The following is a 57671-nucleotide window of genomic DNA, read 5'->3' on the forward strand; positions in this document are numbered from 1 at the left end:
GAAGGCAGAGAGACCCGGACGGCCTGTCTGCCTTCGCCGGCCGTATTGACTTGTGCAGCCCCGGATCAGACTTGCCCGAACGTGATGTTCTTACGCAGGTCGGCGGGCACATCGGCGAGCCGACCGCCATTGCCCAGGTCCAGAGCGCCTTGCCACACCACCCGCGCACGCAGGCGGGGCGTCTGGCGCAGCGGGGTGACGGCCTGGCCCTCCAGAGGCGCCGACAGGGTCCATCCCTCGTCGGTCAGGTCGCGCCATTCGACGTCCAGGTGGATCGCCGCATGGTGCACCAGGCTGCGCAACGCGCGCGGCGGCAGCGTGGCCCCCTGGGCGATCTCCGCGCGATGGGCCTCTGGCGCTATCGGCTGAACGCTGTCCCCGGCCCGCACGGCGCCCACCTGCTGCGCGAGAGCCCGCGCGTGATAGCCGACCTCGGCAATCAGCGCCCGACGCCGGACGCCCTCGCGCAGGGACGGCGCGTCCAGGTCGGCATCCGACAGCTCGGCCAGCTTGCGGGCGAAATAGGCCGCGCCGCGCCGGGCCAGCAGCAGATCCCCTGCCGGGGCCGAGGCCGCATCATAGCGCGCCCCTGCCCCCTGACGCGCGCGCAAGGCCTCGCGCGCGGCCTGTTCCTCGGCCGTCAGGCTCATTGCCCTTCGACCGCCGTCCGCATGAAATTCAGACGCTCCATGATCGGCGCATCGGAAAAGCGGAACAGGTCGAACTGGGTTTCCGCCTGCAAGGACCACGGCACCCAGGACGGGATCACGAACATGTCGCCCTTTTCCAGCCTGTGCGTCTCGCCCCCCATGACAACCGCCCCTTGCCCCTCGAAGACCTGGAACACGGTCGACCCGACTTCGCGCCGCTCGGGCGTCTCGGCCCCGGCGCGCAGGCGGTGGAACTCGCAGCGGATCGTCGGCATCACGTCGCCGCCGGTGGTCGGGTTGACGTAGCGGATCGCCGCGTGGCCCTGTTCGACGGTGGCCGGCATGCCCTCATCCTCCAGCAGCAATTGCTGGGTCAGCGCCTGGTCGGTGAACTCCCAGCGATAGGCGCCGATGGGCGAGGCGACGGTGTCCTGCAGGTGCGACAGGGGCCGCAGGCCCGGGTGGCACCACAGGCGTTCGCCCTGGGAATAGTTCGGCGTGGCATTGTCGGTGACCCGTTCCGCGCCGAACTCGAAGAAGCCAACGTCCATCTGCTGGCTGAAGGGAATGTCCAGCCCGTCGATCCAGGCCATCGGCTCGGTCGCGACATTGTGGTGCCCGTGGAACCGCCAGCCCGGCGTCAACAGCAGATCGCCGCGCGACATCCGCACCGGGTCGCCGTCGACCACCGTCCAGACCCCCTCGCCCTCGACGACGAAGCGAAAGGCGTTCTGGGCGTGGCGATGCTCGGGTGCGTTTTCGCCGGGGCAGAGGTACTGGATCGCGGCCCAGAGCGTGGGCGAGACATAGGCCCGCCCGCCAAGCCCGGGGTTGGCGAGGCCGATGGCGCGACGTTCGCCGCCCCGGCCCACCGGCACCAGTTCGCCAGACCGCTCGGCCAGTGGCAAAAGATCGGCCCAGCGCCAGACATGGGGCACGGCCTTGGGCCTGGGGTGCAGCGGCATCAGGTCGCCGGTCTGCGTCCACAGCGGGTTCAGGTGATTGTCCTTGAACCCCTGGTATAGCGCGCGCAGCTCCGGCGTGTCCTCGGGTTGCATGGCGTTGTCCATAACTCTCCTCCTTGGAAACGCGTTGTCAGGCCGCGTCGGGCTGGTTGGGCGGGGACGCGTCGCGGAAGGCGGGCAGCGCGTCGAGCTCCGCGAAGATCCGCGCGATGGTCGGCCAGTCCGCGACCGGGATGTCAAAGCGCCGGTTGTTCCAGACCTGCGCGTAAAGGCACAGATCGGCCAGCCCCGGCGTATCTCCGTGACAGTAGCGACCGGTCCGCGCGTCCTGCAACGCCTCTTCTAGAGCGTCGAAAGTGGTGGCAACCCAATGCGTGAACCAGGCCTTCTGCGCCGCTTCATCGGCGCCGAACTGGTCGCGCAGGCGGAACAGGACCCGCAGGTTGTTCAGCGGATGGATCTCGCAGGCGATCATGCAGGCCAGGCCGCGCACCCGGGCCCGGCCCAGCGGATCGGCGGGCAAAAGCGCGGGCTCCGGGTGGGTCTCTTCCAGCCATTCGATGATGGCCAGCGACTGGATCAGGGTCGTTCCGTCCTCCAGCTCCAGCGACGGCACCAGGCCTTGCGGGTTCTTGGCCAGGTACTCCGGCGTCCGCGTCTCTCCCTTGCGCAGGGCGTAGGCCAGGTAGTCGTATTCCAGCCCCTTGAGGTTCAACGCGGCGCGCAGCCGCGTCGAGGTCGACGAACGAAAGAAGTTGTGCAGCGTCAGGCTCATGCGCGGGGGCCGATATGGGTGGTGCAGGTGCCCAGGCCCTCGACCTCGACGACGCAGGTATCGCCGGGCTGCAAGGGGCCGACGCCGGCAGGCGTGCCGGTCATGATCAGGTCGCCCGGCTTCAGCGCGAAGGACTGCGACAGGATCGAGATCATCTCGGGGATGGACCAGATCAGTTCGCTGAGGTCGGCCTCCTGCTTGACCTCGCCGTTGACGGTCAGCTTGATCGCCCCCTTGGAGGGATGACCCACGGCAGAGACCGGGTGGATCGGCGCGATGGGGGCCGAGTTGTCGAACCCCTTGCCAAGATCCCAGGGGCGGCCCTGCTCGCGCGCCTTCAGCTGCAGGTCACGGCGGGTCAGGTCATTGCCGACGCCATAGCCCCAGACGTGATCCAGAGCCTTGTCCTCGGGAATGTTCACACCGCCGGTGCCGATCACGGCGACGAGTTCGGCCTCATAGTGAAAGTTCTCGGTCTGCGGCGGATAGGGGATCGTCGCGCCGTCCTCGACCACCGCATCGGCGGGTTTGAGAAAGAAGAACGGCGGATCGCGGTCCGGGTCCTTGCCCATCTCGCGCGCGTGGGCGGCATAGTTGCGCCCGATGCAGAAGATGCGCCGCACCGGAATGCGGTCCCCGCTGCCTGCAACGGCGACGCTGGGGGTGACGGCGGGTTCAAAGACAAAGCCCATGAAGTGATCCTTCCTCAAGTCATTCGGCGGCTGCGGATGTCGCCGCGCCCGTGTCCAGCCCGTTCGAGCCGTAAAGCCAGTTCAGCTGGTTGTACCAGTCGTCCGCGCTCATCGAGCGCATGACGGAATTGCGGACCGCGGCCTGTGCGTCGCCGGGGTGGTAGATGTATTCGCCGATCAGGCGCGAGTTCATCTGGACGCGCGCGGTGCGGACCTTGCGCATCTCCTGGTAGCGCTGCAGCGCGTCCTCGGTGTCCTCACCGAAATTCTCGATGCAATGGGAGAGCGCCACCGCGTCCTCCATCGCCATGCAGGCGCCCTGGGCGAAATATTGCAGCATCGGGTGCGCCGCATCGCCCAGAAGCGCCACGCGTCCGTCCACCCAGTTGGAAATCGGGTCACGATCGCAGAGGACCCAGAGTTTCCAGTTGTCGCCATGCTCGATCACCTGCCGCGCCTTGGGGTGAATGTGTTCGAACCCCTGCGCGACCTCTTCCTTGCTGACGGGCTTGCCGGCGATCGCCTCCCGCACATCGCGGTGATAGGTCACGACAAGGTTGAAAACCTTCCAGCCTTTCAGCGGGTAGTGCACGATATGGCACTTGGGCCCGGCCCAGAGCGTCGCCGCGTTCCAGCGCAGGTCCTCGGGCATCTGCTCGGTCGGGATGACGCTGCGGTAGGTGGTGTGGCCGGAAATGCGCGGTTCGCCATCGCCGATCATCTGCGACCGGATCGGAGAGCGCAGCCCCTCGGCGCCGATCAGGAAACGCCCCTTTATGGGGTCGCGCCCGTCCAGCAGCAGGGTGACGCTGCTGCCGTCCTGTTCATAGCCCAGCACCTTGTGATCCGTGCGCAGGTCGATCAGCGGGCTGTCCTCGCAGTATTTCAGCAGGACGCCATGCAGGTCGGCCCGGTGCACCACGGCGTAGGGGTTGCCGTAGAACTTGCGGAACGGCTCATCCAACGGGATGCGGGTGATGTCCTCGGCGGTCTGGGCGTCCATCAGGCGCAGCGCGTCGATGTAGACGGCCTTGCTGCGCGCCTCGTCCCCGACACCGAGGTAATCGAAACAGTGAAAGGCGTTGGGGCCGATCTGGATGCCGGCGCCGATCTCGCCCAGTTGCGGCGCCTGCTCGACGACGATGCTGCGCTGTCCCTTGCGGGCCAGCCCACAGGCAGCCGCCAGGCCGCCGATGCCGCCGCCGGCGATGATGATGGGAAGATCACTCATGGCTCTGGTCCTCTCTCCTCCGCAGGTCGGCCCCAGGCCGGATCCTGCCCCTATCATTCCCCTGACTCGGGTAACTGATATGTAGACATATGATTTGCATACGGAGCATTGCGCGTCAAGAAAAAGATCCGTACACTTACAAAATCAGCGAAAGGCACCCAAGGGGACCGGAATGATGGATGCAGGCACACCGGATCGAGAGGAAGCGGAAGACATGCCGCTGGAGTCCCTGGCCGGGCACCTGATCCGCCGCTTGCACCAGGCCTCGACCAATGTCTTTCACACCCGCACCCGCGCCGCCGGGCTGGAGCTGACGCCGGTGCAGTTCGCGGCAATGAAAGCGGTGCATGACGAACCCGGCATCGACCAGGCCACCATCGGCGCGCGCATCGCCTATGACCGCGCCACCATCGGCGGCGTCATCGACCGGCTGGAACAGAAAGGCTGGGTCAGGCGGCAGGTGTCCCGGCGCGACCGCCGCGCCCGGGAAGTGACATTGACGCCGGAGGGGGCAGAGATGTTCCGGCGCGCGCTGCCCGTGATCACCGCCTTGCAGGCCGAGATCCTGCCGGGCCTCACCGAGGCGGAACACCGTGTCTTCCTGGAACTGGCCCGCAAGGCGACGCCGGGGGACTGACCCGCCGCGCCCCCGGAAACCGGCGGTTTTTCGCATCCGCTTAACCGCAATGTCATCCAGATTAACGCCTCATTAAGAGGAAGATGTCATTTTGATGAAAAAAATCGAGCGGTAAGGAAGCAAAAACATGTACCCCGAAGATCTCATCGAACGCGCAATCCAGTCGGCCACCGATTGTGAGGCGCAGGGCTTTTACGAGACAGCGAAATCCCTGCGCGCCCTGGCGCAGGAACTGCGCGGCTCGGCCATGCCACTGGCAGCGGCGCACGGCTTTGCCGAGGCGCAGGCCCCCGCCCCCATCCGTCCGTTTTAACCCGGTCTTCACCTGGACCGGCCAGCCTTGAAGGGCATCACCCCGGGGGGCCACAGATGGACGATCTCTATGATGAAGTCATGGCCCTGCTGCATGACACCGGTGCCTTTGCCGATTGGCAACAGGATGCCGCGATCCTGCGCAGGGCCGAACAGGTGCGCCGGGTGGCCCGGTCGGAACTGACAGGGCGCCTTCTCTTTCCAGCCAGGCGAAACCTTTCCCGAGAGGGACCGGATGCGGGGGCCTGACGCAAAGGGCAGACGTTTCACCCCTTTCCTAGTCCTCGGCCCCCGCCGCGAACAGTTGCAGCGCCCGGCGACTGCCACGGCCGATGTCACCATCGATGGGACCGGTGTAGAACTCTCCGGCCTTGAGCTGGCGCTGCATCTCCTTGCGGAATTCCAGATCAAAGGCCAGCGCTCGACCGTCGACCAGCAATAGGTGCGCATCCTCGTCGCCTTCGCGCAGGCGCCCCAGCAAGACCTGCACCTGTTCTGCCAGCGGCAGATCGGCAGGCACGAAATCGGGCAACCCCTCCAGCAGCACCTGACGCACAGGCAAGAAGTTTCCGTCGGGCAGTCGCACCGCGACGCGGTCCAGCATGACGGGGCTGGACAGGAACAGTGTCGCGCCCACCTGCGCCGCCGTCCCATCCGGGTAAACCGCCAACCGCCCCTTGACCTGGCCATTGATCATGTCCCACAGCACCACGCCCCCCGGCGCCAGCGCGGCCGCAATCCGCAGGCCGTCCGGGGCGAAATCCAGCGCCCGAACCTCGGCGCCGCCGGTCTGCAGCCGCCACAGGAAACGCCCCACCGACATATCCCAAATCAGGACCTCGGGGCTGCCTTCTTCTGCGACGGCGACAAAGCGTCCGTCAGGGCTGACGGCCATCGCGTGCGGCGGGTTGTCCAACTGGCCAAAGCGGCGGATCAAGGTGCCATCCTCGGCGTTCCACAAGGCAAGCATCCAGCGCGCCGTAACGCCCCGGCCCTGTACCACCGCCACCACCTCTTGCGATGCGCCCCGAAAACCCAGCGGACCAACCCGGGAAAACGGCATCTGAAGGATCTGACCGTGTTCACCGGTCTCCGGGTCGATCAGGGCAATCTCCGGTTTCGGCCTGTTTCGGGCCACGGCCAGGATCCGGCCATCGCGCGAAAAAGCGGCGTCGTCCCCTTCGACATCGCGCAGCACCTCGCCGGTCGCCGCGTCCAACAGTGTCACCTGGCCTCGGGAATCGCTCCGTGCAAGGTAGGCCCCCGTCGGATCGAACCTCAAAACGCGCACATCTCCGGGCAGGAGGGCAGACCGGGTCTCCTCCCCGAAATCCAGCAGCCGCAGGGGCTGGTCTTCCGCGCCCTGCACAGCCAGTCCTGCGCCATGCGGTTGCCACGCCAGCGCGGCAGGCCCCTGCGCCTCGTCCACACGATAGGTCACCTGCCCGTCCTCCCAGGCCCAGACCTGCAAGGGGACGCCGGCCGATCCGCCCAGTGCCAGGCGGGTACTGTCGGGGCTGAAGACCAGCGTCGTAATCGCGTCGGCCTGCCGAGGCGCTTCGCGCAGGACCTGCCCGGTTGCCAGGTCTGCCAACACGGCAGCGGCCTGCGGTCCGGCCACATGGCCAAACAGCCTTGCACCGCCCGGCTCCAGAACCGCGCGGCTGAACCGCCGACCGGAAAGGACCATCCGGACAGAGCCGTCCGGCCCGTAGATCCGAACCGTGCCATTCTCGCGATCCTGCATGGCCAACCTGTCCGGCCCGACCGGCCCCAACAGGGTCTCTCTTCCTTCGCCACCGATCCGCCCCATCACCTGCCCGGTGGAGACGTTCCAGCGATACCCGCGCCCTTCGGCGTGACCGGACGCCAGATCACCGTCGGGAAGGAAAGCCAGCCCGTCGACAGGTGTCTCGGTCGGCATACGCTGCAAGACCGATCCATCCGCCACCCGGTGCAGGCTGACACCCTTGGCGCCCGCCAGCGCCAGGATGTCCCCCTCTGCGTTGAAGGCCACCGCCGCAACAGGTCCGTCCTCTGCCGTCGTGGCCCACAGGCGCGCCCCGTCCGACGCCTGCCAGAGCGAGACCGCATCGCCCTGCACCGTTGCCACCCGTGAGCCATCCGTGGACAGCGCCATGTGTGTAACCCCATCGGCACCCTCGGTGGCGATGCGCCTCGTGACCTCCATCAGCGGCAGGTCCATGACCTCGACCTCGCCCTCCCGCGCCAAAGCGAGCTTCCCGCCATCCCGGCTGAGTGCGAGAGCGCGGACGCCCTGCGGCAGGAACCTCCGGGCTTGCAAGGCGCCGTCGTCCAGCCGCCAAAGCGACAGCGCCGATTGCCCTCTGCCAATGTCGGTGAGTGTCGCTGCAATTCCCTGACCGGCCGCCAACAGTCCACCGGAGCCATCCAGATCGCCCAGCGGGCCGGTCAACAGTTCGACCCCCGTGCCTGGCGGCAGGTAAGGCAGCGCAACACCGTAGACTGCCGGACCATCCGCGCCGACGCCCACCGGAAAGACATCGACCGGGTCTTCGGCTTCTTCGTCAGGTTCCACGATCTCGGCATCGGGCGGTGCGGCAGGTTCCGGAACAGGCGTGGCAACCGATGCGGGCTTTGCGGCTTCGGGCGCAACCGGCCTGGGGCCGGCAGTGGTGCTGCGTCCGCAGCGCAGGGCCGCCTCTCCCGCACAATCCTCGCCCGCAGCGACCGCCCGCAGGAAAGCGGAGGCGTCCAGCATGGCCGCAATCGTGACACCACGCCCACCGGTCGCCCGAGGCTCTTCCTGCAGGTGCAGACCGATCATCCGGCCTGCGCCGTCCAGCACCGGTGCCCCGGCATTTCCGGGCAAGGCCGCGCACCCGTGGGTCAGCCGACCGCCATCGGTGACGGCCCCGCGCAGGGAACAGCCCTCACGAACCACCTGTTTCGACGTTCCGAATGGGTGACCGACAATCGCCAGCGGCATCCCCGCTGACGGAACCGGCGGATCGAGCGTCAGAACCGCGTCCTCTGCCCCCAAGAGACCATCCGCCCGCAGCACGACAAACCCAAGGTCCGCATGCGCCTCCAAGGGCTCGGGATCGAGTGCGACCCGCTGCCCCTGCTCCTCGACCCGTGGCGCGTCAAAGCCTGCGACGAATTCGACGCGCGTGATCCGCTTTGGCCCGCGCGCGGCCAGGTCTGGCTCGGCCAGCACGCCCGGCACACAGCGAAAGGCCGTCAGCACGAGGTTTTCCGCAATCAGGACACCCGTGCAGGCAACGACCGCCGGACCGCCCTCGGTCTCTACCATGACCCGGAGCTGACCCACGGCCTGCCCGGCGCGTCGGATTGCGGTGGGCGCGGTGTAGCGGATGATCGGCTTGGCGCCCGTGGCCTCGATCCGGTCGCGGTCCCGCTCGGGCACCTGCATCACAAGGCGATCGAAATCCGCTCCGTCGAACAGCGGCAGCCCCTGCGCCACTGCGGCGCCACCAAGGGCAACCGCCGCCGCAAAAACCAGACCCGCATCCCAAAGCCGCCGGAGTTGCGACATGCGCCTGCTCCTCTCAATGCCCTGAACCAACCTCTGGAACAGGACGGTAGAGGAAAGCGTGACCCCGGTCGACCCAGCGCGTCAGGCTCTGCGCAAGGCTCCCCCCGCCTGCCAGCCATCGAACACCTCCAGCGCCGTTTCCGCAAAGGCGGGGTCATTGATGTGCGCGTCCAGCTCGACCAGCTGCACATTGGCGGGACACTGCGCGCGGATTTCGGCGATAAAGGCCTCTAGCCCCTCGGGATCGCTCAACGGTCCGCCGGGACGATCCCATTCGTTTCCGCCCTGCAACGGCAGGATCAGCACCACCGGGCCGTCGGCCCCTGCCAGCTTACCGCAGATCGTTTGCGCCATCTCGCGCCGCTGGTCAGCGGTCATCATGACCGATGACAGCAGGCGGTTGTGGGCATGCTGTTCCTGCCCCGCCAGCTTGACCGGAGCGTCCTGCCAACCGACGAAATCCACGAGGTCGTAGCAGCCGATGGACACGATCTGAGGCGTGCCACTGCGGCCCGCGTTGGTCATCCGGTCGGCGCCCGCGCTTATGGTCGAGCCCATCAGGTGATTGCCCACCTCCTGCGGTGCGAAATCCATCACGGCGGCAAAGGCGCCCTCGGCGGCAAGGCTCTCGAACGCGCGCCCGCCCATGCCGGTCGCGTGGAACACCGCCACCTCGAAGCCGCGCTCCTCCAGTGCCGGTTTCAGCGCCACCATGTAGCGCAGCACCGTCTTACCGAAACTGGTCATGCCGATCAGCGGGCGCGTCCGGTCGGGCCGCTCCACCGCCCGCGCGGCGCCCAGCACGGCGCCCGCCGCCTGGCTAAGCGAGGCCTTGCAGACCGAGTTCAACCCGTAGAGCCCACCGGCCCAGAGGATCATCTGCACGTCCGCCGGCAAGCGTTCGGGCGGGATCAGCGGCGAGAAGGAGACCGTCGAGACGATGTATTTCGGCACCCCCAGCGGCAGCGCCGAACAGAGATCCAGCGCCAGGTCCGTGCCCATCGTCCCGCCCAGCACGATCACCCCGTCGATGCGGCCCTCGGCCTGCAGGCGCGCCGCCAGCAGGGCCGATCCCTTGGCCATGATCTGCATGGCAAGGTTCTCGTCCCCGCCATCGATGGCTTCCTGGATGGAATGCCCGCCTGCCTCGGCGACCGCATGTTTGGAAATGTCGCAAGGGGCCGAGGGATCGCCCAGCACGCTGACATCCATCGTCATGACGCCGCCGCCCTGCCCCCGGATCACTTCGGCGAGGTAATTCAGCTCGTCGTCCTTGGTGTCGTAGGTGCCGACGATCAGGATGGTCCGGTCGCTCATAGCTTGATCCACGCGGTCTTGAGGTCGAGGTACTTGTCGAAGGCGTGCAGGGACTTGTCGTGCCCGTTGCCGGACTGCTTCACGCCACCCAGCGGCACGGTCAGGTCGGATCCGCCGTAGGTGTTGACGTGCACCACCCCGGCCTTGACCCGCCGGATCATCCGGTGCGCCCGGCTCAGGTTCGCGGTCCAGACCGCCGCCGCCAGTCCAAAATCGGTGCCATTGGCGATCGCCACCGCCTCATCCTCGGTGTCGAAGGGGATCACTGCCAGCACCGGGCCAAAGACCTCTTCGCGCGCCAGCCGGTCCGAGGGATCGACGCCGGTCACGATGGTCGGCTCCATGAAATAGCCGCCGGTTTCCTCAAGGATGCGCGCCCCGCCGGTGCGGATGTCGCGCCCGGCCGCGCGGGCCTCGGCGACAAAGCCGAGGTTCTGTTCCAGCTGCCGCAGGCTGTTGACCGCACCCGCCGCGGTCGAAGGGTCCAGCGGATCACCGACCGTCATGCCTTTGACGAACTCGGTCAGGCGGGCCACGAACGCGTCGTGGATCGACCTTTCGACCAACAGGCGCGAGCCCGCGACACAGACCTGCCCCGCGTTGCGGAAGATCCCGTTTGCCGAAACCTTGACCGCCTCGTCCATGTCCGGCGCATCGGCAAAGACGATGTTGGGCGACTTGCCGCCAAGCTCCAGGTAGACGCGTTTCAGGTTGGACCGGGCCGCGGCCTCCAGCAGGCGGCGCCCGGTCGCGCCCGAGCCGGTAAAGACCAGAACGTCCACATCCATCGACTCGGCGATGGTCGCTCCGACAACGGCCCCTTCGCCCGTCACCACGTTCAGGACACCTGCGGGCAGACCCGCCTCCATCGCCAATTCGGCAATCCGGAGAAGGGTCAGCGAGGCGGTTTCCGCCGGTTTCAGCACCACCGAACAGCCCGCCGCCAGGGCCGGGCCCAGCTTCCACGCGCCGATCATCAGCGGAAAGTTCCAGGGAACAATCGCGCCCACGACACCCGCCGGTTCCCGGTGGACAAGTCCAAGCGCGCCCGGCGCGGTCGGCGCGATCTCTCCGTAAAGCTTGTCGATGGCCTCGGCGTAATAGCGGATGGTCTGGGCGGCCGAGAGCGGTTCCGCCTTCAAAGCCATGCCGATCTCGGTGCCGTTGTCGCGCACGCCCAGCACTGCCAGGTCCAGCGCGTGTTCCTCGATCAACGCGGCCCACTTCAGCAACACCGCCTTGCGCGCCGCCGGCGCCATGTCCGCCCAGCGCCCGTCGTCAAAGGCGCGCCGGGCCGCCGCCACGGCGGTCTCGGCGTCCGCGACCGTACCCCGTGCCATGAGCGTCAGCCGTGTGCCGTCCAACGGAGAGATCACCTCCATCTCGCCCCCGTCGGAAGCAGGCACAAAGCTGCCGTCGATCAGGTGGCGGGCGGGCGGCACATCGGCGTGGCGCAGCTCTTCGATCCGCGAAAGATCCAGCATTCTCAGTTTCCTTGCGTGTCGTGCATGTCGTGATCGTGTTCGAATTCCTTCAGTCCCGCTCGCCGTTCGCGCACCACGCCCCAGATGTGCAGGACGATCAGCGCGACGATGGCGCAGGCAATGAAGGCGGCGATGGGCCTGTCGACGAAATCCAGCGGCGTCTTGACCCGCGCCATCGCGCTGCGCAGCTTGACCTCCATGATGCCGCCCAGAACCATGCCGAGGATGATCGGCACCACGGGCAGGTTCTGCCGCTTCAGGATCAGACCGAACAGGCCGAAGCCCGCAGCAATCGCGCAATCGGTCATGGAGTTGCGCAGGGAATAGACCCCGACAAAGCTGAGGATCAGGATCGTCAGGCCCAGGAACCGTGTCGGAATGCGGATGATCCGCAGCAGCAGGTTGGACGAGAAACACATGAAGACAACGACGATCACGTTCAGCAGGATCATCGCGATATACAGCGCGTAGACGAAATCCAGCTGGTTCTGGAACAGCCCCGGCCCCGGTGTCACGTTGTGGACGTAAAAGACCGAGAGCATCATCGCGGTCAGCGCCTCGCCCGGGATGCCCAGCGCTAAGAGCGGGATCATCGCGGCAGCAGGGACGGCGTTGTTCGCCGCCTCCGAGGCCACCAGCCCCTCGGGTGAGCCCTTGCCGAAATCCTCTGGTTTCTTCGATGTCTTCTGCGCGTAGGTATAGCTGAGGAACTGTGCCGTGAACTCGCCCACGCCGGGGATCATGCCCATCAGCACACCGAACCCCGACCCGACCGCCGCAAGCCGCTTGAACCGGAAAACCTCGCCAATGGCGCGGAGCATCGAGCCCTTGATGGGCTGCGCATCCGGCGCGCTGTCCTCTCCGCTGAGCAGCTGAAACGCCTGTGACAGGGCAAACAGTCCCAGCACCACCACGATCAGGTCGAAACCGCCCACCAGCCAGTCCTGCCCGAAGGTGTAGCGCTGGGTGTATTTCACCGGCTCCAACCCCACGGTGCCGAGAAAGATCCCGAAGGCAGCCAGCATCCCGGCGGCAAAGGTCTGGCCCCGGTGGGCCAGGATCACCAGAACGATGCCCAGAAGCGCGGCAAGGAAGATCTCGCGCGATCCGAACATCGGGGCGATCTTGGCCAGGAAAGGCGCAAAGAGGATCAGCGCGATGATCGACAGAATGCCGGAGACGAAAGAGGCACCATAGGCGAGGCCAAGCGCCCGCAGCGCCTCGCCCCGTTCGGTCATCGGGTGTCCGTCATAGGTTGTCAGCGCGTTGACCGCCGTGCCGGGCGTGTTGATCAGGATCGCGGGCAGCGCACCACCGAACATCGACGAGCCGTAGATACCCAGCAGCATGACCAGCCCAACCAACGGGTCCAGCGAGAAGGTGGCCGGCAGCAGGATTGCGATGGCCACCGGCGGGCCAACGCCGGGAATGGCCCCGATGATGACCCCGCCGATAGAGCCGATGAGCAGCGCCAGCGCCACGTCGAAACGCGCCAGCATGTCGAGTCCGGACAGCAAAGCGTCCATTCTTGGCCCCTTTCAGAGATAGGTCATGAGGAAGGTGCGCAGGGCACCCGAAGGCAGCAGTTCATAGACCAGTCCCGCCGGGATCTTGACCTGCAGGAGGCCCTTGAAGACCACGACGACCACAACGGCAAATCCCGCGGCCGTGAGCAGCCAACGCGCCGACCGATAGCCCAGCCGCCAGGCCAACACACAGGCAAAGAGGATCGAGCCGGCGAGGTAGCCGACAATCGGCACCACGGCGACATAGGCCATGAACCACAGCGCGTATTCGACCGATTTCATCCAGGCCAGAACCTCGGCTCCGCGGCCCGGGATACGCTCGGACGCCAGGGCGCCCAGCAGGTGCAGAACGCCAAACAGCGCCATTGCACCCACCGACACCGCCGGCCAGAAGGCAGGCTGGGCAAACAGCTTGGTCCGCTTCACCCACTGCGTCTCGTAGGGCAGCATCACCAGCAGAAAGATCGCGAACAGGCAGAACAGGCTGGCAAAGACCAGGTCCCCGGGCCGCCGGTAGCGTTTGAACAGGTCCTGGAATGTCTGGAACCGGCGCATCCTGCCCCTCCATGTGAAAAGGGCGTCCCCACCGTGGGGACGCCCGTCAGGATCAGTCGCCGATCAGCTCGGCCACGGTGCCCAGCGTCACGGCATCCTTTTCGATCTGCGCCGTCGCCGCTTCGGCGTCCTGCCAGTAGATCAGCGCGCCGGTCTCGGAGGCCAGCTTTTGCGCGGCGTCGGACATCACGACCTCTGCCGCGACTGCTGCGATCTTCTCGCGCACATCGGCGGGCGTGTCCTTGTGGACGAAAAGCCCGTTCCACAAAGAGATGTCCAGCGAAGGCGCAATCTCTCCGACCGTACGCGAGTCCGGCGTCAGCGCGGTGCGTTCGGCCCCGATCGAGGCCAGCACGTTCAGGTCGTCGAGGCAGGGCTTGATCAGTTGCAGCGTGGTGTTGATCACGTCCACGTCGCCCGAGGCCAGGGTGTTGCAGTCCAGCGCGTCAAAGGCAGCTTCGGCGGCGTAGTCGAACCCCATTTCCTGCGACAGGGCAAAAGTCACCTGCGTCGGGATCAGGAAGGACCCGAAGTGGCCCAGCGCCACGTCATTGTCCTGCGCGTAGTCGGCCAGTTCCTCCATCGTGGAATAAGGCGCGTCGCCCGAGGCCGCGATGACGAAGGGATAGGTCAGGAAAATGCCCACTGGCTCGAAAGGGTTGGGGTTCAGCGCCGGGATGCCGGTTTCCGGTCCCACCAGCGGCACGCCGATGACGAAGGAGCCGACGGTGTAGCCGTCCGGATCGGCGCCGGCCACCTCTGCCGCGCCGGGGAAGGGACCGCCGCCGCCGCCGGGCTTGTTCACCACCGCCGCGGGCACGCCGTAGGTCTCCTGGAACTGCTCAGCGATCATCCGGGTCAGCACATCCTCGAGATCGCCCGGCGGCCAGGGCACAACGAATTCAACGGGCTTTTCGGGATACTCGGCCTGCGCGGCCAGCGGGAGGGCCAGTGCCAGCGCGGCGACACCTGCCTTGAGAAACGTTTTCATACCATCCTCCTGTGGGCTGGTTCATTATTCGAACCACTGGTGCATTTATTGTTGCCATTGCAATGAAACTCTGTCAACATTTCTTTCATCGACACCGTGACCCCGTTTCGAAAGGCCGCCGGAAAGCGATGGGAACGATCACCAAAGCCCTTGAACTTCTGAACCTTTTCTCGCGCACGAAGCCCGAGATCGGACTGATGGAATTCGCGCGCCTGTCGGGACGCGACAAGGCGACAGTGCATCGGCACCTGACCGAACTGGAGGAAAACGGATTCGTCGAACAGCATCCACAGTCTCGCGCCTACCGGCTGGGCCCCGCGATCCTGCGCCTGACCGCCGTACGCGAAGCGACGCACCCGGTGCGCCGCATCCTGCGCCCCATTGTCGACACGCTGGCGCAGCAGGTCGGCGAGCTCTGCCATTGTTCGCTCTTGCAGGGCGAGATGCTGTCCCCGGTCTACCACGCCGACCCGATGATCCACGGCACGCAGGTGCATTTTGACGAGGCCGAGATGCTGCCGCTGCACGCGACCTCATCCGGGCTGGCCCTGCTGGCCTTCTCGCCGCCCGCACTGGCAGAACATGTGCTGGGCCGTCCGCTGCCGGCCTATACCGATCTGACCCTGACGGACCCGTCCTTCCTGCGCTCTGTCCTGGCGGACGTGCGGCAGGACGGGCTGTGCAACCTCGACCAGGCTTTCGACAGCGAGGTCTGTTCGGTCGGAGGGCCACTGTTCGGCCCCGAGGGCATCCCCATCGGCGCCATGTCCGTCGCGGTGCCCGCCGTCCGCGCCAAGCGGGCCAAGATCGACGAGATCCGCACCGCCCTGCGCGGCGCGATCCGACAGGCAACCGTTTCCACCGGGGGCACCCTGCCGCGCGAGACCGCGGCGCTCTGGGCCAATGCCCCCGCCCCGACACTCACAGACCAACGAGGACTGACATGAAGGATTCGAACTTCCTGACCGAGAACAACGCCCGCCACCTCTGGCACCCGATGGCGCATCCTGCCGACAGCCTGGCCAATCCGCCGGACATCATCACCGGCGGCGACGGGGTCGAGATCACGGATGTCGACGGACACCGCATGGTGGATGCCGTCGGCGGCCTCTGGAACGTCAACCTGGGCTATTCCTGCGAACCCGTCAAAAAGGCCATCGCCGAGCAGCTGGAGCGCCTGCCCTATTACTCGATCTTCCGTGGCACCACGAACGACGCGGTGATCGAACTGAGCCTGATGTTGCGCGATTTCTTCGCCCCGGACGGGCTGACGCGCGCCTTTTTCACCTCGGGCGGGTCGGACAGCGTGGAAATCGCCCTGCGGCTGGCGCGGCAATACCACAAGGTGCGCGGCGAGGGCGGGCGGGTGAAATACCTCTCGTTGAAAAAGGGCTATCACGGCACGCATACCCTGGGCGCCAGCGTCAATGGCAACGCCAACTTCCGCACCCAGTACGAACCGCTGATGCCCGGCTGTTATCACATCACGGCGCCCTACCCCTATCGCAATCCGTTCGGCGAGACCGATCCGGAAAAGCTGGCGCAGCTCTGCCTGTCGGCGCTGGAGGACGAAATCGCCTTCCAGGGCGCCGAAACCATCGCCGCCATGATCATGGAGCCGATCCTTGGCGCCGGCGGGGTGATTCCGCCACATGAAAGCTTCATGCCCGGCCTGCGCGAGATCTGTTCGAAACACGGCATCCTGCTGATCGCGGACGAGGTCATCACCGCCTTCGGCCGAACCGGAAGCTGGTCAGGCTCGCGCCATTGGGGCGTGCAGCCGGACATGATGTGCACCGCCAAGGCGATCACCAACGGCTATTTCCCCTTCGGCGCCGTCATGATCTCCGGCGCCGTGGCCGAGGTCTTTGAAAACGACACCAGCGGCAAGGCGGCCATCGGATCGGGTTACACCTATTCCGGGCATCCGGTCGGCGCGGCGGCGGCCATCGCCTGCCTGAAGGAAACCGAGCGGCTGCAAGTCAAGGACAACGCCGCCGCCCGCGGTGCGCAGCTCTGGGAGGGCCTCAAGGCGCTGAAGGAGAAACACGCGCTGGTGGGTGACGTACGCGGCGGACACGGGCTGATGTGCGCGGTGGAACTGGTCTCAGACCGGGCCACCAAGGCCCCCATCGACAAGAAGACCATCGGCGCAGTGCACCGCGTCGCCTATGAAAACGGCGCCATGCTGCGCGTCTCGGGGCCGAACATCATCCTGTCGCCCCCGCTGGTCCTGACCGAGGCGCATGTGAACACGATCCTCTCGGCCCTGGATGCGGGCCTGTCAGCGCAGGGGTGACTTGCGACGGGGGCGCCCCTGCGCCCCCTATTGCGCCACGCGGTCCGGATGGGCGGCGGCAAAAGCCGGGTGGTCAGCCAGCGCCGCCTCCACCCGCCGTATCTTTGACAAGCCATCCAGGGCCACGCCCCAGCGGTGGGCATTGTACAGTTGCGGGATCAGGCAGACGTCGGCCAGCGTGACTTCCTTGCCAAAACAGGTATCGCCCCCGTCCAGCATCTCTTCCACCGCTGCCAGACCCGGCCCGATGAAAGCCTGCATCCAGCTTTCCATCGTGATCCCGCCATCGGAATGGGCCACCGCATGTTTCGCAACGCGCAAGTTGCAGACCGCATGGATCTCCATCGCGATCGCCTGTGCCAGCCCCCGCACACGGGCACGCTCTGCCGCGTCTTCGGGCAAAAGTCCCAATCCCCGCGTCTCGTCGAGGTATTCCACGATGGCAAGCGATTGCGTCAACCGAAGCCCGTCGATTTCCAGCACAGGCACCAGGCCCTGCGGGTTGCGCTCAAGGTGCTCATCCCCGCGCTGCGCCCCGTCGACAAGGTTGACCGGAACGCTCTCCCACTCCAGCCCGGCAAGGCCCAGCGCGATGCGCACCCGGTAGCTGGCCGTCGAACGCCAGTAATCGAACAGTCGGATCATGGAAAATCTCCCTCAAGGGATCAGGAACCGCGACAAGGCTCCGCCAGATTGGTATCATTCGCAACGATTAACTTGACATCATTGCAGTTGCAACAAATATTGGCGGCAAGACCGAATCCGGCTCTCACCGCACCAGGGAGGTACGACATGACCCGTCACGAACTGCCGCAAGGCATGATCCGCGCCACCGGCACGACCGGCACGCACGAAGGCTACATGCCCGGCTGGGCCAACGACTTCGAGACAGAGGCGCTGCCCGACGCGCTGCCCCAGGGTATGAACAGCCCGCAGAAATGCAACTACGGCCTTTATGGCGAACAGCTGTCCGGCACCGCCTTTACCGCCAACCCGCCCGAGCGGACGTGGACCTACCGTATCCGCCCCTCGGTCAAGCATTCGGCCCGCTACACCAAGATCGACCTGCCCTACTGGAAGAGCGCGCCGAACGTCGATCCGGACGTCATCAGCCTGGGCCAGTACCGTTGGGACCCGGTGCCGACGCAGGACGGCCTGACCTGGCTGACCGGGATGCGCACCATGACCACCGCCGGCGACGTGAACACGCAGGTGGGCATGGCCAGCCACATCTACCTGGTCACAGAGTCGATGCAGGACGCCTACTTCTTCTCCGCCGACAGCGAGTTGCTGGTGGTCCCTCAAGAAGGCAAGCTGCGCTTTGCCACCGAACTGGGCATCATCGACATCGAGCCCAAGGAAATCGCCATCATCCCGCGCGGGCTGGTCTATCGCGTCGAGGTGCTCGAAGGCCCCTGTCGCGGCTTCGTCTGCGAGAACTACGGCCAGAAATTCGAGCTGCCCGGCCGTGGACCGATCGGCGCAAACTGCATGGCCAACCCGCGCGATTTCAAGGCGCCCGTGGCCGCCTTTGAAGACCGCGAGGTGCCCTCGACCCTGACCGTGAAATGGTGTGGCCAGTTCCACGAAACCAAGATCCCGCAAAGCCCGCTGGACGTGGTCGCCTGGCACGGCAACTACGCCCCTTACAAATACGACCTGCAGACCTATTGCCCGGTGGGCGCGATCCTCTTCGACCACCCGGACCCGTCGATCTTTACCGTGCTGACCGCGCCGAGCGGCGTGCCGGGGACGGCCAACATCGACTTCGTGCTGTTCCGCGAACGCTGGATGGTGGCGGAAAACACCTTCCGCCCGCCCTGGTACCACAAGAACATCATGTCCGAGCTGATGGGCAACATCTACGGCCAGTACGACGCCAAGCCGCAGGGCTTTGTCCCCGGCGGCATGAGCCTGCACAACATGATGCTGCCGCACGGGCCGGACCGGAACGCCTTTGAGGGCGCGTCGAATTCCAACCTCGGACCCGAGAAGCTGGACAACACCATGTCCTTCATGTTCGAGACCCGCTTCCCGCAGCACCTCACCCAGTTCGCCGGGAAAGAGGCGCCGCTGCAGGACGATTACATCGACTGCTGGGACAGCCTGGAAAAGAAATTCGACGGCACGCCGGGTAAGAAGTAAGCTTGCTTTACGCGCGCTCACCTGCGTTTCGAGCTCGAACTGGAGTCCCCATGACGACCGGCGAAATCGTGTTCTTTTTGGTCTTCGGTCCCTTTTTCTGCCTGCTGCTGCTGGTCGGGTGGGCCGGGCATCGAGAAGACCGCCGCCGAGGTCGGAGCAAGGACACCACGATCAGCGGTGCAAACGTCGCTGCCCCGGCCATCGCCACAAGACATGACACCGGGGCTGACTGTGGTGGCGTGGACTGCGGATAGTCCCGGCGGACAATTCCACACGATGCGCCCCACGTCTTCTTCTGGACACAAGAAACATCGCTGAAAGACGCACTGAAAGACAGGACGACACATGCCCCTGAAACGCTCCTGGGTGGAGTCAGCCAACTCCCCCGACACGGATTTCCCTCTCAACAACCTGCCCTGCGGCAGCTTCCGCGCCGCGGACGGCGAGGCCCATTGCGGAATCGCCATCGGCGAGATGATCCTCGACATCACCGCGCTCGAGGCCGAGGGCCTGCTCTCGCTCGATGCCGAAGAGGAGGTCTTTTTCTTCGGCGACTGGACGGAATTCATGGCCCTTGGCCCCGCCGCCTGGGCCGCGTTCCGCGAAACCGTGACCGAGATGCTGGCCGAAGGCGCCCCGGATGCCGAGGGGCTGGCCGCCTACCTTGTCCCACAGGCGGACGCGAAAATGCTGATGCCCTTCGCGGTCAGCGAATATACCGATTTCTACGCCTCGAAGTACCATGCCACCAACGTGGGCACCATGTTTCGGGGCGCGGAAAACGCGCTGCCGCCGAACTGGCTGTCGATCCCCATCGGCTACAACGGTCGCGCCTCTTCGGTCGTGGTGTCGGGCACCGACGTGCGTCGCCCCTGGGGCCAGCTCAAGGCGCCGGACGCCGAGCTGCCGGTCTTTGCCCCCTGCAAACGGTTCGACCTGGAACTGGAAATGGGCGCCATCGTGGGCCAGGATTCCGAAGGACCGGTGACGGTGGGCGAAGCCGACGAGATGATCTTTGGCTATGTCCTGCTGAACGACTGGTCGGCGCGCGACATCCAGGCCTGGGAATACCAACCGCTTGGCCCCTTCCAGGCCAAGGCCACGGCCACCACCATCAGCCCCTGGATCGTGCCCAAGGCGGCGCTGGAACCCTTCCGCACCACGACGCCCGAGCGAGAACGCGAGCTGCTGCCCTACCTGCGCGAACCCGGCCCGATGCTGTATGACATCCAGCTGGAGGTGGGCCTCGCGCCCGAGGGCAAACCCGAAACGGTCATCGCCCGGACCAACTATCGCGAGATGTACTATTCGTCGGCGCAGCAACTGGCCCATCACACGACGTCGGGCTGCCCCATGTCCGTGGGGGACCTGCTGGGCTCCGGCACGATTTCCGGCCCGGACAAGGGCGCGCGCGGCGCACTGCTGGAACTGGCCTGGGGCGGCAAGGAGCCGGTCACACTGGATACCGGCGAAACCCGCAGCTTCCTAGAAGATGGCGATACGCTGACCCTGCGCGGCGCGGCCCTAGGGGACGGTTATCGCATCGGGTTCGGGGAGTGCACCGGCAAGGTGCTGCCGGCGCTCGACGATCCTTACGGGGGCCGGGGCTGATGTCAGCCGCCCTGCTGCCACTGGAGCACCGCCTCGGTGGGCCAGAACAGCATGAGGATGTTCAGGGCCAGGCCATCGCGGATCAACGCGATGGTCAGCGCCTCGAACCCCAGGGCCACGGCGACGCTGGCCCAGATCGGGATCCAGCGCGCAAGGTAGAACCCCACGACCATCGCGATCACGTCGAAGACAGAGTTGATGATGCTGTCGCCGTTGTAGTCGAAGGACACCGTTACCGCGCGGTAACGTTCGATCACCATCGGCGTGTTCTCGAGGATCTCCCAGCCGGCCTCGACCACCAGCGCGATCCCCAGCCGCAGGTTCACGCTGAGGCGCCGGGCGACCAGCGCCAGGACACCGTAGAAGACCAGACCGTGGATCAGGTGGCTGGGCGAATAGAGATCGAAGAGGTGCTGGCTGCCCTCGCGCGGCGGGGCGCCCGGGCCGGTCCAGAAAGAGACGTAGCCGCAGGGGCAGATCGGATCGCGCCCCATCAGGAACAGCGTGACCGCCATAAGGGCGGTCACGATCAGGAAAATCAGGACGGGTCGCTGGGCGTTGCTCATGACCCGCGATGGAATCACAAAGACGCGAGGGCGTCCAGAGACATGAGAGGGAACCAATGACCAAGGCCTTTGCATCCGCCGGAGACATGGAAGAGAAAAAGACCTCGTTCACGCAGGTCGGCGACGGGCTTTATGCCTTCACCGCCGAGGGCGATCCCAACACCGGCGTCATCATCGGGGACGACAGCGTGATGATCGTCGAGGCGCAGGCCACCCCGCGCCTGGCCCGCAAGGTGATCGACCACGTCCGCGAAGTCACCGACAAACCGATTTCCCACCTCGTGCTGACCCATTACCACGCGGTCCGCGTGCTGGGCGCCTCGGCCTATGGCGCGCGGGAAATCATCATGTCCGACGTGGCCCGCTCGATGGTGGCCGAACGCGGGCAGGAAGACTGGGACAGCGAGTTCGACCGCTTCCCCCGCCTTTTCCAGGGGCACGAGGAAATCCCCGGCCTGACCTGGCCCACCACCACTTTCTCGGACTCGATGACCGTCTACCTGGGCAACCGCCGCGTCGACATCATGCACCTGGGCCGCGCCCATACCGCCGGTGACGCGGTGATCTGGGTGCCGGATCAAGAGGTCATGTTCACCGGCGACATCGTCGAATACCACTCGGCCTGCTACTGCGGCGATGGCCATTTCAACGACTGGGGCGAGACCCTGGCCAATATCGCCGCGTTTGAACCGCAGGCGATTGCCCCGGGCCGGGGCGACGCGCTGGTCGGACCGGAAATGGTCGCCAAGGCCATCGCCGCGACCGAGGATTTCGTCCGTTCGACCTACAAGCCGGTGGAAAAGGTCGTGGGCCGTGGCGGCACTTTGAAAGAGGCATGGGACGCGGTGCGCGCCGAATGCGACCCCAAGTTCAAGGACTACGCGATCTACGAACACTGCCTGCCGTTCAACGTCGCCCGCGCCTATGACGAGGCCCGCGGCATCGACACGCCCCGCGTCTGGACGGCGCAGCGGGACAAGGAGATGTGGGCAAGCCTGCAAGGCTGAACGGCAACGGGCGCGCCTCGCGCGCCCTCTCGCCCACACTGCGTAGGATGGGTCGTCGACCCATCGCCGTCGGACAAGGAGGAACCGACATGATCCATGACCGCTATCAACTCGCCTTCAAGCTCTACCCCTACGAACGCTCCACCGACCAGGATGCCGAAACGCCTGTCCGGCACCCGGTGGTCGTCATGGGCGGCGGTCCCATCGGGGTCGCCACGGCGCTGGACCTTGGCCTGCAGGGCATCCCGGTCGTCGTGCTGGACGATCACGAAGGCATCGGCATGGGCAGCCGCGCGATCTGTTTCGCCAAGCGCTGCCTGGAAATCGCCGACCGCTACGGCTGCGGCCAGCCGATGCTGGACAAGGGCGTGGTCTGGAATCTCGGCAAGGTGTTCCACGACGACCGCAAGGTGTTCGAGTTCAACCTCCTGCCCGAGGAAGGCCACAAGTTCCCGGCCTTCATCAACCTGCAACAACCCTATTTCGAACGCTTCATCGTCGAACGCGTCCGCGAGGCGCAGGCGGCGGGTGCCCCGATCGAGCTGCGCGGCAAGAACCGGGTCGACAATGTCACCGTGCATGACGATCACGTCACGCTGGAGATCACGACCCCCGACGGCCCCTATACCATCGAGGCCGACTGGCTGATCGGCTGCGACGGCGCCTCATCTCCACTGCGTGGCATGATGGGTCTGGATTTCGAGGGCCGCGTCTTCGAGGACAGTTTCCTGATCGCCGACATCAAGATGGCGAACGACGATTTCCCGACCGAGCGCTGGTTCTGGTTCGAACCCTACTTCAAGTCCGGCGCCTCCACCCTCTTGCACAAGCAGCCCGATGGCGTCTGGCGGGTCGATTTCCAGATCGGCTGGGACGTGGATCGCAAGAAAGAGCTGCAAGAGGAAAACGTGCGCGCCCGGCTGGACGCCATGTTGGGCGATGTCGAATACGAGATCGTCTGGACCTCGATCTATACCTTCCAGTGCCGCCGGATGAAGAAATTCCGCCACGGCCGGGTGCTGTTCGCGGGTGACGCGGCGCACCAGGTTTCGCCCTTCGGGGCGCGCGGGGCGAACAGCGGCATGCAGGACGTCGACAACCTGGGCTGGAAACTGGGGATGGTCATCGGGGGCAAGGCGCCCGAAAGCCTGCTGGACAGCTACGACGTGGAACGCGTGCACGGCGCGGACGAGAACATCCTGAACTCCACCCGCTCCACCGATTTCATCACGCCCAAGTCCAGGGTCAGCCACATGTTCCGCAACGCTGTTCTGGACCTGGCCGAGCAATATGAATTCGCCCGTCCGCTGGTGAACTCGGGCCGGCTCTCGGTGCCCTGCGTCTACGATGGTGGGCCGCTGAACGGCCCCGATGCCCTGCCCGGTGGCCCCGCCCGCACGCGGGTGGGCAGCCCCTGCCCCGATGCGCCGCTCAAGGACGGCTTCCTGCTGGACCGCCTCGGCGGGGTGTTCACCTTGTTGACCATCGACGCCGAAGCGCCCGAAATGCTGGAAGAGGCTGGCGTGCCCATCACGCGCCTCACCCTTTCGGCTGGCGACGACACCAGCGGCGCGCTGGCAGAGCGTTACCTGGGAGAGGCCGGGTCCGGCGTCTACCTGATCCGCCCCGACCAGCATGTCGCCGCGCGCTGGGACAGCTTTGACGAAACCGCCATCCGCGCCGCCCTGCGCCGCGCCATCGGACTGGAGTGAGACATGGCCGACCTGATCCTGACCCCCAACCTCGACCGTCCCGACGATTTCTATGCCGCGCTGATCGCCGCGCATGACGGGTTGTCGGATGACGAAAGTGCGGCGCTGAACGCCCGCCTGATCCTGATCCTGGCCAACCAGGTCGGGAACACCGAGACCCTGACAGCTGCCCTGCAAGCCGCGGCAAAGGCCCCGGAGGGGGCCGCGGCGTGACAGGCGCGGCGGCAGACCGGCAGAGCGCGGCGGCCAACGCCGCGCCCGTCCCGGGAACCGAGTTGGAGGGATTTTTCCCCTACCGCCTCGCGGTCGCCGCCGAAGGGTTCTCTCGCAACCTGGTCGAGGTCTACGGGCGCCGGTTCGGTCTCAGCCGCGAGGAATGGCGGCTCTTGTACCTGCTCGCCGGCGAGGACGAGGTGACATCGCTGGAGCTTGGCCGCCGGTCGACGCTGGACAAGGTCCAGGTCAGCCGCGCCTCGCAACGGCTGGAAGAAAAGGGGCTGATCACCCGCGCCATCGCGCCGGACGACCGGCGGCTGCGTCTTTATACCTGCACCGACAAGGGCCGCGCCCTGTTCGACGAGGTGCTGCCCCAGGTCGAGGCACGCTCGGACGAGATCCTGCGCGCCATGTCCACAGAGGACCGCGCCGCACTGGAACGCGGGCTTGCGGCCCTGACAGAGGCGATGGCGGACCGGCTCCTGCCTTCGTCCTGATGGGTGCCCGTCATGGCCATTCGAAAGGCCGCCCGCCCTGCGAGACGCCAGCCTGCGCCCCGGCCCGATAGGCCGCGCGGTAGGCGCCCGGCGGGCGCCCCACCATCCGGCAGAAAAAGCGGTTGAACTGCGCCGCCGAGGCAAAGCCCAACAGGCCCGCAACCTGCTGGATCGAATTCGACGAGTTTTCCAGCTGCAACCGCGCCTCCAGCGCCACGCGCCGGTCGATCAGCGCCTTCGGGCCGATGCCCCGCACCCGGCGGCAGATGTCGCCCAGCCTGTCCCGCGATACGCCCAGGGCGGCGGCATAGTCCTCGACCGTCCATCGGTCGCGGAAATGCGCCTCGACCAGGGCGCCGTAATCGGCAAAGACCCGGTGCCCGGGCGAGCCACCGCCCCGGCCCGGCTGCTGGGATCGGCCCGCCCGGTAGACCTCGATCAGGATCACCCGAAGGTAGGCGCCGACGACCGCATGGGCCGCCGCCGCCCCCGACCCAAGATCCCGGCTGAGACCGCGAAAGGCGGCGCGCATGGCCTCGAACGAAGCGCCCTCGCGCGGCAGCGGGGCCGTGACCGGACGATCCGCCATCTCGCGCAACTCCCGGGTTTCCGGCATGTGTCCGACCGCGTTGGCCAGCGCCGTCGGCCCCAACAGAACGTAGGTGCCGGCCGCACCCGCCTGAAAGACCGCCCGCGCATCGCGCGTCCAGGGCCGCCAGACCAGCGCCGGGGCGGCGATGGCCGGCTCTTCGCCGGACAGGCGCGCGCTGCCCGCCTCCAGCAGGAAGGCCAGCCAGGACGGCCCTGTCAGGCTCTCGGCCAGGCCCACCACGCGCGGCTGCAACGATCCGCTGAACGTCCCAGCGCGCACCGATCCGGCGGTGGAATGAGGGTCAGAACGCATATCTTTTCCCACGAAACGATAGCAGTTTGCCGCAAACCGTCATTTACTCCAAGCATCGAAAGGCGATTTCCTGAGCAAGACGGGCAGCTACTGGCCCGAAACGTCCGGCTTGCAAGGGGAGGTGCAGCTGTACGAAGCGCAGTTCATAATCAACGGGCGATCCGTGGCAGCGGGCGCCGGAGCGGCCTTTGAACGGCGCGGCCCCGTCTCGGACGCGGTGATCACCCGCGCCGCGGCCGGACGCGCGGCAGAAGCCCGCGAGGCGGCGGCGGCCGCCGCCGGCGCCTTTGCCGGATGGGCCGCCACCCCCGCCGCAGACCGCGTCGCAATCCTGACCCGTGCCGCCGACATGCTGGAGGCCCGCGCCGACGAGATCGTGGCAATTGCCTGCAACGAGGTCGGCTCTTCGCCCGACTGGGTGCGGTTCAACGCCGGGATCGCGGCCTCGATGCTGCGCCAGACGCGCGACCTGGCCAAGGCGCTGGACAGCGGCCCGCAACGCGAGGGCGACAACATCCTGCGCCGCCGTCCTGCCGGTGTCGTGCTGGGGATCGCGCCCTGGAACGCGGCGGTGGCACTGGCCGTCCGCGCGCTGGCCGCGCCGCTGGCCTGTGGCAATACCGTGGTTCTCAAGGGGTCGGAACTGTGCCCAAAAACGCATGAATGGGTGGCCGAGGTCATCAACCTCGCCGGGCTGCCCGACGGTGTCCTGAACTACATCACCAATGCGCCCGACCATGCCGAGGAGGTCGTCGAGACGCTGATCGCCCATCCCGCCGTGCGGCGCATCAACTTTACCGGCTCCACCCGTGTCGGACGCGAGATCGCCGTGGCCGCCGCGCGCCATCTCAAACCCTGCCTGCTGGAACTGTCGGGCAAAGGGACGATGATCGTGCTGGCCGATGCCGACCTGGAGGCCGCCGCCCGCGCCGCAGCGCATGGCAGTTTCTTCAACCAGGGCCAGATCTGCATGTCGACCGAACGGATCCTGGTCGAGGACAGCGTGGCCGATGCCTTTGTCGAACGCTTCCGGACCGAGGCCGAGACCCTGCGCTTTCACCCCGGCAAAACGCCACTGGGCACGCTCATCAATCCCGCCGCCGCAGTGCGCATCGGTGCGCTGGTCGAGGATGCCCAGGCAAAGGGCGCCACGCTGGTCACGGGCGGCGAGCTTTCGGCGGGCAGCATCCAGCCGACGATCCTGGATCACGTGGCGCCGGGGATGCGCCTCTATTCCGAAGAGGCCTTTGGCCCAGTGGCGGGCGTGGTCCGCGTCGGCGACCGGGACGAGGCGCTGGCGCTGGCCAACGACACGGACTTCGGCCTCGTCGCCTCGGTCTTTACCGCCGACACCGGCGCCGCACTGGACATGCTGGCGCGGATCGAGGTCGGCATCGGCCAGGTCAACGGGTCGACCGTACACGACGATCCGACCATGCCCTTTGGCGGGGTCAAGGCCTCGGGCTATGGCCGGTTCGGCGGCACCGAGGCGCTGCGCGAATTCACGGAATGCCAATGGATCGCCGTGAACGGCGGCGGAAAAACATAACCGGGAGGAGACCAAGATGAATCGCAGAACGATACTGGGAACCGTGGCGGCGCTGACGCTGGCCACCGGGTTGGCCGGCACCGCGCTGGCGCAGGACACGCTGAAAATCGGCGCGGTCGGTCCCAAGACCGGGCCGCTGGCCGGCGGCGCAGAGGTCAGCTTCTGGCCGAACGTCCAGCTCTGGGCGCATGACGTGAACGCCGCCGGCGGGATCGACGTGGGCGGCACCAAGTACATGGTCGAAATCATCGAGTACGACGACCAGACCAACCCGGGCGAGACCATCAAGGCGGTGCAGCGCCTGGCCACCCAGGACAAGGCGGATTTCGTCCTTGCCCCCTATTCCACAGGTCTCAACATCGCTTCGGCGCCGATCTTTCAGCGCTACGGCTACCCGATGATCACGCATACCGCGATCTCGGACCAGATCGAGGATCTGTCGAACAAGTTTCCCAACATGTACTTCCTGCTGGGCGGTGCCACCGGCCTCGCGGGCGGCGTGGTCGAGGTGCTGAGCGACATGCGCGAAGCGGGCGAGATCGGCAGCACCGTGGCGATGGTCAATGTCGCCGACGCATTTGGCATCGAACTGGCAGAGGCGGCGCGGCCCAGAATGGCCGAGGCCGGGTTCGAGATCGTCTATGACAATTCCTACCCGCTGGGCACGCAGGATCTCTCGCCGGTGATCAAGGGCGCCAAGGCGGCCGAGCCGGACGCCTTTGTCGCCTTTTCCTATCCGCCCGACACCTTCGGGCTGACCGAACAGGCCAAGATCGCCGGACTGGCCCCCAAGGCCTTCTACACCGCCGTCGCCACCGCCTTTCCGGCCTACGCGGGGCGCTTTGGCGCAGCGGCAGAGGGCGTTCTGGGCGCGGGTGGCATCCATGCCGATGGCGACGCATTCAAGGAGTACGCCGCGCGCCACATGGAAGTGACCGGCCAGGCGCCGGACTTCTGGGCCTCGGCGCCCACCTATGCCTCGTTCCAGATTCTGCAGATGGCGATCGAGGGCGCCGGCACCACGGACCGCGAGAAGGTGGCCGAATACATCGCCGACAACAGCTTTGACACGATCATCGGCCCCATCGACTGGGACGAGAACAACGCCAATGCGAAATACTGGACCGTGGGCCAGTGGCAGGGCGGCGTGTTCAAGGGCGTCGCCTCGACGGGCCGTGACGGCGCCGTGGCGGCCATGCCCAAGACCGGCTGGGAGTAAGCCCTTCCCGGCCCCGGGTGCATCCCGGGGCCGGAGCGGCACGGACACGACATGGACATCCTGATTACCGGGCTACTTCTGGGCGGCACCTATGCGCTGATCGCGATGGGGCTGAACCTGCAATACGGCATCGCGCGGATCATGAACCTCGCCAACGGCGAGTTCCTGGTCGCCGGGGGCTTTGCCGCCTTCTGGTTCTACACCGCGGGCCAGGTCAGCCCGCTGCTGACCATCTTCATCGTGGCGCCGCTGGCCTTTGCGCTGAACTGGCTGATCTACGTGGTCATGCTGCGCCCGCTGGTGCGGCGCGCGAAATCGCGCGGCCAGCTGGAGGTGGACGCGATCCTCACCACCTTCGGGCTGTCCTTTCTCTCTGTCGGCGTGATGCTGGCGCTCTTTGGCGGCGACTATTTCAGCTATTCCTACCTCGCCCGCCCGGTGCAGATCCTTGGCGATACCTTTGCACTGAACCGGCTCACCGCCGCCGTCGCCGCCGTGCTGATCTGCGGCGGCCTGTGGCTTTGGCTCAACCGGTCGCGCGCGGGCATGTCGATCCGGGCCATTGCCGTCGCGCCCGACAGCGCGCGGCTGGTGGGGATCGACGTGCCGCGCCTCTCGGCGCTGGCCTTTGCGCTTGGCGGCGCCGTGACGGCGGTGGGCGGATCGCTGATCTCGACCTTCCTGACGCTGGATGCCTCGACCGGCGTTCTCTTCACGCTCAAGGCGCTGGTCATCGTCATCATGGGCGGCGTCGGCGACGTGCGCGGCACCATCGTCGCGGCGCTGATGCTGGGCCTGCTGGAAACCTTCGTGGCCACGGTGATCGACCCCGGCCTGACACTGGCCGCCGCCTACCTGATGTTCGTCCTCATCCTGCTGTTCCGCCCGCAGGGCCTGTTCGGGAGAAAGACCGCATGAGCGCGCGTGACTGGCAAGGCCTGTCGATCTCCGCCGTCCTCTTGGCACTGGCCGCCTGCCTGCCGCTTCTGGGCGACGACTATTACCTGACCATCGGCGTGACCATCGCCATGTATACCGTGCTGGCCACCAGCTGGGCACTGTTTTCCGGGCCGACGCACTACATCTCGCTCGCCACTGCGGCCTTTTTCGGCCTTGGCACCTATTGCACGGCGCTGGGGATCGAGAACGGGCTGAGCTACTGGATGACGCTGCCCATCGCCGCGGTGCTGGGCGCGCTGGTGGCCGGGCTAGTCGGGATCGCGACACTGCGCCTGTCGGGCGTCTATTTCGTAATCTTCACCCTGGGCCTGTCGGAACTGGTCCGCCAGATCGTGACATGGGCGCAGAATGTCTCGGGCCAGAAGGGACTATATGTCCTGACCGAGATCACCGAGGCACATATCTACTGGCAGCTTCTGGGCCTGGGCGCACTGGTCTACCTGGCGGGCTGGGCCATCGGGCGGTCGCGGCTGGGCTTTGCCCTGCGCATCATTGGCGACGACGAGGAAGTTGCCCGGCACTCCGGCATCAACACCGCCCGCGCCAAGGTACTGCTGTTCATGGTCTCGGGCGCGACGGCATCGGTTGTCGGGGGGATGCTGGCCCCGCGCTACATCTACATCGAACCCTCGACCGCCTTCACGCCGATGCTGTCCTTTCTCGTGGTCATCATGGCGCTGCTGGGCGGGGTCGGGCGGCTCTGGGGGCCGATCGTGGGCGTGATCCCCTTCACCCTGCTGTGGGAGGCGATCTCGGCCAGTTTCCCCAACCAGACCACACTTTTGCTGGGCTTCAGCTTTCTGGTGATCGTCTACCTTCTGCCGCGCGGGTTCGTCGGCCTGCTGGAAGGACTGCGGCGGCGCGTCCTGCAGCGGGAGGCCTACGCATGAGCGCGCCCACCGTCCTCTCCCTACGCGGCGCAACCAAGCGGTTCGGCGGCCTTGTCGCGGTCAGCGATCTCGATTTCGACGTGACCGAACACGAGGTCATGGGGCTGATCGGCCCCAACGGTTCGGGCAAATCGACGACGCTGAACCTGATCTCGGGCGCCCTGCCCGTCACCTCGGGGACGATCACGCTGCGCGGCACGCCGATCACGGCGCTGTCGGCCCAGGCCATCGCCCGACGCGGCGTGGCGCGGACCTTTCAACTGGTGCGCCTGCTGCCCTCGATGACCGTCCTCGACAACGTGCGCGCAGGCGCCGTGTTCGGCCATCGCCGCCGCTGGGGGCACGAGGCAGAGGCGCACGCAATGCGGATGCTGGAAACCGTGGGGTTGCAGCGGCGCGCGCAGGCCCATGTGGGCGAGCTGACCTATATCGACACCAAGCGCGTGGAACTGGCCCGCGTGCTGGCCTCGGACCCCAAGGTGCTGCTGCTGGACGAATGGCTGGCGGGGCTGAACCCGACGGAACTGGAAGAAGGGATCGCCCTGATCCGCCGGTTGCGCGACGAGGGGCTCACGATCATCCTCGTCGAACACGTGATGGACGCCATCCGCTCGCTCTGCGACCGCTGCGTGGTCATGTCCTCGGGCACCCGGATCGCCGAGGGCACGCCGGAGGAGGTGCTTTCGGACCCCGAGGTGATCCGCGCCTACCTGGGGGATGACGAGGATGCTTGAGGTCCGCAACCTGTCGGCCAGCTATGGCCAGCACCGCGCGCTGGAGGACGCCAGCCTGCGGGTCGGCAAGGGCGAGATCGTGGTGATCCTGGGCGCCAATGGCGCGGGCAAGTCCACCCTGCTCAAGGCGCTCTCGGGCATCTGCGAGGGCCGAGCGACGGGATCGGTGACGCTGGACGGCGAAGAGCTGATCGGTCAGCGCCCCGACCGCATCGTCGAGGCGGGCCTTGCGCTGGTCCCCGAGGGGCGCGGCGTCTTTGGCGACCTGACGGTGCAGGAAAACCTGCTTTTGGGCGCCTATGCCAAACGCGCCCGCGACGACGAGGCGGCCAACGTCGACCGGGTGCTTGGCCTGTTCCCCAAGCTGGGGGAACGCCGCCGGCAGGTGGTGCGCACGATGTCGGGGGGCGAACAGCAGATGGTCGCCATCGGGCGGGCAATGATGTCCAGCCCACAAGTGCTGGCGCTGGACGAACCCTCGCTGGGGCTGTCACCGCTCTTATGCAAGGAGTTGTTCAACAGCCTCAAGGCGGTGCGCGAGACGGGCGTGGGCGTGTTGCTGGTGGAACAGAACGCCCGGCAGAGCCTGCGGATCGCCGACCGGGGATACCTGCTGGAAAACGGCAGCATCGTGCACGAGGACAGCGCCGCGGCGCTGGCGCGTGACCCGGCGGTGCAAAAGGCCTACCTCGGCGGCGGCGGACAGGCTGCGCCGCACCCGGCCCCGTCCAGACCCGCGACACCCGCCGCGCCAAGGCCCCGCTCCGGCCCCTCGCCCAGCGAGATCGCCGCCGCCGCCATCGGGCACGTCAGCCCGCCGCCGCGCCCTGTCCGGCCCGACCCCGCGAGGGCACCGGCGCAACCCGCGCCCCCGGCCCCGCAACCGGTGCCACAGGCGGCTCCGAAACAGGCCCCGACCGGGGCGCCGGACGTGGGCGCGCTGGTCGCCCGGGCCAGCGCGATGGCCTCGCGCCGGACCAACGGCCACCTGCCGACCCGGCCCGCCACGAAACCCGCCCAGCCGGCGCCCGCACCGGCCACGCCACGCCCCCCCATGCCCGATCTCGGCCCTTCGACCGACCGACTGCGCGCCATGCTGGACGAAATCGAAACCGCCGCCCGCCGCGCCGAGACCTACCGGCCCGGCCCGACAAGGAGAGAATGAATGCTCGACGCACCCAACGTCTCCCCCACCATCCGGGGCATGTACATCGGCGGCCAGTGGGTCCCGGCCGCCCGCACCTTCGACGACCTCAACCCGTCGGACAATTCGCTGTACGCCCGCGTTCCGGACGGATCCGCACAGGACATGGAACGCGCCATCGAGGCCGCGCAGGCCGCCTTTCCAGAGTGGTCGAACAGGTCCTTCAAGGACCGCGCCAAGGCGCTTCTCAAGGTCGCCGAGGTCTGGGAACGCCGCAAGGACGACTTCATCAACGCGGTGATGTACGAGGGCGGCGGATGGTACGGCAAGGGCGTCTTCGAGGCGGGCTTCGTGGCCGAGATCTTTCGCACCTCTGCCTCACTTTGCTATCAATCCGTAGGCGAGGTGCTGCCCTCGGAACATGGCAAGGTGTCGATGGCGACGCGCTGGCCGCTGGGGGTCGTCGGTGTCATCAGCCCCTGGAACATGCCCGGCATCCTGACCTCGCGCGGCTATGCCGCCGCGCTGGCCGCCGGGAATTGCGTGGTGCTCAAACCCTCTGAGGACACGCCTTATTCCGGCGGGCTCTACCACGCCGAAATCCTCGAAGAGGCGGGCATTCCCCCGGGCGTCTTCAACGTCGTGACCTGTTCGCGCGACAGCGTGGCCGAGGTGGGCGACACGCTGATCGAACACCCCTTGGTCAAGGGCGTCTCTTTCACCGGCTCGACCGCCGTGGGCCGCCACATCGCCGCCAAATGCGGCGCACATCTCAAGAAATGCTGCGTCGAACTGGGCGGCAAGGACTCGATGATCGTGCTGGAGGACGCCGACCTCGACAAGGCCGCCGAGGCCGCGAACTTCGGCTGCTTCATGCACCAGGGCCAGGTCTGCATGTCGACCGAGAAACTGCTCGTGCACGAAAGCGTCTACGACACCTTCATGCAGAAATTCCTTGCCCGCGCGGGCAAGCTGCGCACCGGGCACGTCAACGACAAGGCCAACACCATCGGCCCGATGGTCAACACCCGGCAGGCGCATCGCGTCAAGGCGCTGATCGACGACGCGGTGGCGCGCGGCGCGCGGGTCGATCTGGGCGGCAAGGCCTGGGACAACTTCGTCGAACCCACGGTGCTGTCCAACATCTCGACCGAGATGGACATCTGGCACGACGAGACCTTTGGCCCCGTGGTCATGGTCTGCCCCTTCCGCACCGAGGAGGAGGCCGTCGCGCTGAACAACGACACGGAATATGGGCTGACCGCCGCGATCTGGACCGCCGACGAGGCGCGCGCCCTGCGCATGGCCGAGAGGCTGGAAACCGGCATGGTCCACATCAACGACCAGAACATCAACGACGAGCCGCAGGTGCCCTTCGGCGGCGTCAAGGCCAGCGGCGTGGGCCGCTACGGCGGGCGCTGGTCGCTGGATGCCTTTACCGAATTGCGCTGGATCACGCTGGAACGCGGCGGGCGCCACTATCCGCCGGTCTTCTGAGCGGCGCCCTGGGGAGGATTTGACATGACATTGCTTGGCTGGATCATCCTGATCGCCGTTCTTGCCGCGGTGCTGATCGCTCTGGCGGCCTGGTTCTACGAACGCGCCACCAACGAGGTCGCGCTTGTGCGCACCGGCATCGGCGGGCGCAAGGTGGTGATCGACGGCGGCACGCTTGCCCTACCCTTTTTCCACGAGATCAGCCGCGTCAACATGCAGACCATACGGATGCATGTCGCCCGCGGCGCAGAGTCCGCGCTGATCACCAAGGACCGGATGCGCATCGACGTGGGCGCCGAATTCTACGCCTCTGTGATGCCCGAAGAGGCGGCGGTGGTGCGCGCCTCTCAGACGCTGGGCAAGCGGACCTTTCAGCCCGACCAGCTGAAATCGCTGATCGACGGCATGATGGTGGACGCCCTGCGCGCGGTCGCGGCGCAGATGACGATGGACGAGTTGCACGAGAACCGCAGCGAATTCGTGCGCGAGGTGCGCGAGGCCCTGACGGAGACCCTGGCGCGCTACGGGCTGCAACTGGACAGCGTGTCCCTGACCGCGCTCGACCAGACGCCGTTCTCGTCGCTGGATGAAAACAACGCCTTCAACGCGGTCGGAATGCGCAAGCTGGCCGAGGTGATCGCCACGTCCAAGCGCGAACGCGCAGAGATCGAGGGGGAAACCGCCGTTGCCGTACGCCGGGCCGAGGTCGAAGCCAGCCGTCGCCGGATGGAGATCGAACTGGAGGAACGCCGCGCCGAGATCGCCCAGGGCCAGGAGATCGAGACCCTGCTGGCCGCACAACTGACCGAGATCGCCCGCCGCAAGGCCGAGGCCGAACGCGAGGCGGCGCAGGCCCGCATCCGCATGGAACAGGACATCCAGTCCGCCTCGATCCAGCGCGAATTGTCCGTGCGAGAGGCTGAAATCGCCCAGTTGCGGGCGATCGAGATGGCCGAGCAGGACAAGACCATCCAGGTGTCCGCCAAGAGCCAGGAGGAAAGCCGGGCCCGGGCCGAGGCCACCGCCGCGCGCGGCGCCTTTGTCCGCGCCGAGGAAGACATAGAAACCCTGCGCCAGCTGGCCGAGGCAGAGCGGCGCAAGCAACTGGCCCTGCTGGCCGCCCGGCAAGACGCCGAGGCCGATGCCACCCGCGCCCGCATCACCGCCGAGGCCGACCAGGAGGTCGCCAAGGTCAAGGGCCTGATCCGCCGCGAGGAAGCCGCTTCGATGAAGGTCTACCAACTGGCCGAGGCCGAGGCGCAGGCGGCACGGATCGAGGCCGAGAACGGGCGGTCCGAGGCGGCGATGGCGCTGGAGGCCGAGCGCATCCGGCTGGACCGCCTGCCCGCGATCCTGGGCGAACTGGTGAAACCCGCCGAGAAGATCAGCGGCATCAGCATCAACCACATCTCGGGGCTGGATCGGTCCGGCAAAGGGCCCGCGTCGCCCGTGGGTCAGACCATCGAGTCGATCCTCGACATGGCGGTGGCCCTGCCCGCCATGCAGAAGATCGGCGACCGGATCGGTGTCAATCTCGACAGCGTGCTGCCGGAGGACAAGAAGGGCTGACGCCCTCCCCTTGGCCCGGCAGCGCGCGCCTCAGTAAGGGTTCTTCGCCCCGCGATCCCCGGACAGGGATTGGTGACGCCGTTCGACCAGCAGTTCGATGGCATCCGCAAGGTGCTCGCGGTCGATGTGATGGTCGCCTCGTGCGACGCGGATGCGATGCGCCTCGATCATCACGTCCGCATGGCGGCAGCCTTCGGGCGGCTCGAACCGGTAGCTGGCCAGTTCGATCAGCAGGCCCATCGGGTCTGTGAAATAGATCGAATCCATGAAGCCGCGATCCTTGGGACCGGAATGCTTGATCCCCCGCGCTTCCAGCCGCTTGGCCGCCTGCCAAAAGCTCGCCTGGCTGACGTTGAAGGCCAGGTGATGCACGCAGCCCGGATCGGTCGGCGTGCGGGCCGGATCGGGGGTGCGGGTCTCATTGGTGAAGATGGTGATCAACCGCCCGTCGCCCGGATCGAAATACAGATGCCCTTCGTCCGGGTTGTCCAAATTCGGCTGGTCAAAGATGAAGGGCATGCCCAGAACGCCCTCCCAGAAGTCAATCGACGTCTGGCGGTCGGCGCCCGTCAGGGTGATGTGATGGACGCCCTGCGTCTGGATCTTGCGGATCTCGTCTGGCTGGCTCATGTTCCCTCCCCGCCGTGGACCATCGGGGCCGCCGTTGCGGCCCCGCTCGTTCCAAGAATGGGGCAAGAGACGCCGGTTTCAAACCCTCCACCGGCGCACCAGCTCTGTGCAGGGGATCAGCCCTTGCCCGCCTTCAGCGCCGCCTCGCGCATCTGGCTCAGGCTGACCCGCGGGGTCAGCGCCTCTGGCGAGATGTTCAGGTCCAGAACCGCGCCCGTCTGAGAGGCCAGCGCCCGGTCGAAGGCGGCGGCGAAATCCTCTGTCCGCTCCACCCGTTCGGCGTGAAAGCCATAGGCCCGCGCCAATGCGCTGAAATCCGGGTTCACCACCATGTCCGTCCCCGACACGCGGGTGGGATAATGACGTTCCTGGTGGGCGCGGATGGTGCCGTATATGCCGTTGTTCAGGATCAGTATGATCGGCTGCGCATTGTACTGCGACGCGGTGGCCAGTTCCTGGCAGGTCATCTGGAAATCGCCGTCGCCCGCGAAACAGACGACAGTGCGCGCGGGATCGTTCAACTTGGCGGCGATGGCCGCCGGAACGCCATAGCCCATCGCCCCCGATTGCGGCGCCAGGAGGCGCGCATCGGGGCCGAACTTGTAGAACTTGTTGGGCCAGACCGCGAAATTGCCCGCACCGTTGGTCAGGATCGCGTCCCCGGGCAGCAGGTCGCGCAGATGCGCGCTGACCTTGCCCATGTCCACCGGGCTGGGCAGGTCGCCCAGCTCGAAACCGGCCTCCCACGTGGCACGCGCATCGCTCCGCCAGTCGGCCCAATCGCCGCTGACCGGCACCTCTGCCAGCGCCTCGACAAAAGCGTTGGGGCCAGAGTGGATGCCCAGTTCGGGTTGATAGACCTTGCCCAATTCCAGGTCGGACCCGTGCACATGGATCAGCCGCTGATGCGGCACCGGCACCTCCAGCAGGGTCCAGGCATCGGTGGAGTTCTCGCCGAACCTGTTGTTCACCGCCAGGATCACGTCCGCCTCGGTGATCAGCTTGCGCACGCCCGGAGTCATGCCCACCCCGGCCTCGCCGCAGAAACAGGGCGAGTAATTGTCGAACATGTCCTGGTAGCGGAAGACCGAGACCACCGGAATGTCCGAGCTTTCCGCGAAACGCTGCAGCGCCTCCGAGCCCGAGCGCGTCCAGTTGCAGCCACCATAGAGGATCAGCGGCCGCTTTGCCTCGGCCAGGATCGCGCGCGCCTTCTGCACGGTCTGCGGCGCGGGCATCGGTTCGGGATACTCGGCGGGACCGGCCAGCGGCGCGGTCTTTGTCCGGCTGCTCAGCATGTCCTCGGGCAGCGCGATGACGACGGGGCCGGGCCGCCCCGTGGTGGCGGTTTTCCAGGCACGGGCGAGGATTTCCGGAATGCGGTCGACATTGTCGATCTCGACCGCCCATTTGACCATCGTGCCATAGACCGCGCGGTAATCGACCTCCTGGAAGGCCTCGCGCCCGCGCATGTCGGTGCCGATCTGGCCCACGAACATGATCATCGGCGAACTGTCCTGCATCGCGGTGTGCACCCCGATCGAGGCATTGGTGGCCCCCGGTCCGCGCGTGACCATGCAGATCCCCGGCTGCCCCGTCAACTTGCCCCAGGCGGCGGCCATGAAGGCGGCGCCGCCCTCGTTTCGGCAATTGACGAAGTCCAGCCTGCCCGCCGTGTCATGCAGCCCGTCCAGCACCGCAAGGTAGCTTTCGCCCGGCACGCCAAAAGCCCGCGTCGCGCCCAGCGCCACCAGGCTGTCCACCAGCAATTGTCCGCCATGTCGTGTCATCGTCCATCCCTCTTTCGCGGCGCCCACGCCCCTGCCGAGGCCACACCCGTCCAGGTTCACACACCTCTAGAACCGGTCCCGGATGTCAATGCCCTGCGACTTTGGTCGGAGGTCCGGCGGTCCGTAAGGCCGGGAAAACGGGTGATCCCAAGGCCCCGCATTGCTAGACTACCCGGCAATCCTGGGGAGGAGAACCATGAGAGATCTGGAGCATGTGACGGAAATCGACCGTGTCTTGCGCGGCCAGGAAACGGGCCGCGACACGCTGGTGACCGACAGCTGGCGCCGGTGCATCGAAACCTACGGCATGGACCCGACCCGGCCCGACCCGGCCCATATCGTGCCCGCCTCGCAACTGCGCGAACACCGCGAACAGGCCGAACGGCTGGTGGCCACGGCGCGGTCAGGTCTGCGGGCCCTGTTCCGGCAGGTGGCCGGGCAGAACTACGTTCTGCTGCTCGCCGACGCCAAGGGCGTCTGCGTCGATTTCTTCGGTGATCCCCGGTTCGAAGACGACCTGCGGAAGGCCGGGCTGACGCTGGGGTCGGACTGGTCCGAGGATCTGGCCGGCACCTGTGGCGTTGGATCGTGCATCGTGACCGGCGAAGCGGTGACCATCCACCAGGGCGATCACTTTGGCCTGGCGCATACGCCGCTGTCCTGCACCTCGGCGCCGATCTACGACACCTGCGGGCAACTGACCGCAGTGCTGGACATTTCCCTGCTACGCTCGCCCAGCCCGAAATCCAGCCAGAACCTTGCCATGAACCTGGTCCGGGCCTCTGCCCGGCGGATCGAGATGGCGAACCTGATGGCCATGACGCGCAGCGACTGGGTACTGCGGTTTTCCACCTCGCCGGAATTCCTCGAGGTCGACCCCGAGGCCGCCGTGGCGCTGGACGGATCGGGGCGCATCGTCGGTTTGACGCATGGCGCGCAGGCCTGCCTGTCGCCCGAGAGTTCGGACAGCCTGATCGGCCAGCGCATCGACAGCCTGCTGCACCTGGGCGTCGACGACCTGCCCGACCTGATGCGCGGGCGCCCGACCGAAGACCGCGTGCTGCACCTGCGTGACGGGCGCGGGCTGTTCGGTCACGCCATCGCCCCGCAGACGGTGCGCCGCCCGATGCGCAGCGCGCCGCCGCAGACGCCGGAATGTTTTGCCGGTCTGGCCGGACAGGACCCGGCGATGCAGGGGCTTCTGCAAAAGGCCGCCCGGCTGGCAGCGGGCAAGATGCCGGTGCTGCTCCTGGGCGAAACCGGCACGGGCAAGGAAACGCTGGCGCGCGCCATCCATGTCGCCGGCGGGCCGCCGCGCGGGTTCCACGCCCTGCGCTGCGCCGGGCTGCGTCCGGAAACCGTTGCCGCGCTGGAAGAGGCCAAGGCGGGGACCTTGTTCCTGAAAGGCGTCGAGGACCTGGACGAGGCCGCGCAGGGCGCTCTGCTGAGGCTGCTGGATCGGCGCGAAGACCTGCGGGTGATCGCCTCGGCCCGCGACCGCCAGGTGACTGTCCCCGGCGCGACCGGGCTACGCGAAGATCTGCATTTCCGTGCCGTTGGCGCGGTGCTGGATCTGCCCCCCCTGCGGCTGCGCAGCGACGTGGACTGGCTGATCGAGCGGCTCTTGCGGCGGCGCACGGCAGGAGAGCTGCAGCTGTCCCCGGCGGCCCGCGCCGAACTGGCCGGGCGCGACTGGCCTGGCAACATCCGTGAGTTGCAATCGACACTGGATACGGCTGTCTCGCTTTGTGACGGGCGGGTCGTGGACCTGCCGGATCTGCCCGCCCGGATCACGTCCGCCACGCCCGAGGATGACCTGGAGGCGATTCTGGATGCCTGCGGCTGGAACATGGCGCGGGCGGCGCGGCGCTTGGGCGTGAACCGCTCGACCGTCCTGCGTCGTGTGCGAAAGTCGGGATTGACCCCACCGGCATGACGGCCCGTTGCAACGGCGCCGTTGCGCGGCGTTGCGCGCGCAACGGGCCGGGGCGAAATTTCGCCCGTGGCGCCCGAAACACCGTCCCGAAGCTGGATCGGAACGGCCTCTCTCGCCCAGACTGCCGCCATCCAAGTTTGGGCAATGGGAGGAAATCATGCTCGACACGACACTGACGGACCAGACGCAGGCGTTCCTGGACACGTTCGGCGCCGCGCTGGCAGAAGGCGATATCGAGGCCGCGACGGCGCTGTTCCAGGATGACTGCTACTGGCGCGACCTGGTCAGCTTTACCTGGAACCTCAAGACCGTCGAAGGCAAGGACGGCGTGGCCGACATGCTGCGTCATCAACTGGCGACGACCAAGCCTTCGGGCTGGAAACTGGCGGAAGGGGAGCTGCCGACCGAAGAGGGTGGCATCACAACGGCCTGGATCGAGTTCGAGACCGAGGTGGCGCGGGGCTATGGCCTGCTGCGGCTCAAGGACGGCAAGATCTGGACCCTGCTGACAACGATGGCCGAGCTGAAGGGGCACGAGGAACCGAAAGGCTTTCAGCGTCCGATGGGCGCCAAGCACGGCGCCGGCAAGAACCGCACCACCTGGAAGGAAGAGCGCGAGAAGGAAGAGGCGGAACTGGGATATACAACCCAGCCCTATTGCCTGATCATCGGCGGCGGCCAGGGCGGCATCGCGATGGGCGCACGCCTGCGCCAGCTGGGCGTTCCGACAATCATCGTGGAACGCAACGACCGGCCCGGCGACAGCTGGCGCAAGCGGTACAAGTCGCTCTGCCTGCATGACCCGGTCTGGTACGATCACCTGCCCTACATCAAGTTCCCGGACAACTGGCCCGTCTTCAGCCCCAAGGACAAGATCGGTGACTGGCTGGAGTTCTACACCAAGGTGATGGAGCTGAACTACTGGACCCGCACCACCGCCAAGTCGGCCACCTGGGACGACGAGGCCAAGGAATGGACCGTCACCGTGGACCGCGATGGCGAGGAAGTGGTGCTGAAGCCGAAACAGCTGATCATGGCCACCGGCATGTCGGGCAAGAAGCGGATGCCCGAATTCCCTGGCATGGACAGGTTCAAAGGCGTGCAGCAGCATTCCTCGGAACATGAGGGCCCGGACCAGTGGACCGGCAAAAAGGTCGTCGTGGTGGGATCGAACAACTCTGCCCATGACATCTGCGCCGCGCTCTGGGAGCATGACGCCGACGTGACGATGGTGCAGCGGTCCTCGACCCATATCGTGAAGTCCGACACGCTGATGGACGTGGGCCTTGGCGCGCTCTACTCGGAAGAGGCCGTGGCCAATGGCATGACCACCGAAAAGGCGGACCTGATCTTTGCCTCGCTGCCCTACCGGATCATGCATGAATTCCAGATCCCGGCCTACGAAGAGATGAAGAAACGCGACGCCGACTTTTACGCAGGTCTTGAAAAGGCGGGTTTCTGGCTGGACTGGGGCGATGACGGATCGGGCCTGTTCATGAAGTACCTTCGGCGCGGCTCGGGCTATTACATCGACATCGGCGCCAGCCAGCTGATCATCGACGGAGAGATCAAGCTGAAGCGCGGTCAGGTTGTCGAACTGGACGAGACCGGCGTGGTCCTCGACGACGGCACGCACCTGGACGCCGACCTGGTCGTCTACGCCACGGGCTACAACTCGATGAACGGCTGGGTGGCCGACCTGATGGGCCAGGACAAGGCCGACCAGCTGGGCAAGTGCTGGGGCCTCGGGTCGGACACGACCAAGGACCCGGGCCCCTGGGAAGGCGAACAGCGCAACATGTGGAAGCCGACGCAGGTCGAGGGGCTGTGGATGCACGGCGGCAACCTGCACCAGTCGCGCCACTACTCGCAGTACCTTGCGCTGCAGATCAAGGCCCGGATGGAAGGCATCCCGACACCCGTCTACGGGTTGCAGGACGTCCACCACCTGAGCTGACGAAGCGGCGGACCGGGGTAGCCCGGTCCGCCTTTCATCATTGGCGTACCAGTGGCGGCACCACGTCGTCCGGGATCGGGCAGACATAGGGCGTGCGCGCCAGCTGCTCGCGGTGCCGCGCCTTGGCCTGCTCCACCAGGTCGGGATTTTCCACCAGCCGGCAGGCAGTCGCCGCCATGATCTTGGCGGCATGGATCATGCCCTTGTGCGCCGCCGGGGTCTTGCCCTGGGCCACGGTCTGCCAGGTGTGGAACGGCGTGCCGATGGCGCAGGTCGCAACCCGCGCCTGGACCGTCGGCACCGCCCAGCTGACATCGCCAACGTCCGTCGACCCCTCTCCGCCTTCGCGCTGACGGTCCAGCGGCGCCACGAAGTCGCAAAGCGCCAGGTCGGGGTCCGGTGTGCGCCCGATCCGGCGAAAGGTCGCGGCAATGTCCGCCTCTGTCAGGGTCTTCTGGATCTCGCGCGCGAAAACCTCGTCCTCGGCATCGAAGGGCACCGGGCCCAGCCGGTCCAGTTCCGCCTGCATGGCCTCTTCCAGCGGGCGGTTGCCCAGCAGGTTCGACACGCCGGAAAACACCTTGGTCTCGACCCGCGTTTCCGTCATCAGCGCCGCCCCGTCGGCAATCTTGCGCACACGGGCTACAAGGTCGCGCAGGTCCGGCAGGCTGCTGGCGCGGATCAGCTGGCGTACCGTGGCACGGGCCTGCACCACGTTGGGTGCCACACCGCCGGCATCGAGATAGGCATAGTGCACGCGCGCACTGTCGGGCATGTGCTCGCGCATATAGTTGACGCCGATGTTCATCAGTTCAACCGCGTCCAGCGCCGAGCGGCCCAGTTCCGGCGCCCCGGCCGCATGGGCCGCCTTGCCGTGAAAGGTGAAATCGATCCTCGTATTGGCCAGCGAAACCGCCTCGTTGACCGCCGTAAAGGTCGCCGGATGCCAGGAGATGGCCGCGTCCACGTCGTCGAACAGCCCTTCGCGCACCATGTAGGTCTTGGCCGCGCCGCCCTCTTCTGCGGGGCAGCCATAGTAGCGCACGCGCGCCTTGATGCCCTGCGCCGCCAGCCAGTCCTTGACCGCCGTCGCCGCCAGCAGCGCCGCCGCCCCCAGCAGGTTGTGACCGCAGCCATGCCCGTTGCCGCCCTGTTCCAGCGGCAGATGCTCTGCCACGCCGGGGGCCTGGCTGAGCGCGGGCAGCGCGTCAAACTCGCCCAGGATCGCAATCACCGGGCCTTCGTCCCCCGCCTCGCCGATCACGGCGGTGGGAATGCCCGCGGCGTTCTCGGTCACGCGAAAGCCTTGTTCTTCCAGCATCTTCTTGTGTTCCGCGACCGAGCGGAATTCGGCATAGAGCGTTTCGGGCGTGTCGAAGACGCGGTCGGACAGTCCGACGAAGGCCTCTCTGTGCCGGTCGACGTGATCCCAGATCGGGTCTGTGTTCTGCATTCTGTCTTCCCTTTCTCAAGCTGCGTCGGCGCTGCCGGCATAGGCCGGGTCGGCGGCGGCCATGACCGTCCCGTCCGCCCGCCGTCCGACGGCCTGTACGATTCCCAGGTGATCGACCGGGCCGCGCCCGGTGAAGCTGACCTCGGCCCCTGCCTCGGCCAACCGATTTTCCAGCCCCTCCGACACATCCAGGTGCAGGCGGGCGGTGGCCCCGACCCAGTTGGCGCGCGGCGCGGCCAGTGCATTGGCCAGAGACGAGCCGTTCAGCAGGTGCCGGATCACGCCTGCCACCGCGCCGGGGATCCGTTCGCTGCCCGCGCCACCCAGCGCGTAACAGGCGCCGCCGATGTCCAGCAGGCAGGGGCATTGTTCGGTCACGTCCCGCGCGCCGGGCACCGGATCCTCTGCCATGCGATAGGAATGGGCCAGCAGGATGCCGGTCACCGGATCGGCGACACGGGCGCCGAAATGCGGGCCGATGGACTGTGTCAGGGCGACGCGCATCCCGTCCGCATCGACCACCGACAGATGCGTGGTGTCCCGGTCATCCGACGGCGCGGGCGTGCGGGCCCGGTCCAGCGCGGCGGCCAGCACCGCGCTGTCGGCCCAGCCCTCTGGCAGGCCCTCGGCCAGGCGCGCGCTCAATGCGTCCCAGGGCAACGGGTCACTCTTGGGTTTGAGCGAGCGCAGCTCTTCGGGGCGTTCCTCGAAGGCGCGCAGGATCGCCAGAAGATGCGCGATCTCGATGTCCAGGATCGGCCCCGGCACCGCCGAGTTCACCAGCGCGACGATCCGCAAAAGCGTGTGCCCCCAGCCCTGTCGCCCGATACTGGTCAGGCGCCAGCCCTTTTCCCGCAACTCGACCGTTTCCCCGACCAGCGGCACCGCGGCGCGCAGATCCCCGACCGTCCAGAACCCACCCTTGGCCGCGAGCCGTTCGCAGAAGGGCCCGGCAAAGACCGGGTCCGCGAAAGGATCCTGCCCCGTCGAGATCAGGCGATCCAGGAAACCCGCCAGTCCGGGATTGCGGAACACCGCGCCTTCGGGCACGGGCCGACCATCGGGCAGGTAGTGCGCGCGTGCATCCGGATCGACAAGATCCGGCGCCCGCCAGGCCCAGACGGCGGCCAGTTCGCGTGGCACGGTGAACCCGTCCCGGGCAAGGTCTCGCGCGGGCGCCACAACCCGCGCCAGCGGCAGGCTGCCGCCCTCGGCATGCAGCCGCAGCAATGCGCGCACGATCCCGGGCAAGGGCAAGGCCTGCCGATCCGGCAACCGCCGGACACCCTCGGACAAGTGAGCTGGTGCACGCGTCGCCCCGTCGATGGCGCGTGGCGTCTCTCCGGCCGGAGCCCAGAGGATATGCCCGCGCCCGGCGGGCGAGGCATTGGGGGGATCGGCAACCATCGTCGCCAGCGCCGCCGCGACGGCGGCATCCGCCGCCGTTCCGCCCTGCCGCAGGATTCCCATGCCGACCCGGGTCGCATGGGGCGACCCGCTGGCAACGGCGCCCAGCGCGCCGACCGCCTCGGCGGAACGGCCCTGCATCAGGGCCGCCCGTTCGATCCCGGGCGCGCCTTCGCACAGCCAATGTTCCCGCCCGCCCGGTCCCGCGACCGCATCCGCCAGCAACTCGGGCATCGTCACGCGACTTCCTCCTGTTCCAGGATGCAGGCGGTGCGGCGACCGTCCCTACCCGCGCGCAGGTCCGGCACCCCGGTCTTGCAGGCGGCGGTGGCCAATGGGCAGCGCGGGTGAAAGGCGCAGCCCGGCGGCGGGTTCAGCGGCGAGGGGATCTCTCCCTGGATCGGGGTAAAACTGTGCCCACGCCGGTCGAGACGCGGCGCCTCGGCCAGCAGAGCGCGGGTGTAGGGATGGCGCGGGTTCTCGAAAACCTCGTCGGCGGTGCCGATTTCCACCAGTCGGCCCAGGTACATGATCGCCACCCGGTCGGCGATATGTTCGACCGCGCCCAGATCATGGCTGATGAAGAGATAGGCAAAGCCGAACTCCTGCCGCAGGTCCTCGAAGAGGTTGAGCACCTGCGCCTGGATCGAGACATCCAGCGCCGAAATCGCCTCGTCGCAGACGATCAGCCGCGGTTTCAGGGCCAGCGCCCGGGCGATCCCCACCCGCTGCCGCTGACCGCCTGAGAACTGGTGCGGATAGCGCGACATGACATCGGCGTTCAGCCCGACCCGCGTCAGAAGATCGGCGACGTAATCACGCCGTTCGGACCGGCGGATCAGCCCGTGGATCACCGCCGCCTCGCCCACGATCTGTTCGACCCGCATCCGCGGGTTGAGCGAGGCAAAGGGATCCTGAAAGATCATCTGCACTTCCAGTTCCCAGGCGCGGCGCTGCTGGGTGGTCATCTGCTCCAGCGCGACGCCGCGCCAGGAGAGCGTGCCGCCCGAGGGCGTTTCGACCCCGACCACCATGCGCCCAAGCGTGGACTTGCCGCAGCCGGACTCCCCGACGAGGCCCAGGACCTCGCCCTCGGCCACCTCGAGGCTGACACCGTTGACCGCGCGAACGCGGGTCTCCTGGTAGTTGGCACCGGCCAGGTTGGCGATGCGTTCCGCAAGATCCGGCGAGGACACATAGGTCTGCGAGATGTCTTGCAATGACAGGAGCGCGGTCATGATGCCTCCTCCAGCGGGTGGAAACAGCGCAGGCTGCGGCCAGTGGCCAGGTCCTGCCGGTCCGGGCGGGCCTTGCGGCAGGTCTCGCTGGCCCGTGGGCAGCGCGGGGCAAAGGCACAACCTTCGGGAAGGTTCATCAGGCTGGGCGTCATGCCCTTGATCGGCACCAGCCGCTCTCCGCGCGGCACCGACGAGGGGATCGAGGAGATCAACCCGCGGGTATAGGGATGTTTCGGATGATCCAGCAGGGCGTCCACCGGCCCGGTCTCGACGATTCGGCCCGCGTACATGACCGCAACCCGGTGGGCGAGCCCGGCAACCACCGTCAGGTCATGGGTGATCCAGATCAGTGCGGTGTTCCGCTGGGCCATCAGCTTCTGCATTTCGGACAGGATCTGCGACTGGATGGTGACATCCAGCGCCGTGGTCGGTTCGTCCGCGATGATCAGGTCCGGTTCCAGCATCAGCGCGATGGCGATCACCACGCGCTGACGCATGCCGCCGGACATCTCGTGCGGGTAGGTCCGCAGCCGTTCCACCGGCGACGGGATGCCCACCAGCGCCAGCGCCTCGGCCGCCATGTCTCGCGCGCGGGACCTGGACACGTCACGATGGGCACGGATCGTCTCGATCATCTGGGTGTCGATGCGCAGGACCGGGTTCAGGGTCATCATCGGGTCCTGAAAGATCATCGCGATCCGGTCGCCGCGCAGCCGCGCCATCGCCGGTTCGGAAAGCTTGCGCAGGTCCTGCCCTTTCAGCAGAACCTCGCCCCCGGCGATGCCGCCCGGCTTGTCGATCAGGCCCATGATGGAAAACCCGGTAATCGTCTTGCCGGATCCGCTTTCGCCGACGATCCCCAGCACCTCGCCCGGCCCCACCTCCAGCGAGACACCGTCGACGGCGGTGATCGCCCCGGCGCGGGTGTCGAACTGGGTGACAAGATCGCGGACGGATAGAACAGGCGCATTCATCGCTGCATCCTCGGGTTCAGGATGTCGCGGACATGGTCGCCGACGACATTGATGCAGACCAGCGTGACCAGCAGCGCCACCCCCGGGTAGAAACTGATCCAGTAGCGGCCCGACAGCAGGTAGTCGAACCCGTTGGCGATAAGCAGGCCCAGCGAGGGTTCGGTGATCGGCACGCCGACCCCCAGGAAGGACAGCGAGGCCTCGATGGCGATGGCATTGGCGATCTGCACCGTCGCGATGACCAGCACCGGCGGCATCACGTTGGGCAGCACATGGCCGAACAGGATGCGCCATTGCGGCAGGGCGGCGGCGCGGGCGGCGGTGACATAGTCCTTGCGGATCTCGACCAGGGCCGCGGCCCGCACCGTCCGGGCGAAATAGGCCCATTGCACCAGGATCAGCGCGATGATGACCTTGTCCACCCCCTTGCCCAGCGAGGCCAGCAGCAGGAGCGCCACCAACAGCGCGGGAAAGCTGAGCTGGATGTCCACGATGCGCATGATCAGCGTCTCTACCCAGCCGCCGCGCGCGGCGGCCATCAGGCCCAGCACCATGCCCACGGCCACGGCCGAGGTGACGGCGATGAAACTGACCATCAAAGAGATGCGCAGCCCGTAGATCATGGCCGAGAGCATGTCGCGGCCCTGTTCGTCGCTGCCCAGCCAGTAGGTGAACCCGCCGAACCCCTCGGTTCCCGGCGTCAGCGATCCGTCCAGGATGTCGATCTGGGCAAGGTCATAGGGGTTCTGCGGCGCGATGATCCCGGCAAAGAGCGCGGTCAGCGCGATGGCCAACAGGCCAAGACCCGCGATCACCGCCAAGGGGCTGGCGAGGAAATCGGCCACGAACCGGCGGAGGGGCGTATCGGCGGTCATGACCGGCCTCCTTTCACCCGCACGCGCGGATCCAGCAGCGAGTAGCCGATGTCCACCACCAGGTTGATCATCACGAAAAGGAAGACCGTCAGCATCAGGTAAGCAACGACAACGGGACGATCCAGCAGGCCGATGCTGTCGATTAGCAGCTTGCCGATTCCGGGCCAGGAAAAGACCGTTTCCGTCACCACGGCAAAGGCGATCACGTTGCCGGTTTCCAGCCCCAGCACGGTGACGACGGGAATGAGGATGTTCTTGAGGATATGCACCCCCACCACGCGCACCGGCGACAGGCCGCGCGCGCGGGCGTATTTGACGTAGTCCTGCAGCGCCACCTCGGCGGTGCCCGCGCGGGTCAGGCGGATCACCAGCGACATCTTGTAGATGGCCACGTTCAGCGCGGGCAGGATCAGGTGGCTCAGCCCGTCCCAGGTCAGGAAGCTGACGGGAATGCCCAGCACATCCACCGTATCGCCACGCCCCCCGGCGGGCAGCCAGCCCAGGAAGACGGCAAACAGCATGATCAGCATGAGCCCTTGCCAGAAATTCGGAGTCGAGAAACCCACCACCGACCCGGCCATGATGACCTTGCTGTAGGGCGCCTCTGGTTTCAGTCCGGCAATCATCCCCAGCGGGATGCCCAGGACCACGGCGATCAGGATGCCCAGAAAGGCCAGTTCCAGCGTCGCCGGCAGCCGCGACAGGATCAGTTCCAGCGCCGGGCGATTGTGGACAAACGAGGTTCCCAGGTCCCCCTGCGCCAGCCCGGCCAGGAAATAGCCGAACTGGACGTGCACCGGCTTGTCGAGACCAAGGCGCCGGATCGTTTCTTCCTGTTCGGCCAGGTCTGCCTCTGGGTTGATCAGCAGATCGACCGGGTTGCCGACGGCGAAGAGGCCGAAAAAGACGATGGTCGCCATGACGGCCATGACCAGAAAGGCCTGACCCAGGCGACGGATGAGATAGGCAAGCATGCGGGTGGATTTCCGGACATCGGGGGGTGGCGCCGTTGTCCGGCGCCACCCCGGTTTTCAGATCACTCGGGACGGACGGTGGTCAGGACCGTGTGCTGGTCCGCACGCGGGTCCATCGTCAGCCCGGCGCGCAGCGCCCAGGGCGTCACCTCGAAGTGCAGCGGCAGGATGGCCATGTCGTCGACCACGATCCGCGAGGCCTGGCGCAGCAACTCGTCATGCTTGGCGGTTTCCACCGTCGACAGCGCCTCTTCGATGATCGCGTCCAGGTCCCGGTTCGAGTAGCGGCCGCGATTGGTGCCGCCCAGGCCCTTGTCCTTGTCCTGCGAAGCGACCAGCGCGCGCAGCGGCGAGGCCATGCCCGCGCCCGAGGCACCCCAGCCCGCAAGGTAGAGCGAGAACTCGTAGTTGTTGCGGCGCGAGAAGAAGACAGAGGCCGTCATGGCGTCGACCTCGGTCTGGATGCCCGCACGGGTCAGCATCTGGGCCACGGCCTGCGCGATCTTGCTGTCGTTGATGTAGCGGTCGTTCGGCGTGCCAATCACCAGCTTGAAGCCGTCCGGATAGCCGGCCTCGGCCAGCAGGCGCTTGGCCTCTTCGAGGTCCGGCTCTTCCAGAGCGATCTCGGGGTCGGTGCCGCGCATGAAATCGGGGACCAGCTGACGCGCGGGCACGGCCAGGCCGCCCATGATGCGGTCCACGATCAGCGGGCGGTTGATCGCCAGCGAGATCGCCTTGCGCACGCGCAGGTCCTTCATCGGGTTCTTGCCGTCGGTGCCCTCGATACCGGGGCTGGGCTCGCCGACATGGTCGAAGTGCAGGTAGATCACCCGGCTGGAGGCGCCCTGCACCACGTTCACCTTGGGATCGTTTCGTAGGCGTTCCAAATCCTGCACCGGGGGTTTCTCGATCACGTCCACGTCACCCGCCAGCAACGCGGCGACACGCGCGCCCGCGTTGGTGATCGGGCGGATGGTGATCTGTTCCCAGTAGGGTGCGTCCCCCCAGTAGTCATCGTTGCGCGCCACGACGATGCTTTCGCCCGGCGTGAAGGAGACGAACTTGTACGGCCCGGTGCCGATGGTGGCGGTGCCGTCGTTGTAGGCGTTGGAATCCAGGTAGCTGTCGATGCCCGGGCAGCCATCCTTGGTGTATTCGACCGGCCCGTCATGCCCGTTGGCAGAGGCCGAGACGACACCGAAACTGGCGAAGTCGGTCAGCAGCAGCGGATAGGGAACGGCGGTCGTGACCTCGATGGTCATATCATCCGGCGCGGTGATCGTCTCTGCCGACTTGATGAACCCCGCCATCGACGAGGGCGAGTTCGGCACGTTGGGAATCCGGCAGGCAGTATAGAGGAAATCGCGGGCGGTGAAATCGCCGCCATCGTGGAACTTGACCCCTTCGCGCAGGTGGAAGGTCCAGGTCAGCCCGTCGTCCGAGGTTTCCCAGCTTTCCGCCAGCTCGGGCACGATACCCAGGTTGGCATCCTCGCCCACCAGGGCCTCGAACATGTGCTTTCGCGTGGCGTTGTTGGGCCCGAGGTTGTGATACAGCGGATCGACGGAACTGGGTTCAGAGGCGAATCCGGCGGTCAGCGTCTGTGCGGCGGCGGGCTGGGCCACCGTGCCCAGCGCCAGAACGCCAAAGGACAACGCGGTGGCTGTCAAAGTCGTTTTTTTCATTGTCAGAGAACTCCCCTTGGAATGCGCCAAGGAGAAGGCAAGCAATTCGGCCGCGCAATCTTATGAAGGTACGGTAAAAGGGTATTCCGGATCGGAATGGGCGCTGTCCGCGAGTATCTCCAGCGGCAGGCCCAGCGTCTCGAACTTGGCACGGACCTCGGACAGGAGACAGTCGACAAAGGTCTGGGTGTCCGGGCTGCGGTCGCGTCCGGCCTGCTCGACCAGGGCGACGGTGTGATGAACGCGCGGTTCGAACGGGCGGATCGCCAGCTCGGAGGTGACGGTGTAGCCCGCCATCATCCCGTTCACGACAGCCACGCCCAGCCCCTCTGCCGCGCAACGACAGGCTGTGGCGACATTCGAGGTCTCGATCCGGATGTCCGGGGTCAGGCGTTCGCGCGAAAAGGCGTCTTCGATCAACTGGCGGGTCGGCTGTCGCCGCAACAGAAAGATCATCTTTTCACCGGCCAGGTCCGCTGGCCGAACCAGCGATGTCTTCGCCAGAGGGTGATCGTGCCGCATGACGGCGCAGCTGACGGTGCGAAACAGCGGCGTCACCTGCAGCGTCGGGTGCGACACCGGCAGGGCGACCACGGCAAACTCGGCCTCACGCCGCACCATGACGTCGATGGCCGCCTCTGTCGTGCGGACATCGAAACCAAAGCGCACATCCGGCTTGCGCGCGGAAAACGCGCCCAGAACCGAAGGCACCAACCCGTAGGACAGCGAGGGCACGGTGACAAAGACCAGTTCGGGGCTGGGTGCGGCGGCACGGGTCGACATGACCTCCAGCCGTGAGACCGCCTCGAGGATGCCGCGCGCCTGCGCCAGCACGGCGTTGGCCTGTCGGGTCGGCGTCAATCGCCCGTTGGCCCGCGTGAAGAGGTCAAAGCCCAGGCGGGTTTCGAACCGGCCCAGGATACGGCTGACCGCGGACTGGGTGATGCCCAGTTCCCGCGCCGCCGCCGAGACGGAGCCGAAGCGCATGATCGCGTCGAAAACTTCCAGGTGCCGCAGATCCAACCGGGTCCATCCGTTTGAAAACCAATCGCTCCCGGCACTATCGGACGGAAACCGGCCCGGCGCAACGCAGGGCGTTCCCCTCAGACGGCCTTGTCGTCCGCGTCAAAGAAATGCAGCCGTTCCGGCGGCGCGACCAGGCCGATCCTGTCGCCTTCGGTGACAGAAGTGTCACCATCGGTGCGCACCGTAACCTGGCCCAGTGGCCCGCAATCCACGATCAGGAAGGTGTCGGCCCCAAGGTATTCCAGCACGTCGACGGTGCCGTCCATCACCCCTTCGCCCTCGGCGCCGATCCGGATGTATTCGGGCCGGATGCCCACCTTCACCGCCGGATGGTCGCCGTCGTAGGCCCCGCCCCGCGCGCCCTCCAACGTGAAACGGCCGCCGCCGGTGGTGCAGTCCAGCACGTTCATCTTGGGGGAGCCGATGAACTGCGCCACAAAGAGGTTGGCGGGCCGTTCATACAGCTCTCGCGGGCTGCCGACCTGGGCGATCACGCCGAATTCCAGCACCACGATCCGGTCGGCCAGCGTCATCGCCTCGACCTGGTCATGGGTGACGTAGATCATCGTGCGGGCCAGCGTCTTGTGCAGCTTGGCGATTTCATAGCGCATCTCGACCCGCAGCGCCGCGTCGAGGTTGGACAGGGGTTCGTCGAACAGGAAAGCCGTCGGATCGCGCACGATCGACCGCCCGATGGCCACCCGCTGCCGCTGACCGCCCGACAGAGCCTTGGGCCGCCGGTCAAGGTAGGGTTCCAGCTTCAGCACCCTCGCCGCCTCGTCCACCTTTTCCTTGATCTCGGCCTTGGGCGCACCGGCGGTCTTGAGCGAAAAGCCCATGTTCTCGCCCACGGACATATGCGGGTACAGCGCGTAGGACTGGAAGACCATCGTCAGCCCGCGCTTGGAGGGCGGATCGGCGGTCTTGTCCTGCCCGTCGATCAGCAGCTTGCCACGGCTGATTTCCTCAAGGCCCCCGATCATCCGCAAGAGCGTGGACTTGCCGCAGCCGGACGGCCCGACGAAAACGACGAATTCGCCGTCCGCGATGGTCAGGTCGATGCCCTTGATCACCTGCAGGTCGCCGTACCACTTCTCGACCTTGTCCAGAGTTATCGCCCCCATCACGCCCTCCTTGCGCTGTCCGACGCCCAGGCCAGCCAGATTGCCGCCGTCCAGGTAAAATTGCGCCCACCCGCCGCTGCGCCGTCGCGCGGGTCGAAATACTCGGCAAAGCCGTTATCCGCGATCATGTCGCGGGTGTTGACACGCAGCGCCTCGGCCCGGTCTTCATGGCCCGCCTCATGCAGGCCGGTGGCGATCAGCATGTTCATCATCGCCCAGACCGGCCCGCGCCAATAGCGTTTCGGCTCGTAGGATGGATGCGCCGGATCGGTGGAGGGGACGTAGTAGCGGGTTGTCCCGGCAATCCGGTCGAAATGCCTCTGCATCCGATCCCCGCCCACCCCGGCGTACCATGCAAGGAAGGAGGCGTTCGAAACGACGCCCGTATGTTGCCCCGACCGGATGTCGAGACAGTCATAGGTGCCAAGTTCGGCATTCCAGAGCCGCTCGCTCCCGCCTTCCATCTCGGTGATCCAGTCATCGAGGTCATCCGTGGGCAGATCCAACTGGTCCGCCAGCACCCGCAGGTCGCGGGTGGACCTGAGCAGGGTGAAGGTCATCGTGGGGTCGGCCACGCGAAACGGTGTGATCTCGCGCAGATGCGCTTCGTCCCAGCCGCATTCCGCCCCCAGCTTGACCAGGTAGAGATAACGGTCATAGTCCCAGCGGCGCGGGCGCTCTTCCTCGACCACATGGGTGGTGTCCCGGCGATAGTAGTCCTCGATCCCCTCGGGCTCGATGGCGGCAAAGGGCCCGTCCCAGTCGGGACAGTTGTCGCGGCCCGTCTCCCAGGGGTGGGTGACGACGATGGCGCCGCCCTCGTTGCGCCAGGTCATGAACCAGCGGTGCCAGTCGATCAGTCCCGGCACCAATGCGCGGGCGCGATCCTCGAACGCGCCATCCATCTCCAGCAGCCAGCGGGTGAAGGTGGCCGCAATGGGCGGCTGCGAGATGCCGGAGGACGGGATCGGCCCCACCCCGCGCCAGATGTCCGGGCCGGGGAAGTAACTGGGGTCGACCTTGTGGAACAGGATATGCGGGACCATGCCGTTGGGCCACTGCCCGCTCATCAGCGTCTCGATCTCGGTCCAGGCCCGGTCCATGTCATGTTCCGCGAACCCGATGGCGGCAAAGACGCTGTCCCAGTTCCACTGGTAAGGATACAGCCCCGCGGTCGGCACGGTGTATCCCCCCCGATCGTTCCCTTTCAGGATGGCGCGGGCCTCTGCGTCTCTTGTTGTCATCCCTTGACACTCCCGGCTGTCAGCCCCTTGGTCATGAACCGTTCCAGCCCCAGGAAAAGCGCCATGATCGGCACCGTCGCCACCACGGCCCCGGCCATCAGGTGCTGGCGCGGGATCTCGGACGAGTTGAGCGAGGCGATGCCCCGGGTCAGCGTGAATTTCGACGGATCGTCCAGCAGCATGAAGGCCAGCAGGAATTCATTCCATGCGATCATGAAGACATAGAGCGACACGCTGGCCAACGCCGGCAGCGACAGCGGCAGCGTGATCTTCCAGATCACCGCGAGGCGCGACAGCCCGTCCATCAGCCCCGCTTCCTCGACCTCCGCCGGCAGGCCCCGGAAATAGCCCTGCAGCATGTAGAGCGCGACGGGGATCGTTGTGACCGGGTAGATCAGGACGATCCCAAAAATCGTGTTGCGCAGCCCCGTCATCGAAAAGGCGATGTAGATCGGCAAGGCCAGCACGATCATCGGCACCATGTAGATCAACAGAATCGAGCGCGAAAAGGCCGCCCGCCCCCGGAACCGCAGCCGCGCCACCGCGTAGGCACCGGGGATCGAGAAGGCCAGCGTCAGCAGGACCGTCAGCACCGAGACATAGAAGGAGGTCCAGAGGTAGCTGCCGAAATTGAAGTCGGCGAAAAGCTCGACATAGCTGCGGAACAGGCCCCAGCCCTGCGACAGGTCGATGGTGAAATCCAGCGGATTCTGGATCAGTTCCGACTGGTTTTTCAGGCTCGTCATCACCATGACGTAAAAGGGAATGGCGACGATGGCGGTGAAGAAGATGTAACCAAAGCCGGTCAGGAACCGGATCACCGCCTCTTCGAACTCGTGCCGGGTCAGCGCGCCCATGCCGGGCAGATGCCCCAGGATCACATGCAGCGACCAGCCCGTCGCCAGCCCCAGCGCCCCGCTGCCCACCAGTTTCCACAGCGTCGAGGCCGTCTCTCCCGACGCGACGGGGCCGATGCCGATCACCGCCAGCAGGACAAAGACCACCGCCGCCGCCAGCGACGCGATCCCCTTGCCCGGGCGCAGCGCAACAAGGCCCAGCCCCAGCGCCGCCCCCCAGAGCAGGGACCACAGGCCCGCCGGCCGGAACGGATCGCCGGTGGCAAAGGACATCAGCACCGCCAGCGTCGTCGCCAGCACGAACAGCCAGAGCGCGCCCAGAACGGGCCCGGTGACATAGCCGAAACGAAGCGCTCTCATAGGCCTTCCTCCTGGCTGACATAGCGGAAGAAGAAGACCGAGAAGAGGACGAGACAGCAGAAGACCACCACCGCAACCGCCGCCCCGGCCCCGATGTTCGAGATGGCAAAGGCCTGTTCGTAGACATTTACCGTCAGGGTCCGCGTGCCCGCGTTGCCGCCGGTCAGCAGGAAAATGTCGTCGAACTTGTTGAAGGTCCAGATGAAGCGCAGCAGGAACAGCACGCTGAGAATGCCCAGCAGTTGCGGCAGGCTGAGATACCAGAACTTCTGAAAGGGCGACGCGCCGTCCATGTCGGCGGCCTCGTACATGTCGGTGTCGATCGACTGCATCCGGGCCAGGATGAACAGGAAGGACAGCGGGAAATAGCGCCAGATCTCGAAGACGGTGACCATTATCAGCGCCAGTGGCCTCTCGCCAAAGAAATTGATGCTGGAACTGGTCACGCCCATCTGGATCAAAAGCGCGTTGGCCGAGCCCGAGAAGGGATCGAACAGGATGATCCAGGCAAAGGCCACGGCGATCACCGGGGCGACATAGGGAAACAGGTACAGCCCGCGCAGGATGCCCTGGCCTCGAAACTCCTTGTTCAACAGCATGGCCGCGAAGAGACCGAAGATCAGCGCTCCCAGCGTACCGAAGACGGTGTAAAAGAGCGTCACCCCCAGCACGCCCCAGAACTCGTCCCCGCTGAAGATCCGGTCGAAGTTCTCCAGCGTGAAGTCGAAGTTCGTCAGGATGTTGTTGCTGCGCCCCGTCATGCGCGGATCGCTGCCCTCGGCGGCCTCTTCGGCGGCGTCCTCGTCCCCTTGCAAGGCCACGAAAATCTCGACCTCGTCGCGCCCGCCGCCGTCGAGGTCGCCCAGGTCGCAGGTGAAGTCGGCACCGTCGAAGGTACAGCGCGGGTCGGCTGTCAGGACCGTCAGGCTCTCGGGCAGGCTGTCCGACAGGGTAACGCCTGTGATCGGCTCCGATTGCGAGGAATTGCGGACGCGGTATTGCAGGCGGAGATCGTCGCCCGATCCGCGCAGGCTTTCGCGCACCACCGGCGTCGGGGGGCGCAGGTCCGCCAGGCCGATGGGCTTGAAGCTGATCCAGAAGATCGCCAGCAGTGGCAGCACGACCACCGCCGAGACAATGGCCAGCGTGGGAAACAACAACCCCCAGGCCAGCCGGGCCTCGCGTTTCAGCAGGGGGCCAGTGCCCCTTGGCGGCCCCGAGGCCGGTCCGGTGCTGTCGCTCATGTCGCGGTCCCCCCTTCCGGACGCGGACCAAGGGCCACGTCCGCGCGGGCGACCGGCGCAGGGCCGGGCGCCCGAAGGTCCGGCATCACTCGATGCCGGCCAGTTCCTCGTTCATCTTCTTGACCGCATCGGGACCAGAGATGTTGCCGTCGATGTATTCCCGCACGACCCGGTTGATCGCCTGGCTGTTGATGATCTTGGAGGCCAGCGCCAGTTGCCCGTCCCTGACGCCCCAGCGCTGTGCCACGTCCAGCCCGCCGACGATCTCGTCGATCATCGAGGCCGCGTAGAGTTCGCTGAGCGGCGCCTTGCGGTCAACGCCCACGTCCAGCTTGGACCAGGCATCGACAAAGGCGGTTGGGTCGTCCTGCGTGCCGCGCCGCACCGGGAACTTGCCCTCGGGCGCGATGGACAGCGTCTGCGTATAGCCCGTGTCCATCGAATACTTGATGAACTCCTGCGCCTCGTCGAAATCCGCGTCGGCGGTGATGCCGAAATAGCGGATGTCGCCCCAGGCCGCGCCGTCGGGATTGGACGGACCGGCGAAATTTGTCACGATCCCGGTCATCGAGGCCAGCGCCGCAGAGGTCGGATCCTCGTTGATGGTCGGCGGGGCGCTGTCACGCAGGCCGGCCAGTTCGTCCAGGATAAAGGGTGACCAGATGATCATCGCCGCATCCCCCGCAAAGTAGAGGCTGCGCGACTGGTCCCAGTACAGCTCACCCTCGGGCGAGGCATCCGCCAGCACCTTGTAGAATTCCAGCACCTCGACCGTCTTCTTCTCGTCGAAGCCCATGAACCCGTCCGGCCCCACGGGTGTCGCGCCATTGGCGAGGAAGACATGTTCCAGAACCTGGCTCATGAAGTTCTCGTCAACCTTGGTGGCGGCGACGAAACCGAACATCTCGGGCGGGTTGTGCAGCGCCTCGATGGCGGCGGTGACGGCGGCAAAGGTGGTGGGCGGCGCCAATCCCGCCTCGTCGAAGAGGTCCTTGCGATAGACGATCATCTGCGTCCAGCCGTCCACCGGGACACTGGCCCAGCCATCATCGGTCTTGGCCATGTCCAGCGCGCCGGGGGCAAAGGTGCCGGTGCCCAATTCGTCGATCACCTCGGTCGCCGCCTCGGCATCGAGGATGCCCGCCTCGACCCAGGGCAAGGCGTATTGCAACGTATGGTAGATCACATCCGGCAGATCGCCCGCGGCAAAGGCCGCCGTGGCGCGTGTGCCCAGGTCGGATTCGGAGACGGGGATCACCTCGACACCGATGCCCGTTTCAGCCTCGAAAGCCTCTGCCATTTCCTTCTGCTTGGCCAGTCGCTCTGGCTGTTCCTCGGTTGTCCAGAACCGGATATCGGCCGCCGCAGAGCCCGCGCCCAGCGCAAGACCAAGCGCCGCAGTCGTCAGAAGACGGGATAAAGTGTTTGGTGATTTGATGGGCATTTCGCACCTCCCAATGCGCTTTGATTCTTATCGGTCGTTTTCCATGACCTACCCCAGTTCTAGCGATTTTTCCACCGCGGCGTCGATTGCGCAGGCGGCACACCAGGCAGCAGCCCCTTAATATTGCTCGAAAATTAGGCATTTCGACCGGACAAGGCAGATCAGCCGCGCCCGATCAGCACGCTCTGCGCCGCAGCATTTCACAGCAGCGAAAGGCTGGAATTTGCGCCTCTCCACCACCACCTCCGGGACCGTTTT

Annotated in this window: 50 protein-coding genes; 21 read left to right on the forward strand and 29 right to left on the reverse strand. The window is 66.5% G+C overall.

Annotated elements, in window-relative coordinates; genetic code table 11:
- Positions 1-65: 65 nt before the first annotated feature.
- Genes BLQ71_RS18190 through BLQ71_RS18210 form a run of 5 tightly spaced genes read right to left on the reverse strand, consistent with a single transcriptional unit; the run spans position 66 to position 4313 of the window.
- A complete protein-coding gene (locus BLQ71_RS18190) occupies positions 66-650 on the reverse strand; it encodes a maleylpyruvate isomerase N-terminal domain-containing protein (RefSeq protein ID WP_074622733.1) in 585 nt (194 codons plus the stop codon).
- Positions 647-1720 carry a cupin domain-containing protein gene (locus BLQ71_RS18195; RefSeq protein ID WP_074622734.1) on the reverse strand — a complete coding sequence of 358 codons (1074 nt, stop codon included), beginning with the start codon at positions 1718-1720 and terminating at the stop codon, positions 647-649. Before BLQ71_RS18195 ends, BLQ71_RS18190 begins: the two co-directional genes overlap by 4 nt.
- A 25-nt stretch (positions 1721-1745) precedes the next feature.
- Complete coding sequence (gene maiA, locus BLQ71_RS18200) at positions 1746-2390, reverse strand: maleylacetoacetate isomerase (protein WP_074622735.1); 645 nt, start codon at positions 2388-2390, stop codon at positions 1746-1748.
- Complete coding sequence (locus tag BLQ71_RS18205; protein WP_074622736.1) at positions 2387-3082, reverse strand: fumarylacetoacetate hydrolase family protein; 696 nt, start codon at positions 3080-3082, stop codon at positions 2387-2389. Before BLQ71_RS18205 ends, maiA (BLQ71_RS18200) begins: the two co-directional genes overlap by 4 nt.
- Positions 3083-3101: 19 nt before the next feature.
- Positions 3102-4313, reverse strand: a complete 1212-nt coding sequence (locus tag BLQ71_RS18210) for a 3-hydroxybenzoate 6-monooxygenase (protein ID WP_074622737.1) — start codon at positions 4311-4313, stop codon at positions 3102-3104.
- A 172-nt stretch (positions 4314-4485) separates the two neighbouring features.
- Between BLQ71_RS18210 and BLQ71_RS18215 the strand changes: the two genes are divergently transcribed.
- The 3 genes from BLQ71_RS18215 to BLQ71_RS18225 all read left to right on the forward strand — a co-directional run bounded on the left by BLQ71_RS18215 (position 4486) and on the right by BLQ71_RS18225 (position 5511).
- A complete protein-coding gene (locus BLQ71_RS18215; protein ID WP_308421255.1) occupies positions 4486-4950 on the forward strand; it encodes a MarR family winged helix-turn-helix transcriptional regulator in 465 nt (154 codons plus the stop codon).
- A 127-nt stretch (positions 4951-5077) separates the two neighbouring features.
- Positions 5078-5263 (forward strand): hypothetical protein, encoded by a 186-nt coding sequence (locus tag BLQ71_RS18220; protein WP_043146887.1) that lies wholly within the window; start codon positions 5078-5080, stop codon positions 5261-5263.
- A 56-nt stretch (positions 5264-5319) separates the two neighbouring features.
- A complete protein-coding gene (locus BLQ71_RS18225; protein WP_043146888.1) occupies positions 5320-5511 on the forward strand; it encodes a hypothetical protein in 192 nt (63 codons plus the stop codon).
- Positions 5512-5539: 28 nt separating this feature from the next.
- Here BLQ71_RS18225 and BLQ71_RS18230 read toward each other — a convergent pair whose 3' ends face one another.
- The 6 genes from BLQ71_RS18230 to BLQ71_RS18255 all read right to left on the reverse strand — a co-directional run bounded on the left by BLQ71_RS18230 (position 5540) and on the right by BLQ71_RS18255 (position 14676).
- Positions 5540-8803: a trypsin-like peptidase domain-containing protein gene (locus BLQ71_RS18230; protein WP_074622738.1), complete on the reverse strand. Its 3264-nt coding sequence runs from the start codon at positions 8801-8803 to the stop codon at positions 5540-5542.
- A gap of 81 nt (positions 8804-8884) precedes the next feature.
- A complete protein-coding gene (locus BLQ71_RS18235; protein WP_074622739.1) occupies positions 8885-10120 on the reverse strand; it encodes a Tm-1-like ATP-binding domain-containing protein in 1236 nt (411 codons plus the stop codon).
- On the reverse strand, positions 10117-11604 hold the full coding sequence (locus tag BLQ71_RS18240; RefSeq protein ID WP_074622740.1) for an aldehyde dehydrogenase: 1488 nt from the start codon (positions 11602-11604) through the stop codon (positions 10117-10119). Before BLQ71_RS18240 ends, BLQ71_RS18235 begins: the two co-directional genes overlap by 4 nt.
- Before the next feature lie 2 nt (positions 11605-11606).
- Positions 11607-13130, reverse strand: a complete 1524-nt coding sequence (locus tag BLQ71_RS18245) for a tripartite tricarboxylate transporter permease (protein WP_074622741.1) — start codon at positions 13128-13130, stop codon at positions 11607-11609.
- A gap of 12 nt (positions 13131-13142) precedes the next feature.
- Positions 13143-13685 carry a tripartite tricarboxylate transporter TctB family protein gene (locus BLQ71_RS18250; RefSeq protein ID WP_074622742.1) on the reverse strand — a complete coding sequence of 181 codons (543 nt, stop codon included), beginning with the start codon at positions 13683-13685 and terminating at the stop codon, positions 13143-13145.
- Positions 13686-13737: 52 nt separating this feature from the next.
- Positions 13738-14676, reverse strand: a complete 939-nt coding sequence (locus tag BLQ71_RS18255; RefSeq protein WP_043146896.1) for a tripartite tricarboxylate transporter substrate-binding protein — start codon at positions 14674-14676, stop codon at positions 13738-13740.
- Positions 14677-14804: 128 nt separating this feature from the next.
- Here BLQ71_RS18255 and BLQ71_RS18260 point away from each other — a divergent pair, with 128 nt between their 5' ends.
- Positions 14805-15623 (forward strand): IclR family transcriptional regulator, encoded by an 819-nt coding sequence (locus tag BLQ71_RS18260; RefSeq protein WP_074622743.1) that lies wholly within the window; start codon positions 14805-14807, stop codon positions 15621-15623.
- Entirely contained in the window at positions 15620-16975 is a 1356-nt protein-coding gene (locus BLQ71_RS18265; protein WP_074622744.1) for an aspartate aminotransferase family protein, read from the forward strand. Before BLQ71_RS18260 ends, BLQ71_RS18265 begins: the two co-directional genes overlap by 4 nt.
- A 27-nt stretch (positions 16976-17002) precedes the next feature.
- Here the strand turns inward: BLQ71_RS18265 and maiA (BLQ71_RS18270) are convergent, their stop codons facing one another.
- Positions 17003-17620: a maleylacetoacetate isomerase gene (maiA, locus tag BLQ71_RS18270; RefSeq protein WP_074622745.1), complete on the reverse strand. Its 618-nt coding sequence runs from the start codon at positions 17618-17620 to the stop codon at positions 17003-17005.
- A gap of 147 nt (positions 17621-17767) precedes the next feature.
- Between maiA (BLQ71_RS18270) and hmgA the strand changes: the two genes are divergently transcribed.
- Together hmgA and fahA are read left to right on the forward strand one after the other, a co-directional pair.
- Positions 17768-19120 (forward strand): homogentisate 1,2-dioxygenase, encoded by a 1353-nt coding sequence (hmgA, locus tag BLQ71_RS18275; protein WP_074622746.1) that lies wholly within the window; start codon positions 17768-17770, stop codon positions 19118-19120.
- A gap of 345 nt (positions 19121-19465) precedes the next feature.
- On the forward strand, positions 19466-20731 hold the full coding sequence (gene fahA, locus BLQ71_RS18285) for a fumarylacetoacetase (protein WP_074622747.1): 1266 nt from the start codon (positions 19466-19468) through the stop codon (positions 20729-20731).
- A 2-nt stretch (positions 20732-20733) separates the two neighbouring features.
- On the opposite strand, the gene BLQ71_RS18290 is transcribed toward fahA, so the two are convergent.
- Entirely contained in the window at positions 20734-21297 is a 564-nt protein-coding gene (locus BLQ71_RS18290) for a DUF2585 family protein (RefSeq protein ID WP_074622748.1), read from the reverse strand.
- 56 nt (positions 21298-21353) lie between these two features.
- Here BLQ71_RS18290 and BLQ71_RS18295 point away from each other — a divergent pair, with 56 nt between their 5' ends.
- The 4 genes from BLQ71_RS18295 (at position 21354) to BLQ71_RS18310 (ending at position 24729) form a co-directional block, all read left to right on the forward strand.
- Positions 21354-22304, forward strand: a complete 951-nt coding sequence (locus BLQ71_RS18295; RefSeq protein ID WP_043146914.1) for an MBL fold metallo-hydrolase — start codon at positions 21354-21356, stop codon at positions 22302-22304.
- 89 nt (positions 22305-22393) lie between these two features.
- The gene (locus BLQ71_RS18300) at positions 22394-24016 is read left to right on the forward strand and encodes an FAD-dependent oxidoreductase (protein ID WP_074622749.1); all 1623 of its coding nucleotides are present in this window, start codon (positions 22394-22396) and stop codon (positions 24014-24016) included.
- A 3-nt stretch (positions 24017-24019) separates the two neighbouring features.
- Complete coding sequence (locus tag BLQ71_RS18305) at positions 24020-24229, forward strand: DUF2783 domain-containing protein (RefSeq protein WP_069210759.1); 210 nt, start codon at positions 24020-24022, stop codon at positions 24227-24229.
- A complete protein-coding gene (locus tag BLQ71_RS18310) occupies positions 24226-24729 on the forward strand; it encodes a MarR family winged helix-turn-helix transcriptional regulator (RefSeq protein WP_229754907.1) in 504 nt (167 codons plus the stop codon). Before BLQ71_RS18305 ends, BLQ71_RS18310 begins: the two co-directional genes overlap by 4 nt.
- A gap of 10 nt (positions 24730-24739) precedes the next feature.
- On the opposite strand, the gene BLQ71_RS18315 is transcribed toward BLQ71_RS18310, so the two are convergent.
- Positions 24740-25633 carry a helix-turn-helix transcriptional regulator gene (locus BLQ71_RS18315; RefSeq protein WP_074622750.1) on the reverse strand — a complete coding sequence of 298 codons (894 nt, stop codon included), beginning with the start codon at positions 25631-25633 and terminating at the stop codon, positions 24740-24742.
- 121 nt (positions 25634-25754) lie between these two features.
- On the opposite strand from BLQ71_RS18315, the gene BLQ71_RS18320 reads away from it, so the two are divergent.
- Genes BLQ71_RS18320 through BLQ71_RS18355 form a run of 8 tightly spaced genes read left to right on the forward strand, consistent with a single transcriptional unit; the run spans position 25755 to position 35195 of the window.
- Positions 25755-27182 (forward strand): aldehyde dehydrogenase family protein, encoded by a 1428-nt coding sequence (locus BLQ71_RS18320; protein ID WP_332835717.1) that lies wholly within the window; start codon positions 25755-25757, stop codon positions 27180-27182.
- A gap of 16 nt (positions 27183-27198) precedes the next feature.
- A complete protein-coding gene (locus BLQ71_RS18325) occupies positions 27199-28401 on the forward strand; it encodes an amino acid ABC transporter substrate-binding protein (RefSeq protein WP_074622751.1) in 1203 nt (400 codons plus the stop codon).
- A 51-nt stretch (positions 28402-28452) separates the two neighbouring features.
- The gene (locus BLQ71_RS18330; protein WP_074622752.1) at positions 28453-29319 is read left to right on the forward strand and encodes a branched-chain amino acid ABC transporter permease; all 867 of its coding nucleotides are present in this window, start codon (positions 28453-28455) and stop codon (positions 29317-29319) included.
- Positions 29316-30251, forward strand: a complete 936-nt coding sequence (locus tag BLQ71_RS18335; protein WP_074622753.1) for a branched-chain amino acid ABC transporter permease — start codon at positions 29316-29318, stop codon at positions 30249-30251. Before BLQ71_RS18330 ends, BLQ71_RS18335 begins: the two co-directional genes overlap by 4 nt.
- Positions 30248-30985, forward strand: coding sequence for an ABC transporter ATP-binding protein (locus tag BLQ71_RS18340; protein WP_074622754.1), 738 nt, complete (start codon positions 30248-30250; stop codon positions 30983-30985). Before BLQ71_RS18335 ends, BLQ71_RS18340 begins: the two co-directional genes overlap by 4 nt.
- Complete coding sequence (locus BLQ71_RS27165) at positions 30978-32150, forward strand: ABC transporter ATP-binding protein (protein WP_074622755.1); 1173 nt, start codon at positions 30978-30980, stop codon at positions 32148-32150. The genes BLQ71_RS18340 and BLQ71_RS27165 overlap by 8 nt, the downstream gene beginning before the upstream one ends.
- Positions 32151-33626 (forward strand): aldehyde dehydrogenase family protein, encoded by a 1476-nt coding sequence (locus tag BLQ71_RS18350; RefSeq protein ID WP_074622756.1) that lies wholly within the window; start codon positions 32151-32153, stop codon positions 33624-33626.
- 24 nt (positions 33627-33650) lie between these two features.
- A complete protein-coding gene (locus tag BLQ71_RS18355) occupies positions 33651-35195 on the forward strand; it encodes a flotillin family protein (RefSeq protein ID WP_074622757.1) in 1545 nt (514 codons plus the stop codon).
- Positions 35196-35225: 30 nt separating this feature from the next.
- On the opposite strand, the gene BLQ71_RS18360 is transcribed toward BLQ71_RS18355, so the two are convergent.
- Together BLQ71_RS18360 and BLQ71_RS18365 are read right to left on the reverse strand one after the other, a co-directional pair.
- On the reverse strand, positions 35226-35807 hold the full coding sequence (locus tag BLQ71_RS18360) for a VOC family protein (protein ID WP_074622869.1): 582 nt from the start codon (positions 35805-35807) through the stop codon (positions 35226-35228).
- A 134-nt stretch (positions 35808-35941) separates the two neighbouring features.
- The gene (locus BLQ71_RS18365; protein ID WP_074622758.1) at positions 35942-37615 is read right to left on the reverse strand and encodes a thiamine pyrophosphate-binding protein; all 1674 of its coding nucleotides are present in this window, start codon (positions 37613-37615) and stop codon (positions 35942-35944) included.
- Positions 37616-37811: 196 nt separating this feature from the next.
- Between BLQ71_RS18365 and BLQ71_RS18370 the strand changes: the two genes are divergently transcribed.
- Both BLQ71_RS18370 and BLQ71_RS18375 read left to right on the forward strand, forming a co-directional pair.
- Complete coding sequence (locus tag BLQ71_RS18370) at positions 37812-39551, forward strand: sigma-54-dependent Fis family transcriptional regulator (protein WP_074622759.1); 1740 nt, start codon at positions 37812-37814, stop codon at positions 39549-39551.
- Between the two features lie 157 nt (positions 39552-39708).
- The gene (locus BLQ71_RS18375) at positions 39709-41508 is read left to right on the forward strand and encodes an NAD(P)/FAD-dependent oxidoreductase (RefSeq protein WP_074622760.1); all 1800 of its coding nucleotides are present in this window, start codon (positions 39709-39711) and stop codon (positions 41506-41508) included.
- Between the two features lie 37 nt (positions 41509-41545).
- Here BLQ71_RS18375 and BLQ71_RS18380 read toward each other — a convergent pair whose 3' ends face one another.
- The 13 genes from BLQ71_RS18380 to BLQ71_RS18440 all read right to left on the reverse strand — a co-directional run bounded on the left by BLQ71_RS18380 (position 41546) and on the right by BLQ71_RS18440 (position 57413).
- Entirely contained in the window at positions 41546-42961 is a 1416-nt protein-coding gene (locus BLQ71_RS18380; protein WP_069209664.1) for an amidohydrolase, read from the reverse strand.
- Positions 42962-42976: 15 nt separating this feature from the next.
- Positions 42977-44602: a gamma-glutamyltransferase gene (locus tag BLQ71_RS18385; protein WP_074622761.1), complete on the reverse strand. Its 1626-nt coding sequence runs from the start codon at positions 44600-44602 to the stop codon at positions 42977-42979.
- Between the two features lie 2 nt (positions 44603-44604).
- Complete coding sequence (locus tag BLQ71_RS18390; RefSeq protein WP_083342299.1) at positions 44605-45606, reverse strand: ABC transporter ATP-binding protein; 1002 nt, start codon at positions 45604-45606, stop codon at positions 44605-44607.
- The gene (locus BLQ71_RS18395) at positions 45603-46580 is read right to left on the reverse strand and encodes an ABC transporter ATP-binding protein (protein ID WP_074622762.1); all 978 of its coding nucleotides are present in this window, start codon (positions 46578-46580) and stop codon (positions 45603-45605) included. The genes BLQ71_RS18390 and BLQ71_RS18395 overlap by 4 nt, the downstream gene beginning before the upstream one ends.
- The gene (locus tag BLQ71_RS18400) at positions 46577-47455 is read right to left on the reverse strand and encodes an ABC transporter permease (RefSeq protein WP_074622763.1); all 879 of its coding nucleotides are present in this window, start codon (positions 47453-47455) and stop codon (positions 46577-46579) included. The genes BLQ71_RS18395 and BLQ71_RS18400 overlap by 4 nt, the downstream gene beginning before the upstream one ends.
- Positions 47452-48429 carry an ABC transporter permease gene (locus BLQ71_RS18405; RefSeq protein ID WP_043145643.1) on the reverse strand — a complete coding sequence of 326 codons (978 nt, stop codon included), beginning with the start codon at positions 48427-48429 and terminating at the stop codon, positions 47452-47454. Before BLQ71_RS18405 ends, BLQ71_RS18400 begins: the two co-directional genes overlap by 4 nt.
- Positions 48430-48491: 62 nt before the next feature.
- The gene (locus BLQ71_RS18410) at positions 48492-50114 is read right to left on the reverse strand and encodes an ABC transporter substrate-binding protein (RefSeq protein ID WP_074622764.1); all 1623 of its coding nucleotides are present in this window, start codon (positions 50112-50114) and stop codon (positions 48492-48494) included.
- Positions 50115-50174: 60 nt separating this feature from the next.
- Positions 50175-51137: a LysR family transcriptional regulator gene (locus BLQ71_RS18415; protein ID WP_074622765.1), complete on the reverse strand. Its 963-nt coding sequence runs from the start codon at positions 51135-51137 to the stop codon at positions 50175-50177.
- An 80-nt stretch (positions 51138-51217) separates the two neighbouring features.
- Positions 51218-52264, reverse strand: coding sequence for an ABC transporter ATP-binding protein (locus tag BLQ71_RS18420; protein WP_074622766.1), 1047 nt, complete (start codon positions 52262-52264; stop codon positions 51218-51220).
- Positions 52264-53508, reverse strand: a complete 1245-nt coding sequence (locus BLQ71_RS18425) for an MGH1-like glycoside hydrolase domain-containing protein (protein WP_074622767.1) — start codon at positions 53506-53508, stop codon at positions 52264-52266. The genes BLQ71_RS18420 and BLQ71_RS18425 overlap by 1 nt, the downstream gene beginning before the upstream one ends.
- On the reverse strand, positions 53505-54725 hold the full coding sequence (locus tag BLQ71_RS18430) for a carbohydrate ABC transporter permease (protein WP_074622768.1): 1221 nt from the start codon (positions 54723-54725) through the stop codon (positions 53505-53507). The genes BLQ71_RS18425 and BLQ71_RS18430 overlap by 4 nt, the downstream gene beginning before the upstream one ends.
- Entirely contained in the window at positions 54722-55969 is a 1248-nt protein-coding gene (locus tag BLQ71_RS18435; protein WP_074622769.1) for a carbohydrate ABC transporter permease, read from the reverse strand. Before BLQ71_RS18435 ends, BLQ71_RS18430 begins: the two co-directional genes overlap by 4 nt.
- Before the next feature lie 85 nt (positions 55970-56054).
- The gene (locus tag BLQ71_RS18440) at positions 56055-57413 is read right to left on the reverse strand and encodes an ABC transporter substrate-binding protein (protein WP_074622770.1); all 1359 of its coding nucleotides are present in this window, start codon (positions 57411-57413) and stop codon (positions 56055-56057) included.
- Positions 57414-57671 lie beyond the last annotated feature (258 nt).

It is taken from the genome of Antarctobacter albus (assembly GCF_900101505.1).
Lineage (GTDB): Bacteria > Pseudomonadota > Alphaproteobacteria > Rhodobacterales > Rhodobacteraceae > Antarctobacter > Antarctobacter albus.

Coding starts and splice junctions, on each gene's coding strand:
- BLQ71_RS18190 (WP_074622733.1), bottom strand. CDS start 650: ATGAGCCTGACGGCCGAGGAACAGGCCGCGCGCGAGGCCTTGCGCGCG.
- BLQ71_RS18195 (WP_074622734.1), bottom strand. CDS start 1,720: ATGGACAACGCCATGCAACCCGAGGACACGCCGGAGCTGCGCGCGCTA.
- maiA (WP_074622735.1), bottom strand. CDS start 2,390: ATGAGCCTGACGCTGCACAACTTCTTTCGTTCGTCGACCTCGACGCGG.
- BLQ71_RS18205 (WP_074622736.1), bottom strand. CDS start 3,082: ATGGGCTTTGTCTTTGAACCCGCCGTCACCCCCAGCGTCGCCGTTGCA.
- BLQ71_RS18210 (WP_074622737.1), bottom strand. CDS start 4,313: ATGAGTGATCTTCCCATCATCATCGCCGGCGGCGGCATCGGCGGCCTG.
- BLQ71_RS18215 (WP_308421255.1), top strand. CDS start 4,486: ATGATGGATGCAGGCACACCGGATCGAGAGGAAGCGGAAGACATGCCG.
- BLQ71_RS18220 (WP_043146887.1), top strand. CDS start 5,078: ATGTACCCCGAAGATCTCATCGAACGCGCAATCCAGTCGGCCACCGAT.
- BLQ71_RS18225 (WP_043146888.1), top strand. CDS start 5,320: ATGGACGATCTCTATGATGAAGTCATGGCCCTGCTGCATGACACCGGT.
- BLQ71_RS18230 (WP_074622738.1), bottom strand. CDS start 8,803: ATGTCGCAACTCCGGCGGCTTTGGGATGCGGGTCTGGTTTTTGCGGCG.
- BLQ71_RS18235 (WP_074622739.1), bottom strand. CDS start 10,120: ATGAGCGACCGGACCATCCTGATCGTCGGCACCTACGACACCAAGGAC.
- BLQ71_RS18240 (WP_074622740.1), bottom strand. CDS start 11,604: ATGCTGGATCTTTCGCGGATCGAAGAGCTGCGCCACGCCGATGTGCCG.
- BLQ71_RS18245 (WP_074622741.1), bottom strand. CDS start 13,130: ATGGACGCTTTGCTGTCCGGACTCGACATGCTGGCGCGTTTCGACGTG.
- BLQ71_RS18250 (WP_074622742.1), bottom strand. CDS start 13,685: ATGCGCCGGTTCCAGACATTCCAGGACCTGTTCAAACGCTACCGGCGG.
- BLQ71_RS18255 (WP_043146896.1), bottom strand. CDS start 14,676: ATGAAAACGTTTCTCAAGGCAGGTGTCGCCGCGCTGGCACTGGCCCTC.
- BLQ71_RS18260 (WP_074622743.1), top strand. CDS start 14,805: ATGGGAACGATCACCAAAGCCCTTGAACTTCTGAACCTTTTCTCGCGC.
- BLQ71_RS18265 (WP_074622744.1), top strand. CDS start 15,620: ATGAAGGATTCGAACTTCCTGACCGAGAACAACGCCCGCCACCTCTGG.
- maiA (WP_074622745.1), bottom strand. CDS start 17,620: ATGATCCGACTGTTCGATTACTGGCGTTCGACGGCCAGCTACCGGGTG.
- hmgA (WP_074622746.1), top strand. CDS start 17,768: ATGACCCGTCACGAACTGCCGCAAGGCATGATCCGCGCCACCGGCACG.
- fahA (WP_074622747.1), top strand. CDS start 19,466: ATGCCCCTGAAACGCTCCTGGGTGGAGTCAGCCAACTCCCCCGACACG.
- BLQ71_RS18290 (WP_074622748.1), bottom strand. CDS start 21,297: ATGAGCAACGCCCAGCGACCCGTCCTGATTTTCCTGATCGTGACCGCC.
- BLQ71_RS18295 (WP_043146914.1), top strand. CDS start 21,354: ATGACCAAGGCCTTTGCATCCGCCGGAGACATGGAAGAGAAAAAGACC.
- BLQ71_RS18300 (WP_074622749.1), top strand. CDS start 22,394: ATGATCCATGACCGCTATCAACTCGCCTTCAAGCTCTACCCCTACGAA.
- BLQ71_RS18305 (WP_069210759.1), top strand. CDS start 24,020: ATGGCCGACCTGATCCTGACCCCCAACCTCGACCGTCCCGACGATTTC.
- BLQ71_RS18315 (WP_074622750.1), bottom strand. CDS start 25,633: ATGCGTTCTGACCCTCATTCCACCGCCGGATCGGTGCGCGCTGGGACG.
- BLQ71_RS18325 (WP_074622751.1), top strand. CDS start 27,199: ATGAATCGCAGAACGATACTGGGAACCGTGGCGGCGCTGACGCTGGCC.
- BLQ71_RS18330 (WP_074622752.1), top strand. CDS start 28,453: ATGGACATCCTGATTACCGGGCTACTTCTGGGCGGCACCTATGCGCTG.
- BLQ71_RS18335 (WP_074622753.1), top strand. CDS start 29,316: ATGAGCGCGCGTGACTGGCAAGGCCTGTCGATCTCCGCCGTCCTCTTG.
- BLQ71_RS18340 (WP_074622754.1), top strand. CDS start 30,248: ATGAGCGCGCCCACCGTCCTCTCCCTACGCGGCGCAACCAAGCGGTTC.
- BLQ71_RS27165 (WP_074622755.1), top strand. CDS start 30,978: ATGCTTGAGGTCCGCAACCTGTCGGCCAGCTATGGCCAGCACCGCGCG.
- BLQ71_RS18350 (WP_074622756.1), top strand. CDS start 32,151: ATGCTCGACGCACCCAACGTCTCCCCCACCATCCGGGGCATGTACATC.
- BLQ71_RS18355 (WP_074622757.1), top strand. CDS start 33,651: ATGACATTGCTTGGCTGGATCATCCTGATCGCCGTTCTTGCCGCGGTG.
- BLQ71_RS18365 (WP_074622758.1), bottom strand. CDS start 37,615: ATGACACGACATGGCGGACAATTGCTGGTGGACAGCCTGGTGGCGCTG.
- BLQ71_RS18370 (WP_074622759.1), top strand. CDS start 37,812: ATGAGAGATCTGGAGCATGTGACGGAAATCGACCGTGTCTTGCGCGGC.
- BLQ71_RS18375 (WP_074622760.1), top strand. CDS start 39,709: ATGCTCGACACGACACTGACGGACCAGACGCAGGCGTTCCTGGACACG.
- BLQ71_RS18380 (WP_069209664.1), bottom strand. CDS start 42,961: ATGCAGAACACAGACCCGATCTGGGATCACGTCGACCGGCACAGAGAG.
- BLQ71_RS18385 (WP_074622761.1), bottom strand. CDS start 44,602: ATGCCCGAGTTGCTGGCGGATGCGGTCGCGGGACCGGGCGGGCGGGAA.
- BLQ71_RS18390 (WP_083342299.1), bottom strand. CDS start 45,606: ATGACCGCGCTCCTGTCATTGCAAGACATCTCGCAGACCTATGTGTCC.
- BLQ71_RS18395 (WP_074622762.1), bottom strand. CDS start 46,580: ATGAATGCGCCTGTTCTATCCGTCCGCGATCTTGTCACCCAGTTCGAC.
- BLQ71_RS18400 (WP_074622763.1), bottom strand. CDS start 47,455: ATGACCGCCGATACGCCCCTCCGCCGGTTCGTGGCCGATTTCCTCGCC.
- BLQ71_RS18405 (WP_043145643.1), bottom strand. CDS start 48,429: ATGCTTGCCTATCTCATCCGTCGCCTGGGTCAGGCCTTTCTGGTCATG.
- BLQ71_RS18410 (WP_074622764.1), bottom strand. CDS start 50,114: ATGAAAAAAACGACTTTGACAGCCACCGCGTTGTCCTTTGGCGTTCTG.
- BLQ71_RS18420 (WP_074622766.1), bottom strand. CDS start 52,264: ATGGGGGCGATAACTCTGGACAAGGTCGAGAAGTGGTACGGCGACCTG.
- BLQ71_RS18425 (WP_074622767.1), bottom strand. CDS start 53,508: ATGACAACAAGAGACGCAGAGGCCCGCGCCATCCTGAAAGGGAACGAT.
- BLQ71_RS18430 (WP_074622768.1), bottom strand. CDS start 54,725: ATGAGAGCGCTTCGTTTCGGCTATGTCACCGGGCCCGTTCTGGGCGCG.
- BLQ71_RS18435 (WP_074622769.1), bottom strand. CDS start 55,969: ATGAGCGACAGCACCGGACCGGCCTCGGGGCCGCCAAGGGGCACTGGC.
- BLQ71_RS18440 (WP_074622770.1), bottom strand. CDS start 57,413: ATGCCCATCAAATCACCAAACACTTTATCCCGTCTTCTGACGACTGCG.